Source organism: Chloroflexia bacterium SDU3-3 (assembly GCA_009268125.1).
Lineage (GTDB): Bacteria > Chloroflexota > Chloroflexia > Chloroflexales > Roseiflexaceae > SDU3-3.
The window spans coordinates 525,247-582,917 of the sequence record WBOU01000001.1 but is presented as its reverse complement, the minus strand read 5'-3'; the positions used below and the strand labels follow the sequence as shown (position 1 = coordinate 582,917).

Genomic DNA, 57,671 nt, shown 5'->3' with positions numbered 1-57,671 from the left:
AATGAGCGCGTGACCAACGGCACCTTCGACACCGACGCCTACGGCCCCTGGTGGGGCAGCGCCAACACCGCGCTGGATGTGGTGGATGGCAAGCTCTGCGTGGATGTGGCGGGCGGCACGGCCAACCCCTGGGATGCCATGATCGGCCAGAGCAACGTGCTGCTGGAAAATGGCGAGTCCTACCTGTTCTCCTTCGAGGCCTCGGCCAGCGCGCCCACCTCGGTGCAGACCACGGTGCAGATCGGCGAGTCGCCCTACACCGCCGCGCTGGCCCAGCGGGTGGATGTCGGCACCGCGCCGCAGAGCTTCTCCTTCCCGTTCACGTCGAATATCGGCACCAGCACCGGCCAGGTCACCTTCCAGATGGGCGGCGGCGCGGCGGTGACGGTCTGCCTTGACAACATCTCGCTGCTGGGTGGCCAGGGCACCCCGCCCACCTACGAGCCGGACACCGGCCCGCGCGTGCGGGTGAACCAGCTGGGCTACGCGCCCGGCCTGCCCAAGCGCGCCACCGTGGTGACCGACAGCGCCACGCCGGTGGCCTGGGAGCTGCGCAACAGCGCTGGCGCAACCGTGATGAGCGGTTCAGCCGCCGAATACGGCTATGATGCGGCCTCCGGCGACACCGTGCAGCGGATCGACTTTTCCAGCTACGCTGGCACTGGCAGCGGTTTCACGCTGGTGGCCGATGGCGAGACCAGCTACCCCTTCACCATCGCCAGCACGCTCTACGACACGCTGCGCTACGACGCGCTGGCCTACTTCTACCACAACCGCAGCGGCATCCCGATCGAGGCGCAGTACGTGGGCGAGCAGTACGCCCGCCCGGCTGGCCACGTGGGCATCGCGCCCAACCAGGGCGACACCAGCGTGCCCTGCGCCGCCGATGTGCCCTGCGACTACCGCCTGGATGTCTCGGGCGGCTGGTACGACGCGGGCGACCAGGGCAAGTATGTGGTGAACGGCGGCATCTCGGTCTGGATGCTGCAGAACCAGTACGAGCGGCTGTCCAAGGTCGACCGCGCGGCCCTGGCCGACTTCGGCGATGGTGCGCTGCAGATCCCCGAGCGCCAGAACGGCGCGCCCGACCTACTGGATGAGGCCCGCTGGGAGATGGAGTTCCTGCTGAAGATGCAGGTGCCCGCCGGTCAGCCGCTGGCTGGCATGGCCCACCACAAGATGCACGACGCGAACTGGACCGGCTTCCCCATGCGGCCCGACCTCGACTCGCAGCCGCGCGTGCTGCGCCCGCCGAGCACCGCCGCCACGCTGAACCTGGCCGCCGCCGCCGCGCAGTGCGCCCGTGTCTGGCAGCCCTACGACGCGGCCTTCGCCGACCGCTGCCTGGCCGCCGCGCAGACTGCCTGGCAGGCCGCCCTGGCCCACCCCAGCGTGCTGGCCCCGGCCAGCGATGGCACCGGCGGCGGCGCGTACAACGACACCGATGTGAGCGACGAGTTCTACTGGGCCGCCGCCGAGCTGTTCGCCACCACCGGCGAGGCGCAGTACCACAGCTTCATGGCTGGCTCGCCCCACTACGCCCTGAAAACGCTGCCAAACGGCATCTACTGGGGCGCGGTCGCGCCGCTGGGCGATCTCTCGCTGCTGCTGGCCGAGCAGCGCCTGACCCCCGCCGAGCGCCAGACGGCGCTGGCCTCGCTCACCAGCTACGCCGACGCGCAGCTTGCCACCATCGGCGGGCAGGGCTACCCCGCCGCCACCAGCACCTTCTACTGGGGCTCGAACTCCGACATCCTCAACCGCCTGCTGCTGGTGTCCGCCGCCTACGACTACACCGGCGCGCAGAAGTACCTGGATGGCGTGGCCGAGGGCTTCGACTACATCCTGGGACGCAACGCGCTCAACCACTCGTACGTCACCGGCTACGGCACGGTCTCCTCGCAGAACCAGCACCACCGCTTCTGGGCGCACCAGACCGACGCGGCCTACCCCAACCCCGCGCCTGGCGCGATCTCGGGCGGCGCGAACAGCGGGCTGGATGACCCCTATGTTCAGAAGCTGCTGACCGGCTGCAAGCCGCAGAAGTGCTTTATCGACCACATCGACTCGTACTCCACCAACGAGGTGGCGATCAACTGGAATGCCCCGCTGGCCTGGGTGGCGGGCTTCCTGAGCAGCAAGGCCCACACCGCCCCGCTGGCGACCAGCCTGTGCGCCAGCCCGGTCGACCTGGCCGCCAGCGGCAGCTACGACGTGGCAGCGGGGGGCACCTGCTTCCGCTACACCAACATGTCGTTTGGCAAGGGCGGCCTGTTCAATGTGCGCAACCTATCGCTGGGCGCGACCAACACCGTGCTCTGGCAGGGGGTGCGCGACCAGAACGAGCGCAACTGCTCGCTGCAGAGCGCCAAGCTCAGCGGGATGGGCGGGCAGGTCAATAATATCGCCGTGGCACGCAGCGCAGATGGCGCGATGTACCTGATTGTAAAGGGATCTATCGCTAATCGCGTGCAGATATCTGTTGTGGACTGGCGCAATGGAAGTGGCTGCTAGTCCATCGGCTTGTTTATAGGGAGAAAGGTTTACCATGCGCAGGAGATTGACTACGCTGAGCTACAGCGGCATCGCTCTGATGCTCTGTTCGCTCGTCTTCTCCATCGTCTCGCTGGCGGGCGCGCCCATGGCACGCGCGGCAGGGTCGGTGGTGCTGTACGATGAGGCGCTCGCAAGCGGCTGGGAGAACTGGTCGTGGGGCACCACGACCGACTACGCCAACACCGCGCCGGTGCACAGCGGCTCGGCCTCGCTGGCCGTCACCTACACGGGGGAGTGGTCCGCGCTGTACCTCCATGGGAGTGCGGCCATACCTGCCGATACCTATAGCCTGCTCTCGTTTTGGCTTAACGGCGGCGCCAGCGGGAATCAGAACATCAGCGTGAAGCTGGTGAGCGGCGAGGGTGATTTCAGCACCGGCGTCACGCTCGCGCGCCCCGCTGCCAACACCTGGGCCCACTACGAGCTGCCGATCGCCTCGCTGGGCGAGGTGCCCGACATCCTCGGCATCGTGTTCCAGGACAACACGGGCGGCCCTCAGCCGGTGTACTACCTGGACGAGATCACGCTTGGCCAGCTGGTGCAGCCCACCGCTGGGCCGACCCTGACGCCCACGCCCATGCCCGCCACGCCCGCGCCCTCCGGCTCGGTCTCGATCGCGATCGACCCCTCCGCCGACCGCCACCCGATCAGCCCCTACATCTACGGCGTGAACCAGGACTTCGCGAACGTCGACGCGCTGCCCTTCCGCCGCATGGGTGGCAACCGCATGACCGGCTATAACTGGGAGAACAACGCCTCGAACGCTGGTAGCGACTACATCTACTCCAGCGACAGCTACATGTGCACCGACCAGAGCGTGCCGACCAGCCAGTGCAGCCTGCCGGGTGCGGTGGTCTCCAAGTTCCAGGACCGGTCGATCGCCCAGGGCGCGTACTCGCTGGCCACCCTGCAGATGGCCGGCTACGTGGCCCGCGACAAGAACGGCACCGTCACCGAGGCCGAGACCGCACCATCGGCCCGCTGGGACCAGGTGGTGTTCGCCAAGGGCGCGCCCTTCACCACCACCCCGGTGCTGACCGATGGCGTGGTGTACATGGATGAGTTCGTCAACTTCCTGGTGAAGAAGTATGGCCCCTCGACCTCGGCCACCGGCGTGAAGGGCTACTCGCTCGACAACGAGCCGGCGCTGTGGTCGAGCACCCACGTGCGCATCCACCCCAGCCAGCTGACCTACAGCGAGATCGTTTCGCGCTCGATCGGGCTGGCCTCGGCGGTCAAGGGCGTCGACCCCAACGCCGAGATCTTCGGCCCCGCCGCCTACGGCTTCGCCGAGTATCTTAACCTGCAGAGCGCGCCCGACGCGGCCACCGAGGGCGCGGGCTATCGCTGGTTCCTCGACTACTACCTGGCCAAGCTGCGCGCCGCCGAGACCCAGCACGGCAAGCGCCTGCTGGATGTGCTCGATCTGCACTGGTACCCCGAGGCCAAGGGCGATGGTGTGCGCATCACCACCGCCGACGCGGGCAGCAATGCCACCCGCAGCGCCCGTATGCAGGCCCCGCGCACCCTGTGGGACCCGACTTACACCGAGGATAGCTGGATCGCGCAGTGGAACTCTAGCTTCCTGCCCCTGCTGCCCAATGTCCAGCAGTCGATCGACACCTACTACCCGGGTACCAAGCTGGCCTTCACCGAGTTCGACTACGGCGGCAGCGTGGACATCTCGGGCGGCATTGCCAACGCCGATGTGCTGGGCATCTTCGGCAAGTACAATGTCTACGCCGCCTCGCACTGGGGCAACGACCCGAACTATGTGGCCGCCTCGTACAAGCTGTTCCGCAACTACGACGGCAACCACAGCACCTACGGCAGCACCAACGTTCGCGCCACCACATCCGACACGGCCAACACCTCGGCCTACGCGTCGCTGAATGAGGATGGCTCGAAGCTGCACATCATCCTGCTGAACAAGAACTTCACCAGCTCGCTGACGGGCAACTTCAGCATCGCTGGCAGCACCCAGTACGGCAGCGGCGATGTCTGGGGCTTCAACCAGTACACCAGCAACATCTTCCACGACGGCACGATCAGCGCGGTCAGCGGCAACAGCTTCTCGTATGTTATCCCGCCGCTCACGGCCTTCCACATCGTGCTGAACGCCAGCGGCACCGTGCCGACCAGCACCGCCACAGTCATCGCCACCAACACCGCTACGGCCACGGCTACTGCAACGCGCACCGCCACCCCCACGGTCACGGTGACGCGCACCGCCACCCCCACGGTCACCGTGACGCGCACCAGCACGCCGACCGTGACCACGACGCGCACCGCCACGCCCACGGTCACCATGACGCCGACCCGCACCAGCACGCCGACCGTGACGCCGACTGCTGGGACGGGCACCTGCCAGGTGACCTACACGATCAGCAGCCAGTGGGGCACCGGCTTCACCGCCGATGTGGCGATCAAGAACACCGGCAGCGCCGCGCTGAGCAGCTGGTCGCTGGCGTGGAGCTTCGCGGGCAACCAGCAGATCTCGAATGCCTGGAACACCGCGCTGACCCAGACGGGCGCGGGCGTTGTGGCCAATAACATGCCCTACAACGCCAGCATCGCGCCGGGGGCGAGCACCAGCTTTGGCTTCCAGGCCAGCTATAGCGGCACCAACGCCAAGCCCGCCAGCTTCACGCTGAACGGTACGGCCTGCACCGTCGCACCGTAGGATTCGATCGCCCAGGGGCATGGTGGCTACGAAGGCCGCCATGCCCTTTGGCATCAAAGAGATCGCTAAAGGAAACACTATGGCTTATTCATCTTCTGCGCAGAAAAAGCGGTCGCGCGCGCTGCCGATCCTATCGGCGCTGGTGCTGATCGTGCTCTTGTTGCCATCGTTTATCGTTCAGCCGCCTACCGCAAATGCGGCGGGAGTCGGTTTCTGGCACACCAGCGGCAGCCAGATCCTCGATTCGCAGAACCAGCCGGTGCGCATCACTGGCATCAACTGGTTTGGCCTTGAGACGCCAAACTACGCCCTGCACGGCCTGTGGGCGCGCAACTACCGCGATGTGCTCGACCAGATCAAGAGCCTGGGCTTCAACACCCTGCGCCTGCCCTACTCCAACCAGCTGTTCGACGCGAGCAGCACGCCCAACAGCGTGGATGCCGTCCAGAACCCCGAGCTACAGGGCCTGAGCGGCCTGCAGATCATGGACAAGGTGATCGAGTACTCGGGCAAGATCGGCCTGCGCATCCTGCTGGATCGCCACCGCCCCGACTCCGGCGGTCAGTCCTCGCTCTGGTACACCAGCAAATATTCCGAGGCCCGCTGGATCAGCGACTGGGAGATGCTGGCCGCCCGCTACCAGGGTAACCCCACCGTGATCGGTGCCGATCTGCACAACGAGCCGCACGCCCCCGAGGCCTGCTGGGGCTGCGGCGATACCACCCGCGACTGGCGGCTGGCCGCCGAGCGCGCGGGCAACGCCATCCTCGATGTCAACCCCAACTGGCTGATCTTTGTCGAGGGCGTCAGCTGCTTTGGCGTGAACGGCGACGTTCAGCCGCCAGTGTATGGTGGCACCGCCGACTGCAACTGGTGGGGCGGCAACCTGCAGGGCGCGAAGGACTACCCGGTGCGCCTGAATGTGCCAAATCGCCTGGTCTACGCCCCCCACGAGTACGCCACCTCGGTGGCCTCGCAGTCGTGGTTCTCCGACCCGACCTACCCGGCCAACATGCCCGCGATCTGGGACAAGAACTGGGGCTACCTGCACAAGCAGAACATTGCCCCGGTGATGATCGGCGAGTTCGGCTCGCGCCTGACCGCCGAGGTTGACCAGATCTGGCTGACCGAGCTGATGAAGTATATGGGCAAGGGTACCGGTGGTATCGGTTTCACATACTGGTCGCTCAACCCCAACTCGGGCGATACCGGCGGCATCCTCAGCGATGACTGGACCAGCGTCGACACCGTGAAGTACAACTATCTGAAGGACTACCTGCTGCCGCTGGATCTGGCGGTGCCAGCCACTGCGACGCCCACCCAGGATCCCAATCAGCCTACCGCCCAGCCTGTCAGCGGCCTGAAGGTACAGTACAAGGCTGGCGAGGCAAGCGCTACCACCAGCCAGGTCAAGCCGCACATTAAACTGATCAATGGCGGCACCACGGCGGTGAATCTCTCCGACCTGACCGTGCGCTACTGGTACACCACCGATGGCGCCGCTGGGCAGAGCACCTTCTGCGACTACGCGCTGATCACCTGCGCGGCGGTGACCACCAAGTTCACCAGCATGGCCACCCCCGCCGATGCCGCGAACGGCTATCTGGAGGTGGGCTTCACCAGCGCCGCTGGTACGCTGAGGAGCGGCGGCGACACCGGCGACATCCAGCTGCGCGTGGTGCGCTCCGACTGGGGCGCGCTGACCCAGACCAACGACTACTCGTTTGACGCCACCAAGACCGCTTACGCCGACTGGAATCGCCTTACGGTCTACTATAAGGGCAGCCTGATCTATGGCGTCGAGCCGACCGTCGCTGCGGTCACGGTCACGCCCACGGCCACGCGCACTGCTACTGCTATCGCTACGGCCACCCGCACGGCCACGCCAGCGACGGCGACCGCCACGGGCATCCCGGCCACCGCGACGCGCACGCCGACGCCAGCGACGGCCACGGCCACGGGCATCCCGGCCACCGCGACGCCCACCGCCGTGGTGCCGACAAGCGTCGGTGCTGGCTGCCAGGTGACCTATAGCATCACCAACCAGTGGAACACTGGCTTCCAGGCCGATGTGACGATCAAAAACACCAGCACGAGCGCGATTAGCGGGTGGACGCTGGCCTGGAGCTTTGCCAATGGCCAAGCCGTTTCCAACGCCTGGAATGCGACCGTGACCCAGACCGGCGCAAGCGTGAGCGCCAAGGATGGCGGCTGGAACGGCAGCATCGCGCCGGGCGGCACGGCCAGCTTTGGCTTCCAGGGCAGCTACAGCGGCAGCAACGCCAAGCCCGCCAGCTTTACGCTGAATGGAGTGGCCTGCACACAGTAGCATTACTGCTATACATAACCTACAAGCAAAGCGGCATCAGAACTTCTGGTGCCGCTCTTTTGTGTTGTTTAATGAACAGAATGAACACCGATGCTAACATCGGTAGTAGAAAGACACTTTGTCCGATTAGAAAGAGATATTTCTAGGGTAGAAGCAAATGGGAGGAACTTCCCTATTTGAAAAATGAACGTGATTGTGTATCATGGGGAGACAACACTGTTTCAAACAAATGTTCAGGTTTTTTGGAATATTTTGTGTCTAGAAGAAATTGTGATAATGTTCTCATAACGGCCTTGGATATAATCGGTTGTTGGTTAGGTTGTTACGGTATATCTATGCTTTTTCTTTTGCTAGAAAGGCATAGGCCAAGGTTTTGTTAGGAACTCATTGTAGAGTATTTTGGCACAAGTGGGACTCTGCTATTGTGTAGGTTTAGCCATCTTAGTATAATGCCTTCACAAAGCTGGCAACCATTTTTCCCGGCCAAGATCTTCTTGTAACAGCGACCATCAATGATGAGGTCCAAAGTGACTAAACTTACGCTGTTTTTACTTGGCCAACCTCGCGTCGAGCGCGATGGCATCCCCCTCGAAGTTGACACACGGAAGGCGATCGCGCTCCTAAGCTATCTTGCGGTCACCCACAAACACCATAGCCGCGACGCGCTCGCGGTATTTCTCTGGCCGGAGTACAGCCAGTCTCGCGCCTATGCCAACTTGCGACGTACGCTCTGGTCGCTGAACAAAGCCTTGGCCGGGCAATCCCTGGATGTTGGCCGCGAGACCATCGGGCTGCTGCATACCGAGCTTGATATCTGGATCGACGTCGATCACTTTTTGGCCCTGATCGCAAGCTGCAAGCAGCATGGCCACGCCGAGCACGAGCTCTGCCCGCTCTGTCTTGAGGCTCTGACCGATGCCGTCGCGCTCTACCGCGACGACTTCATGCACGGCTTCTCGCTGTCGGACAGCGCCGAGTTCGATGAGTGGCAGTTTTTTCAGTCCGAGAGCATGCGCCGCATGCTGGGCAACGCGCTTGAGCGCCTCGTCTATGGCCATAGCCTGGCCGGGCAGTTCGAGGCCGCCATCACCTATGCCCGCCGCTGGCTGGCGCTCGACCAGCTGAACGAGGTGGCGCAGCGCACCCTGATGCGCCTCTACGCCTGGAGCGAGCAGTGGAGCGCCGCCCGCCGCCAGTATCAGGAGTGCGTGCGCGCCCTGGATGAGCAGCTGGGCGTGCCCCCGCAGGAGGAGACCCAGCAGCTCTACGAGGCGATCAAGCTGCAGCAGGTGCCGCCCGCCGAGCACTCGCAGCCCTTCACGCTGCTGGCATCCAGCCCGGCCACGCCCGCCGAGCCGGTGAGCGCGCTGCTGCCCGAGGCCCACCGCCACCACCTGCCCGCGCTCAGCGGCTCGTTCTTTGGCCGCACCGAGGAGCTGAAGTCGATCGCGCGGCTGCTGGGCAACCCGGCCTGCCGCCTGCTGACCTTGGTCGGCCCCGGCGGCATCGGCAAGACGCGGCTGGCGGTCGAGGCGGCCTACCAGGCCCTGGCCTCCTTTAGCCATGGGGCGCACTTTGTACCTTGCTCGGGCGTCAGCTCCGAGGCGGCGCTGACCACGGCGATCGCTGATTCGCTGAACTTCTCGTTCTACAGCGGCCCCGACCCCAAGCAGCAGCTGATCAGCTACCTGCGCCAGAAGCAGCTGCTGCTGGTGATCGACAACGCCGAGAACCTGGGCGCAAGCGTGGGCCTGCTGGCCGAGCTGCTGAGCAACGCGCCGAATCTGGTGATCATGGTCACCTCGATCGAGCGGCTGAACCTGAGCGAGGAGTGGACATCCGAGATCCACGGACTGGAGCTTCCCGAGCGCGCCGACGACCTGCGGGCCGCCGAGTATGGGGCGGTGCAGTTTTTTGAGTATAGCGCCCACCGTGTGCGGGCCGACTTTGCGCTGAGCGATGAGAATGTGGCCGATGTGGTGCGGATCTGCCACTTGGTAGGCGGCATGCCGCTGGGGATCGAGCTGGCCGCCAGCTGGCTGCGTGTGCTCTCGTGCCGCGAGATCGTGCAGGAGGTGGAGCGCAACCTGGATTTCCTGGCCACGTCGCTGCGCGATGTTCCCGCGCGCCACCGCAGCATCCGTGCGGTGTTCGAGTACTCGTGGCAGATCCTCTCCGAGGAAGAGCAGCATGTGCTGCGCAGCCTGTCGGTGTTCTGCGTCGGTTTCTGCCGCGACTCGGCCAAGGAGGTGGCCTCGGCCACGCTGCCCATGCTCATGGGCCTGGTCGACAAGTCGCTGCTGCGCCGCAACCCTTCGGGCCACTTCGAGATGCTGAACGTCATCCGCCAGTACGCTGGCGAGAAGCTGCGCGAGGCCGACCCCGAGCAGATCTACGAGCGCCACAGCGCCTTCTTCACCACCATGCTTGAGCGCTGCGGCCCGCAGCTGACCAGCGGCAACCACCAAGAGGCGCTGGGCGAACTGAAGCAGCGGCTGGAGGATATCCGGGCGGCCTGGCGCTGGATGATCGACCACCATAGCGACCGCAGCCAGCTGTTTGCCTACTACCTCTACCAGTTCTACGAGATGCAGAGCCTGTTTCTGGAAGGCGAAGAGGTGTTCCACACCATGGCCGATCGGCTGGCGGCCCAGCGCACCAGCCCGCTGGCGGCCCAGCACGCCGATTCGGTGCCGCTGCTGCAGCACCAGATCCGCCGCGCGGGTATGGCCTATCGTCTAGGTATGCACGAGCGCGCAGTCGAGCTGCTGGAATATGCCCTGCCGCTGTTTCGCGAACGCCAGATGGCCAGCGAGGTGGCCTTCTGCCTCACCTACCTGGGCGACATTGCCCGCATCACCGGTGCGTATGATCGGGCCCAGGCTCTGCTGAATGAGGGACGCGTGATCTGCCAGCAGCTGGGCAACCGGCTGCTGCTGGCACGGGTGAGCACAAACCTGGGGATTGTGTATGGGTGGTTAGGCGAGTATTTGCAGGCACGCACTCTGTTTCAGGAGAGCCTTGACATCTCGCGCCTGCTGGGCGACCTGTGGGGCACCACGCGGGCCTTTATCAACCTGGGCACGATCGCGCTGTACCTGAGCGAGTACGACGAGTCGTGGCGCAAGCTGCAGGAAAGCCTGGCCCTGGCTAAGCTGCTGCACGATCAGTACAATATCGCGATCTCGCTGAACAACCTGGGCAGCGTGGCCTACGAGCTAAAAGAGTATGTGAAGGCCCGCCAGTTTCAATACGAAAGCCTGCAGATCTGCTATGAGATCGGCTATCGGCTGGGGCTGGCCCATACCCTGATCGATCTGGGCAAGGTGGATGTGGCGCTGGGCGATACCGAGACCGCCTGGCATTCATTCCGCGCCGCCCTCCAGTTTGCAGTTGACCTGCGGGCCATCCCGCTGGCGCTCGACATCCTGGTGGAGCTGGCCAGGCTAGTGCAGGATGACGATCCGGCCCACGCCAGCGCGATTATTGGCGCGGTTATGAACCACCCTTCGAGCAACCCCGAGGTGCTGGAGGTGGCGCAGGGCCTGGCGGCGGCGCTGCACGAGCGGGTGGCGGCCTTTGGTGATTCCGAAGCCATGCAGCCGAATTTCGACTCGATTGTCTCGTTGCTGCTGAATGAGCCGCTGGCTTTGACGCGGCTCGGCCTGCCGCCCATGGTGGGGGTGCGCCTGTGATCGGGCAGGTGCGCCGCTGTGCTGGGTGCATGCATGTGTGAAGTTGTTTTATAAACCGTGAAGATTTTGCTTAATAAATCATTAAAATTCTATTTGACATTTATCAGGGCAGCGCATATACTATAGCCGTTCTCCATTAATGCTATTTCAACTGTTTGGCCGCTGGCTGGCAGTTACCCTCCAACCAAAGACCCGTAACTTGGCCATATTTCTATGGCTTACGAGGCTTGTTTTCTTTTGTGTGGTGTAATATTTTGTCGCTGGTGACAAGTATGGACATTCTCTCCTTGTGATAAGGCTTGGAATGCTATGCCGAAGTGGCATAGACGCCGCTGCGCTTTGGGGCGTAGTGGCGATACGATGACGTATTGCTCTCAGCATTGTGAACAATCGTTTACTAAACAGATAATCATTCTGTTATAAGATGAACCTGTTCACGTCGCCTGAGATGACGCCTTCTTTCATGGGAATGTTGCTTCCCAATGTGCTGCGGGACAATGAGATCGAATACCAAGAATCATTCTTGCACGGCTTCTCAGCTTTTCCTTGGCTAACAGATCTCTTATGCTCGCCAGTTATCAGGTTCACGTGCATGAGATCAAAGGAGAATCCTATGCTAACGCAAGCTGCACGCACCTTCCCTCAGCATCGTACCAGCATGTTTTCTATGCTGTGTGTCGCCTTTCTCTGCCTTGTCGGCCTTCCCCCATCCATGGCGCTCTCGGCCAGCGAGCTGCCGATCAACGACGCGTTGCAGGCGAGCGCCCAGCAGCGGCCTGCCAGCACCATGCGCGTGATCGTCCAGACCCTGGGCGATACCAACTATGTGCGCAGCGCGATCACCGGCCTGGGCGGCACGGTGCAGCGTGAGTTCCATATTGTGCCCGCGCTGCTGGCCGAGATCCCGGCCCGCTCGCTGGATGCGCTGGCGCGCACCGAGGGCGTCCACTGGATCTCCAGCGACACCCCGGTGAAGAGCAACCAGTGCCAGCAGTGCGTCGACCCGACCTTTTTGCGCAGCGCCTATGCGCAGAGCGTGGGGGCCGACCGGCTCTGGAACGAAGGCCCCAAGTACCTGCAGGGCCAGGGCGTGGGCGTGGTGGTGCTGGATAGCGGTGTGAATCCCTTCAATGACTTCTACACGATCAGCGGCAATTCTCGCTTGGTCTCCTCGGTCCGCTTCAACGAGGGCTACAACCAGAGCGTGTTTGACGCCTTCGGCCACGGCAACCACATCGCTGGCATCATTGGCGGCAATGGCCGCGAGTCGCAGGGCCGCTATATCGGCATTGCGCCTGGGGTCAACCTGATCAATGTGAAGGTGGCCGACAACGACGGCAGCTCGCTGACATCGAACCTGCTGGATGGCCTAGAGTGGATCATTGCCAACAAGGATACCTACAACATCCGCGTGGTGAATGTCTCGCTGAATAGCACCGAGAATGAGTCGTACCATGTGAACGTGCTGGATGCGGCGCTTGAGGTGCTGTGGAACCAGGGCGTGGTGGTGGTGGTCTCGGCGGGCAATTTCGGCGGTGGCGCGCTCTACCCGCCTGCCAACGACCCGTTCCTGATCACAGTGGGCGCGGCAGATGATCGGGGCACGCCCAGCCTGGCCGATGACGCGGTGGCCTCGTTCTCCTCGTATGGGGTGACGTCGGATGGCTTTGCCAAGCCCGATCTGGTGGCCCCCGGCGTGAATCTGGTGAGCTTTATGGGCGGCAATGGCCCGCTGCTGGCCGCGCAGCACCCTGATCATGTGGTGGAAAGTGTGTACTTCCGCATGTCGGGCACGTCGATGGCGGCTCCGGTGGTGTCGGGCGCGGTGGCGCTGCTGCTGCAGAGCGATCCCTCGCTGACGCCGGACGAGGTGAAGTACCGCCTGATGTCGACGGCGCGCCCGTTTGGCCTGGGTGGAAACGCTGGCGCTGGCTACCTGGATGTGTACGCGGCGGTGCACGCCAGCGGGAAGGCGACCGCGAACGATGGCGTGCCGGTGAGCCAGCTGACCTGGCAGATCGCAGGCAACACGCTGGACTCGTGGTACGACGTGAACTGGTCAAGCGTGCGACAGTTCAGCTCGGTGCGACAGTTCAGCTCGGTGCGACAGTTCAGCTCGGTGCGACAGTTCAGCTCGGTGCGACAGTTCAGCTCGGTCTATCACGGCAGCGACTACTGGGGCAACTAGCTCCATCGGTTGATAGCGGTTGACTGAGGCAGGCGCGGGGGCTATCCCCGCGCCTGTTTTTTGCCTAGCGATGCTGAAACTGGGCGGCGGCCCGCACAAAGCGTGTGGCCAGCTCGGGCATGGCTAGGAAGTGGAGATGGACATATGAGGCGATGGTCTGGCCCACCTGCGCGCCCTCGGCGCGGGCCTGGGGGCGCAGCGCGTCGGGCTGGATCTGGTAGGGTGCGGGGTGCTGGCCCGCGCCGCCCCAGGTGGAGTAGTGGAACTCGTGGCCGCGCATGGCCTCGCCAGCGCGCCACAGCCAGCTGTCGCGCTGGGCGCATAGCGTGCGATAGCCCAGGGTGAGCCGTGTGGTCATCTCGGATCGCCCCTGTAGTGCGCCGACCATGGGGAATCTGCGGCCCTCGGCATCCACTACTGCCTCGGTTAGGTACATCAGGCCGCCGCACTCGGCATAGATCGGCATGCCCGCCTGCGACGCGGCGGCGATGGCCTGGCGCATGGGGGCGTTGGCGGCGAGCTGCTGGGCGTATAGCTCGGGGAAGCCGCCGCACAGGTAGATGGCGCTGGTGCCTTGGGGCAGCGCGGCGTCGCGCATGGGGCTGAATAGGCGCACCTGCGCCCCGGCGGCGGTCAGCAGCTCCTCGTTTTCGGGGTAGCGGAAGCTGAAGGCCTCGTCGGCGGCGACGGCGATGGTGGGCGCTGGCCCGCCGAGCGCGGCTGGCTGCGGCGGGGCGCGCCACGCGAGCGGCGGCGCGCTGCGGGCGATCTGGAGCAGCTGGTCGATGTCGATGCTTGACGTAACACGCTCGGCCATCGCATCCAGCCACTGCTGCCAGCGGCCATCCTCGGCGGTGGGCACGAGGCCCAGGTGGCGCTCGGGCAGCGTGATCTGCTCGTCGCGCAGCAGCTGGCCGAGCACGGGCAGCCCTAGCTCGCCCTCGATGGCCTGGGCGACCATGGCGGCGTGGCGCTGGCTGCCCGCGCGGTTGAGGATGACCCCGGCCACGCCCAGGCGGGGGTCGAAGTCGCGCAGGCCCTTGACCAGAGCGGCGGCAGTGCGGGCCATGGAGCGCACATCCAGCACCAGCACTACTGGCGAGCTAGTTAGGCGGGCGATGTGAGCCGTGCTGCCGGTATCGTCATCGCCCGCGTAGCCGTCGAACAGGCCCATCACGCCCTCGACCACGGCCATGTCGGCACCGTGGGCGCGGCGGGCCAGGATGCCAGCGATCTGCTCAGGCGGCAGCATCCAGGCGTCCAGGTTGGCGCAGGGCCTGCCCGCCGCCAGCGCGTGGTAGCTGGGGTCGATGTAGTCTGGCCCGCACTTGAACGGCGCGACCGCCAGCCCGCGCCGCACCAGCGCGGCGATCAGACCGGCGGCGATGGTGGTCTTGCCGCTGCCGCTCATGGCGGCGGCCAGCACCAGGCGCGGCATGGGCGTGCGCTGCATCACTCTCCATCCTCCAGATCGAAGAAGCCCTCGCCCAGGCCGCTGGGCTGGAACCAGCTGATTTTGGCGTGCATTGCGGCCACCTCGCCCACCACCAGCACCGACGGCGTGGGCAGCGGACGCTCGCGGTATCGCTGGGGCAGGCTGGCCAAGTCGGCCAGCAGCGTCTGCTGCTGCTCGGTCGCGCCGCGGCTGACTAGTAGCGCTGGCGTCGCAGGGGCGCGGCCAGCCTCGATCAGCGCGGCGCAGATCTGATCGAGCCGCTTGACCCCCATCAGCACCACCAGGGTGGGAATGCGGGCTAGCGCGGCCCAGTCGGTGGCGTCGGCGGCAGCGCCCGGGGCGGTGTGGCCGGTGACCACCGCGAACGCCGTGCTGACGCCGCGCTGGGTGACGGGCACGCCCGCGTAGGCCGGGGCTGCCAGCGCCGAGGACACGCCTGGCACGATCTCGAAGGGCAGCCCAGCCTCGGCCAGGGCTAGGGCCTCCTCACCCGCGTGGCCGAATACGCAGGGGTCGCCGCCCTTCAGCCGCACCACCTGATATCCCGCCCGCACCTGCTCGACGACCAGCGCGCTGATCGCATCCTGGCGCATCACGTGGCGGTCTGGGCCTTTTCCCACAAAGATGCGTGTGGCGTGCTGCGGCAGCTCCTCCAACAGCTCGGGTGCGATCAGCCGGTCGTAGATGACCACATCGGCGGCGCGCAGCAGGTTCAGCCCCCGCACCGTGATCAGATCGGCGCGGCCCGGGCCAGCGCCCACCAGGTAGGCCTTGCCGCTCATGGCTGCCCCCGCTGCTCTAGCTTGCGCTCGAAGCCGCGCGGCGTGGCCATGCCCCCGGCGATGGCGTAGCTCTGGCTGTTGCCCACCAGCACCAGCGTGAACATGTCGACCTGCTCGGGGTCGAGCTGGGCCAGCGTGGTGATGGTGATGGTCTCATCGGGGCGCGAGACGTTGCGGGCCAGGGCGACGGGCGTGGTGGGCGGGCGGTGCTGGCGCAGGATGTCGAGCGAGCGGGCCAGCTGCCAGTCGCGGCCCTTGCTGCGCGGGTTGTAGAACGAGATCACGAAGTCGCCCTCGGCGGCGGCCTGCACGCGCCGCTCGATCACCTCCCAGGGCGTGAGCAGGTCGCTCAGGCTGATGGTGCAGAGATCGTGGGCGATGGCCGCGCCCAGCCGTGCCGAGGTCATCTGGAAGGCGCTGACGCCGGGCAGCACCTCCACCGCTGGCGCGCTGCCCTGCCAGCCACGGTCGCGCAGCAGCTCGAACACCGGCCCGGCCATGGCGTAGATGCCGATGTCGCCGCTGCTGATCAGGGCCACGTGGCGGCCTGCGGCGGCCATATCGATGGCCTCGCCAGCGCGGGCCATCTCGTCGCCCATGCGGCTCTCGATCACCTGCTGCCAGGGTGCGAGCAGCGGGCGCACCTGCTCGATGTAGACGCGGTAGCCGATCACCACCTGGGCCGACTGGAGCGCGGCGCGGGCGGCCAGGGTCATCTGCTGCAGGTCGCCTGGGCCGATGCCGATCAGGCTGAGGCGCTGGGTCTGCTCCCGGCTGCTCGTTAGGGCTAGGGCCACGGTGCAGCGCTCAAACGAGCGCTTGGGCACGACCAGCGGCCCGCCCGCTGCGATCTGGGCGCACGGCTCGGCCACGCCCGGGATGTCGAAGCGCTGCTGGGCGGCGCTGGGGCTGAAGCCTGCCGGATCGAGCGCGGACAGCTGGGCGGTGGGGATGATGCGCAGCGGCAGCCGCAGCTCGCTGGCCAGCTCGCGCAGGCCCGGCTCGTCGGCCTTCAGCTCGGCGGTGGCTAGGGCGGCCAGCGCGGCGGGGTGGTAGCCCGCGTCGGCCAGGGTGGCCAGCAGCGCCGCGCGCAGCTCGGGCGCGGGCACGCCGCGCCGGCAGCCGATGCCTGCCACCAGCGCGGGCGGGGTGTAGCGGATGCTGGTGGGCCGGATGGTATCCCAGCAGGCCAGCGCGCGGTGGCTCACGGCCAGCGCGGCGGGGTAGGCGGCCAGCTCCTCAGGGCTGGCCACCTCCTCAATGGATGGGCACTCGGCCAGCCAGCCGCGCACCTGCTCGGCCTGCTCTTTCAGCTCGGGGTCGATGAACAGGCCCAGAGTCTCGCCGTTCACCAGCGCGGCCATGGCGTGGGTGGTGGCGCTGCCCGGCTCGATCTGCCAGCCGTGCTCCTTGCCCAGCCCGTCGAGGGCAGGCAGGCCCTGGGTGTCGCTGGCGGTGGTGATAGCGGCCTGCCCGCCGGTGATCTGGGCCACGCGCAGCGCCAGGGCGTTGGCCCCGGCCTGGTGCCCGCCGATCAGCGGGATGACCCACTGCCCGCCCTCATCCAGGCATAGCACGGCGGGGTCGCTGGCCTTGTCGCCCAGCATGGGCGCGCAGGCCCGCGTGGCGATGCCGGTGGCCATCACCAGGATGAGCGCGCTGCACTCGGGCCAGCGCCGCCGCACCTCATCCAGCACCGAGCCATGGTAGTGCGCCGCACCGGCGGGGGCCGACCACGCGCTGGGCACGGCCAGATCGGCCCCCAGCGCCAGCGCGATGCGCGCGGCCAGCTGGCTGCCCCGGCGCGTGCGGGCCACCACGGCGATCTTCTGGCTACTCATCGCCGCCCCCCTCGCCCCGCCGGAAGCGGTGGGTGTAGCTGCGGTCGTAGAGGTTGCTGGTGGTGCTCACCTTGCTGCCCGTCAGCGCCGACTCCAGCGCGGGGCTGACCAGGATGAGCGCCTGGCGGGTGTAGCCCGCCTCGCGCACCTTGTCGGCGATGTCGCCCAGGGTGCCCAGCACCATGCTCTCGTCGGGCCAGGTGACGCGGTGCAGCACTGCCACGGGGCTGTCGGCGGTGTAGCCGCCGCTGGCGATCAGCTCCTCGGCCACACGGCGGATGCGGGTGATGCCCAGGTAGATGGCCAGCGAGGCCCCGTGGGCGGCCAGCCCCACCAGGCTCTCGCGCTCGGGCATGGGCACGCGGCCAGCGGCGCGGGTGAGGATGATGCTCTGCACCACCTCGGGCACGGTCAGCTCCACGTTCAGGCGGGCGGCGGCGGCGAAGGCCACCGTGACGCCCGGCACGATCTCGTAGGGGATGCCCAGGCCGTCGAGCGCGGCCATCTGCTCGTGGGTCGCGCCGTAGAGCGCGGGGTCGCCGCTGTGCACGCGGGCCACCACCTGGCCTGCGGCGGCGGCCTCCTGCATCAGGTCGATCATCTGGCCCAGGTGCATCTCGGACGAGCCGATGATCCGGGCCTCGGGCTTGCGGTTGATCGCGGCCACGGTCTCATCGACCAGGCTGTCGGCGTAGAGCACTAGGTCGGCCTGGGCGATCACGTCGTGGCCGCGCATGGTGATCAGGTCGGGAGCGCCCGGGCCAGCGCCTACAAAGTAGACGGTGCCGGGGGTGACGGTGTAGGTCATGATTTCCTCACAATAACGATGGAGAAGTACGAGCACTCCTGGCCGCGCAGCTCGCGCAGGTCGCGCACCAGCCGCTGCTCGGGCAGGCCCACGCGCTCGGCGAAGACGGCGTTTTCCAGCATGCCGATGGACTCAAGCGTGTCGATCACATGGCCGATCCGGCGGCCAACCTTCATCAGCACCACGGTCTCGAACTGCTCGACCAGGTGGCGCAGGTCATCGGCGTCGCTGTTGTCGATGGCGGGGATGATCGCCACGCGGTCGCTGGTCGCGCCCAGCACCACCTGGGATGCGGCGGCGGCGGCGGCCACGGATGTGACGCCCGGGATGAAGTCGATCTGGATGTGCGGGGCGTCTTTGGCCAGCTCGGCCCAGATGTAGGTGAAGGTGCCGAACAGCAGCGGGTCGCCCAGCAGCAGGTAGGCACCCCGCGCCGCGCCGCCCTGGCCCGCCCGCTCGGCCAGCGCGGCGTGGATCTGGCCAGCCGCCGCCTGCCACGCCGGGGTCATCTTGGCGGCGTCGCGGGCCATCACCAGCCCTAGCTCCACCACCTGCTGATCGGGGCGCAGCCATGGGCGGGCGATCTGCAGCGCCAGGCTGCTCTCGCCGTCGCGGCTGCGCGGCACAAAGATGATGTCGGCGTCGGCGATGGCCCGCATGCCCTTGATCGTGATCAGGTCGGGGTCGCCGGGGCCGAGACCGACGACGGTGATGCGCTGGGTGGTCATGTCACTCTGCCATTTCTGCTGGCGCTTTTCGCCAGGCGATGATGAAGATCGGGTTGAGCGCGGCCAGCCGCATGTGGCCCTGGATGGGCTGGCCACGGCTGATCTGCACCTGGTAGACCTGGGCCTCGGGCAGCATGGCCCGCGCCTCGTGCAGGTGCTCCAGGGTGGCCAGATTGAGCACCAGCCGCCCGCCCGCCCGCAGCCGCCGCTGGGCCACTTCCACCAGCGCGGCCAGCCGCCCGCCGCTGCCGCCGATGAACACGGCGTCGGGATCGGGCCAGCCCGCGCAGCCCTCGGGGGCCGCGCCGTGGGACAGGCGCAGGTTGGGCGCGGGGAAGCGGCGCAGGTTCTCGCGGGCGTGCTCCACCAGCTGCTCGCGGCGCTCGATCGCGAACACCTGGGCGGCGGGCTGGCTGCGGGCGGCCTCGATGCCCACCGAGCCGCTGCCCGCGCCGATGTCCCACAGCACTTGGCCGGGGCCAAGCGCCAGCTCGGCCAGGCTCAGCAGCCGCACCTCGCGCTTGGTGATCAGGCCGGCCTCGGTGGCGAAGGCCGCGTCGGGCAGGCCGGGCGGCGCGGGCTGGGGCAGGCCCTGCGGCCAGACCACCAGCACGTTCAGCGCGGCGAACTCCACGCCCGCGAGCTGGCCCAGGGTGGCGCGCACCACCCGCTGATCTGGCCCGCCCAGGTTCTCGCACACCGCGCATGGGGATGCCGGGCTGACGCCGCCCGCCACCAGCGCGGCGGCCACGGCCTGCGGGGTGTGCTGGCCGTCGGTCAGGATGGCGGCCTTGGCCACGCCCCGCGCCCCGGCCACCACGTCGGCCAGCGGGCGGGCGTGGGCGCTCAGCAGGGCCGCGCCCTGCCACGGCTCGGCCAGCGCCGCGAAGGCCAGCTGGAACGAGGCCGGGCCGGGCAGCACCTCCAGCGCCTCGGGCGGGAAGGCCCGCCGCAGGCTCGCGCCCACGCCGTACCACAGCGGGTCGCCGGATGCGACCACCGCCGCCCGCTCGCCGCGCTCCCAGGCCTGCCGCAGCCGCGCCAGCGCAGGCTCGACCGATGCCGCGATCGCCACCTTCTCGCCCTGGAACGCGGGGAAGAAGGCCAGCTGCCGCGCGCCGCCCGCCAGCACATTTGCCGCCATGATCCGGCGCACCAGCGCCTCGGGCAGCGTGGCGGCCCCGCCGTCGCCCACGCCCACCACCAGAATGCGCGGCTGGCTCATGCGCCGCCCCCCGCTATCGGGTCGTCGTCGTGGTAGAACGCGCCGGGGTCGGCGGCCAGCCGCTCGACGAAGGGCGCGGCCTCGGCGGTGCGAGCGGGGGCCTCGGGGCGCGCCGCGCGGGCCTGGGCCAGCACGGGGCCGTCGAAGTCGACCAGCACCACATCCAGCGCCATCGCGCCGCCCTGGCTGGCCACATACTCCATGCAGCGCTCCAGCGCCAGATCGACCACGCGCTGCAGCGGGGCCTGGCAGCCGTGCTCCTGGCACAGCTCTAGGAAGTGCCGCCCGGTGTTGGCCTCGGCCACGGCCTGCGCCAGCGCCTCGGGCGCGCCCACCTCGCGGCAGACCTGGGCCAAAAAGGCGAAGTCGACCTGGTTGGCGGCCACGTGGGTCTGCATGTAGCCCTGGGCGGTCTTGATCATCTTGCCGACCATGCCCACAAACGCGGCGCTGCGCACGCCGCGCTCCACGCAGGTGCGCAGCGCGTCGCCGGTGAAGATGCTTAGCTCCACGAACGCGCCCTCGGGCAGATGCGGGTAGATGCGCATGGCGTACTTCTCGGATCGCCCGCCGGTGCTCATCACCACCTGCTCGGCCCCGCTGGCGGCGGCCATCTCCACCGCCTGGATGACGCTGGCCCGCCAGGCCGCCGTGCTGTAGGGGAAGACCTTGCCGGTGGTGCCCAGGATGCTGATGCCGCCCACGATGCCCAGGCGGGCGTTGAGCGTGCGCAGCGCGATCCGCGCGCCCTCGGGCACGCTGATCACCACATCCAACCCCTCGCGCTCCAGCATGTCCTCGCCGCCGGGGGCGTGGTCGCGCACAGCGGCCAGCACGTTCTCGGTGATCTGCTGGCGCGGCACGGGGTTGATCGCGGGGCCGCCCACGGCCAGCCCCAGCCCAGGGCGGGTGACGCGGCCCACGCCCTCGCCGCCCTCTAGGTGGATGCCCGGGCTGTCGCTGCGGCTCACGCGGGCGCAGATCAGCGCGCCGTGGGTCACATCCGGGTCGTCGCCCGCATCCTTGACCATGCCGCAGGCGGCCCAGCCAGGGCCTTGGTCGGTGCGCACGGGCCGCATGGCGGCGGTCTCGCCTATGGGCAGGCTGATCTCCACCACCTCGGGCCACTGGCCACTCAGCAGGGCGATGGCGGCGGCCTTGGCCGCCGCCGAGGCGTTGCTGCCGGTGGTGTAGCCGGTGCGCTGGCCCCTCTTGTCGCGCGGGGGGACGCTGGGTGTCTCTGTCATATCAGTCGATGTCCGCCGCATCTGCGCCCGCCGCCAGCCGCAGCAGCGCGTTGACCATGGCCACGGCCACGGTGGAGCCGCCCTTGCGGCCCTCGGTGATCACCCAGGGGATGTCGGGGCGGGCCGCGAGCGCGGCCTTGCTCTCGGCGGTGTTGATGAAGCCGACCGGCACGCCCAGCACCAGGGCGGGGGCCGCGCCCGCATCCACCAGCCGGATGATCTCGTACAGCGCGGTGGGCGCGTTGCCCACGGCCACCACCGCGCCATCCAGCAGCCCGCGCTCGTGGGCGATGCGCATGGCCATGGCGCTGCGGGTCACGCCCGCCGCCTCGGCGCGGGCGCGGGTCTCTGGATCGGCCACTAGGCAGTGCAGCGAGCCGCCCAGCGCGGCCAGCCGCCGTTCGCTGATGCCCACGCGCACCATGTGCACATCGGCCAGCACGGGGCAGCCGCGCCGCAGCGCCGCAGCGCCCGCCGCCACCGCGCCCTGGCTGGCCCTGGTGATGCGGGCGAAGTCCATGTCGGCGGTGCTGTGGATGGCCCGCTCGATCAGGGCGTCCAGCGGCGGCTCCAGCGCGATGCCGAGGGCGCGTAGCTCGGCGCGGATGGTGGTGAAGGAGTCGGCGGCGATGGCCGCCGGGTTGGCCTCAAAGTCGGTCATAGGCGTGCGTCTCTGTGTCGTCGGCTTGCGAAATCTGGATTATAGCAGCGAATCGGGCTGCCGCTGGATGGGGCGACATCTCTCGCCTGGTTTGCTCGTTTTTTTGCCGGTGATAGTTGTCGTTTGCTTGGCAATACCTTCATCTGGACTGGGAAATATTACATCTGGCTCGGTGATACGCTATTTGGGCTGGTAATACCCCCGCCTGGGTTGGTAGGACGATCTTTTTTGGTTTTTATTAGAGATACGACGCATATTTTTTGAATATTTCTGGTTGATCGCATATCAGGGCGTTTTTGTTTTTATACGCACGGTTCCTCTTGTCTGGTGAGTGGATGCCCTGCGCGGGCGGCGTCCGGGGGCCAGCCCCCGGAACCCCCGCGAGGGGCGATGCCCCTTCGAACCCCAATTTGGAGCATTCCTGTGCCGTTGGCAGGCGGCAGGCCTTCGTGCATATGGCCAGCAAGACCATAGCGGCACCTTCGCCGGATGGGCCGGGCGGGTAGGGTTTTCCTATCTTTCATGAAGGGGCACCCTTTACCACCAATACGCCAAGGCACCAAGAGTGCAAAAGATCAAGCGGCCGCTTTTTACCATTCCCATGCGGCGAAGGCGTGTGATCGCGCAAACTGGCCATATGCACGAACATCAGTGGTTAGCGAGCAGCATAGGAACGCCGCACATTGGCGTCCAGGGGCCACTCCCCTGGCGGGGGTTCAGGGGCGCGGAGCCCCTGACGCCGCCCGCGTAGGGCATCCACCCACCAACCATTGACCAATGCCATCGCTCATGGAACAAAGCCCAGCGCCGACGGGAAAAGTGACACCATGTGAGGGGCGATGCCCCTTCGAACCCCAATTTTGAGCGTTCCAGTGCCGTTAGCAGGCGGCGGGCCTTCATGCATATGGCCAGCAAGACCATAGCGGCACCTTCGCCGGATGGGCCGGGCGGGTAGGGTTTTGCCTTTTCGCCGCGAAGGGGCACCTTTTACCACCAACACGCCAAGGCACCAAGAGTGCAAAAGATCAAGCGGCCGCTTTTTACCATTCCCATGCGGCGAAGGCGTGTGATCGCGCAAACTGGCCATATGCACGAACATCAGTTGCCAGGGAACGGCATAGGAACGCCTCACATTGGCGTCCAGGGGCCACTCCCCTGGCGGGGGGCAGGGGCGCGGAGCCCCTGACGCCGCCCGCGTAGGGCACACACCCACCAACCAAAAACCATCATCCTTATCGAAGCGGCAACCGGTCGCCCCGATCACAAAGCGACCACGATGCACGCGGCGCGGGCGGGCACGCGACCCGCCCCTACAGCACTGATGGATCGTTGCGGCATTGCTCCCCGAGGGGCCAAATCGTCTGCGGCCCCCTAGCGGCTTTCTGCCGCGAACAGGTGCTCCCTCCAGTAGTGGTGGGTCTTGGCCAGCGCCGTCACCACATTCTTCAGCTCCGCCTCCAGCCGGAAATCCGGCCCGGCGGGCAGCATCAGCACGCGGCCCTCGCGCCGCACGCACACGTTTTCCACCACGATAGCCCGCAGCAGCCACACGGCCATCTCCTCGCTGTCGCACTCCACGCCCACCCAGCCGGGGGCCGCGTCGGGGGTGGCGCGCAGCCCGGTGACCATGCCGATGGCGCGGGCCAGCTCGGCCACCACGCGGGCATAGGCCTCGGGCGCGGCGGCCACGGCGGCGGGCGGCGCTGGCTCTAGCAGGGTGCCGCGGTGGGGCGGCCCGCCCGCCAGGGCCAGCTCGCAGAACGGGCTGTCGGGGTCGTCGCCGCCCCAGATCTTATCCCAGGCCGGGCGGCCCTGCGCGTCGAAGACCAGCGGCGCGGCGCTCATGGGCGCGGCGCTGACGGCGCGGCCACCCTGGTAGCGCGGCGGCAGGATGCTGTCCACCGGCGCGGGCGCGTGGCTGTGGCTGTGGCCGTGGCTGTGCGGCACGCCGCGCATGCCGTGGTGGTGGTCGGAGCGCTGGGGCATGCCGTGCTCATCCTCGAAGCCCGCGAAGCGCTGGCGGTACTTGCAGATATCGCAGCTCATGGCCGTTTGGCCCGCCAGCAGCTCGTGGTAGCGCTGGGCGGTGGCGGCGAACGCGCCCTCGTGCAGGCCGATGTGCTGGGCGGCCAGGATCTCGACCTCGGGGTAGCGGGCCTGGGCCTTGGCGGCCAGCTGCTCGATGGCGCGGTGGATCTTGCCGGTGAACAGCAGGTAGGGCAGCACCACCACGCGGCGCGCGCCCAGCCGCACGCAGCGCTCGATGCCGGTGGCCACGTCGGGCGTGGTCAGGCTGTAGAAGCAGGCCTCGGCCCAGCCGTAGTCGCGGCCCTCCCACAGCAGGCGGGCCATCTTGCTCACCTCGGAGTTGCTGTCGGGGTCGCGGCTGCCCCGGCCCACCACCAGCAGGGCTGTGTCGGCGGCGGCGATGGCGCGGGGGCTGGCGGCCACGGCCTGGGCGGCGCGCTCGGCCAGGGCCTGCACCAGCGGGTACTGCGCCCCCAGCGGCGCGCCGTAGCGGAACTCGGCCTGGGGCCACTGGGCCTTGGCCCAGTTGAGCAGGGCGGGCACGTCGTTCTTCTGGTGGCCGCCCGCGCCCAGGAAGAGCGGCAGCGCCAGCACGCGCTCGGCCCCCTCGCGCATGCAGCGCACGATGCCATCCACGATCGGCGGCTCGGCGAACTCCAGGAAGCAGGCCTCGACGGGCACGCCAAGCCGCTGGCCGAGCTGCTCGGCAAACTGCATGTTCTCGGCGACGCCGTCCTCATCGAGGCTGCCGTGTCCGATCAGGAGGAGGTGGTCGCGCGTCATATGTGTTCCTTACTCATTCTTACCACGAAGAATTTCACCACCAAGGCACCAAGACACCAAGGTTTTGAAGATTCTGTATTACGAAGATGCGAAGAATTTCACCACCAAGGCACCAAAATTTTTTACCACCAAGACTCCAAGACACGAAGATTTGTATTTTTGAGAGATCTGCTCATTTTTGTGACCGGTTCCCCTTGGAGCCTTGGAGTCTTGGTGGTAACGGTTCTTTCGTCCCCCTTGGAGCCTTGGAGTCTTGGTGGTAAATGGTTCCCATTCGCGGCTAGAGATCCCCGATGCGGCGGCGCATGTCGGGGCTGGCGAAGATCTGGGCGGGTGGGGCCAGCGCGGCCACCTGGCCATCCTCCATCAGCGCGATCAGGTCGGCCCAGGCGCGGGCGGCCTCCAGATCGTGGGTGGAGAGCAGCACGGCGGTGCCGCCGGCGGCCAGCGCCGCGAAGATCTCCAGGGTCTGGCGGCGCATCCAGGGGTCCAGCCCCGCCGTCACCTCGTCGGCCAGCACCACCAGGGGGCGCATGGCCAGCACCCCGGCCAGGGCTACGCGGGCCTTCTGTCCGCCGCTCAGGGCGTGGGTCGGGCGCTCCAGCAGGTCGGCCACCTGGCACTGCTCGGCGGCCTCGCGCACGCGGCGGCGCACCTCGGCCTCGGCCAGCCCCAGGTTCAGCGGCCCAAAGCTGATGTCCTGGGCCACGCTGGCGCTGAACAGCTGGTCGTCGGGGTTCTGGAACACCAGCCCCACCTGCTGGCGGGCGGCCAGCAGCCCGCGCCTGCCGTAGTCCAGCGGCTGCCCGGCGATGAGCACGCGGCCCTGGTCGGGGCGCAGCAGGCCGTTGCCGTGCAGCAGCAGGCTGGTCTTGCCCGCGCCGTTGCGGCCCAGCAGCGCCACCTTCTGGCCGGGCTGGATGCTCAGGCTCGCGTCGCGCAGCGCGGGCTGCTCGAAGCCGGGGTAGCGGAAGTGGATGGCCTCGAAGGCCAGGGCGGGCACGCTCATCCCAGCCTCCAGGCCAGCAGCAGGCTGGCGGCAAGCGCGGCCATCAGCCAGGCGGGCTGGGCGCTACGGCGGTAGTCGGCGGGCAGCACCGCCAGCGGCCCGCCCGCGTGGCCCCGGCTCTGCAGCGCCAGGTCGAGGCGGCGGCTGCGGGCGTAGGCGTCGATAAACAGGCGGCTGCCCAGCAGCCCGGCGTCGCGCATGCCGCCCCAGAACCCACGGTAGCCCGCGCGGCTCTCCTGGGCGGTGCGCATGCGCTCCATGCTCTCCAGCAGGATGAAGATGAAGCGGTAGATCAGGGTCATCAGGTCGATCAGCAGGTCGGGCACGCGCAGCCGCCGCAGCAGGTCGATCAGGTCGACCAGCGGGGTGGTGAGGGCCAGGAAGCTCATGGCGGCGGCGCAGCCCAGGGCGCGGGCCAGCAGCAGCGCGGCCAGGTGCAGCGCCTGCGGGCTGGTGGCCAGCCACAGCGGGCCGACGCGCCACTGCCAGGGCAGGCCGGGTGCATCCAGCGCCACGCTCAGCGCCACGCCCGCCACGCTCAGCGCCAGGAACAGCGCCTCGGCCAGCATGGCCCGCGCCACGGCGCGGGCGGGCACCCCCGCCCACAGCGTGGCCAGCGCGGCCATCCAGCCCAGCGCGGCCAGCCCCACCAGCGGGCTGGGCAGCGCCAGGCACAGCGCCAGCGCCAGCGCGGCTAGGCCGCCCTTCTGGGCCGGGTCGAGCCAGCGGATGTTGTTGGTGTAGGCGTAGCGGTCGATCCCGTGCATAGCGGCCTAGCCCACCTTCTCCCCACGTTCTTCGAGACTTTGAGTCTTCGTGGTATTCGCATCCTCCCGCGCCATGCGCTGGCCGCGCTTGAGGCCGAAGAAGTAGCCGATGGTGGCCGCGCCGATCGCGGCCTGGAGCGCGAACAGCAGGCTCTCGGTCTCGCCGCCGGGCGGCGACCACAGCGGCTCGGCCCAGGGCGTGTAGTGCGGGGCGACCTCGGCGATGGCCTGCTCGGCGGCCCCGTCGGAGCCGCCGAACTCCGAGCCTCGGATGATCAGCAGCGGCAGCACGGCCAGGGCCAGCACGGCCACCAGCAGGGCCAGCACGGTGCCGCGTCGGAAGGGCTGGGGTGTGGCGGTCATAGCTCGGCTCCTCTCACGTTCAGCGCCCGCAGCTCGGGCGCGGCGTTGGTCTGCAGGGCGTTGAAGATCAGCACCGTCAGGATGCCCTCGCTGATGGCCAGCGGCACCTGGGTGATGGCGAAGATCGCCGCGAACTTCAGGAACGAGGCTGCAAAGCCGCCCGCCGGGTCGGGGTAGGCCAGCGCCAGCTGGGCCGAGGTGGCCACGTAGGTCAGCAGGTCGGCCAGGGCGGCGGCTAGGAACACCGCCAGCCAGTCGGGGGCGCGGCCCCGCAGCGCTTTCCAGATGCCCCAGGCCACCAGCGGCCCGACCACCGCCATGCTCACCGTGTTCGCGCCCAGCGTGGTGAGGCCGCCGTGGGCCAGCAGCAGGGCCTGGAACAGCAGCACGATGCCGCCCAGCACGCTCATCACCGCCGGGCCGAACAGCACCGCGCCCAGGCCCACGCCGGTGGGGTGGCTGCTCGAACCGGTGACGCTGGGGATTTTGAGCGCGCTGAGCACAAAGGCGAAGGCCCCAGCCAGCCCCAGCAGCAGCCGGGTCTCGGGCTTCTCGGCCACCAGCCTGCGGATGCGCAGGAAGCCCACGGCCCAGAACGGCAGCGCCACCGCGAACCACACGGCGCACCACACCGGCGGCAGGAAGCCCTCCATGATGTGCATGGCGTAGGCGGGCCGCGCCTCGATGGCCGCCATGGCCAGCCCCCCGCCGATGATGATGGCCCAGCGCTTCAGCCGAGCGTGCTTTGTCATGTCGCTTCCCCTTTCACCACTAGAATTTTTTTACCACGAAGACGCGAAGGCACGAAGATTTTTTACCACCAAGGCTCCAAGACACCAAGATCTTTTGGTGGGGAGCAGATGAGTGAGGTTTTCCTCCTCATCATGCCCGCACGATTTAGGGAGATGAATCGGGCCTGCGGCTGCGATCTTTGCCCTACTGCTACGATCTCGATTATGGCCAGCGGCTCATCGCCACGCCTTGCGAGGATTGTTTCACCACAAAGCCGCGCTATTTTTACCACCAAGACTCCAAGACACGAAGTTTTTTGTGCTCCTTGGAGCCTTGGAGTCTTGGTGGTAAATGGTTCTCTCCCCTTCGAGCCTTCGCGCCTTCGTGGTGAATCGGTCCCCCCGCTACTGCTTGTCGCTCACGCCAGCCTCGGCGAAGGTCGCCATCTCATCCAGGGCCTTGCAGGCCGCGATGCACAGCGACTGCGCCAGCACCGCGCCGGTGCCCTCGCCCAGGCGCATGCCCAGGTCCAGCAGCGGCTCGGCGTCGATGCGCGCGAAGAAGGCGCGCTGGCCGCGCTCCACCGAGCGGTGGCCGGGCACCATGTAGCCCGCCGACTCGGGCGCGAGCGTGAGCGCCAGCATGGCCGCCGCGCTGGAGATGAAGCCATCCACCACCACCGGCACGCGCGCCGCCGCCGCCCCTAGGATCAGCCCGGCCAGCCCGCCGATCTCGAAGCCGCCCAGCGCGGCCAGCAGCCCCAGGCCGTCGGTCGGGTGGGGGCTGTGCAGCGCCAGGGCCTGCTCGATCGCCGCGATCTTGCGGGCCAGCGCCTCGTCGCCCACGCCGCTGCCGCGCCCCGTCACCGCCGCCACCGGCTCGCCCGTGATCGCCGCGACGATGGCGCTGGAGGGCGTGGTGTTGCCGATGCCCATGTCGCCGGTGGCCAGCAGGTCGGCCCCGCCCGCGATCACCTGCTGGGCGATCTGGATGCCCGCCTCCAGCGACTGGCGGGCCTGCTCGCGGCTCATGGCCGGGCCTGCGGTGAAGTCGGCGGTGCCGTAGGCCACCTTGCGCTTGATCAGCGCGGGGTGGTCGGGCAGGTCGCTGGCCACGCCCAGGTCGGCCACCACCACCTGCGCGCCCACGTGGCGGGCCAGCGCGTTGATGGCCGCGCCGCCCGCCAGGAAGTTCATCACCATCTGCGGGGTCACGTCGGTGGGGTAGGGGCTGACGCCCTGGCGCGCGATGCCGTGGTCGCCCGCCATCACCACCACGGCGGGGTGGGCCAGCCGTGGCCGGGCCTGCCCGGTGATGCCCGCGATCTGGATGGACAGCGCCTCCAGCCGCCCCAGGCTGCCAGTGGGCTTGGTGAGCTGGTCCTGGCGCTCGCGGGCCTGGCGCATGGCGTCGGCGTCGAGCGGGGCGATCTTGGCGATGGTCTCTTCAAGCAGTGCCATGGTGGTTGCTCCTTTGTATCTGAAGAAGGCTTCTGTGTCCCCTCTGCCGTCTTCTCTCTGCTGCGCCACAGGCGGCTTCGCCTGCGGCGGCGAGGAAATTATCTTCTCTGGCCGTCTGTGGCAAGGGTCAAGATGAGAAGTTACGCTGTACCTTCTGGTGCAAAAACGGTATACGTCGTTGACCCAGGTTTTCGCCAGATAAGACGTCCACATGCAGGGCATTCATACATTGATCCGTAGCGATTTGTATTATCCCGTATATCCGTGCGTGGAATGATCACTAATTCATGCTGTGAGGGATTGGTGTAGTTATGCATAAATCCACACGGGCATAGCACCCCAGGGCCTTTCAAGAGCTTATTGTAAAACTCTATGCCGCCAACACGGTGCTTGGTGAGAATATCGAGCGTTATCCAACCTTCAGTTGGCGATTCAAGCGATATATTTGTCTTAAATTGCCAGGCTGACCCAGGCTGATTTGCATTGGATGAATCAACAAAATAAACATACCCCTCGCTCACCTGTAATGCTTGGGTACATGCTGCAAGCGCTTGAGGAAGCCATGTATCTTCTGGGCGCTGCTCCTGGGCAAGATCAATCAGCCACTGCGGGTCGTATGGTGTCCAGATGCGCTCTTTATTCATCTTGATAGGATTTACTCATTGTTTTATGCGTTGCGTATACCTATATTGGTAGATCGGCCCTATGCTGGGATGCGATCCCCGATGATGGCCCCGCTTGTTTGCTAGGTGTGTGCCATGTCGTTTTGGGTCGGCCCGACCGGCTGCGGCCTCGATGAGGAGGGTTCCGCTTGTGTGCTGGGTGAATGCCCTGCGCGGGCGGCGTCCGGGGGCCAGCCCCCGGAACCCCGGCGAGGGGCGATGCCCCTTCGAACCCCAATTTGTAGCTTTCCCGTGCCGTTTCCTGGCGGCTGGCGTTCGTGCATATGGCCATCAAGACTCTCGCGGCACCTTCGCCGCATGGGCCGGGTGGGTAGGGTTGGGCTTCGTCGGGCGTTCACCTGGCTTCGTCGGGCGTTCACCTGGCTTCGTCGGGCGTTCACCTGGCTTCGTCGGGCGTTCACCTGGCTTCGTCGGGCGTTCACCTGGCTTCGTCGGGCGCTCACCTGGCTTCGTCGGGCGCTCACCTGGCTTCGTCGGGCGCTCACCTGGCTTCGTCGGGCGCTCACCTGGCTTCGTCGGGCGCTCACCTGGCTTCGTCGGGCGTTCACCTGGCTTCGTCGGGCGTTCACCTGGCTTCGTCGGGCGTTCACCTGGCTTCGTCGGGCGTTCACCTGGCTTCGTCGGGCGCTCACCCTCCCCCCACCCATGGCCCGCCACGAGGAATCGTTCTCGTTTGTTCCTTGGAGTCTTGGAGTCTTGGTGGTAAACATGTTCTGCCGAACGAGAACGCATAGGCCGTACCTACTTGGCCGCGCGCCGCCGCAGCTCGCTCAGGCCCATCGACTTGGCGGCCTGCAAAAGCTGCTCATCCAGCGGGTCGGGGTCCTGCCACATGCCGCGCTCCATCGCCTCCAGCAGGCGCTCGGCGATAGACTGCCAGGCCCACGGGTTGCTGTCGGCGAAGAACTGCTGCATCTCCTCGTCGCGCAGATAGGCGTCGGCCACCTGGCTGTACATCCAGTCCTCCAGCACATCGGCGGTGGCGTCGTAGCCGAACAGATAGTCGACCGTGGCCGCCACCTCCAGCGCGCCCTTGTAGCCGTGGCGGCGCATGCTGGCGATCCACTTGGGGTTGGTGACGCGGCTGCGGAACACGCGGCGGGCCTCCTCGCGCAGGTCGCGGGTTTTCGGGCGGGCGGGGTCGCTGGAGTCGCCGAAGTAGCGGGCGGGGTTTTTGCCCGTCAGAGCGCGGATGGTGGCGATCATGCCGCCGTGGAACTGCAGGTAGTCGTCGCTGTCGAAGATGTCGTGCTCGCGGTTGTCCTGGTTCTTGGTGGCCACCTGCACGCCGCCCAGCGCGTGGGCGAACGACTCGCGGTCGGGCGTGCCCTGCTCCTCGGCGGTGTAGGCGTAGCCGCCCCACGTCAGGTAGACCTCGGCGAAGTCGGCGTCGTCCTTCCAGTTCTGGGCGTCGATCAGCGGCAGGATGCCCGCGCCGTAGCTGCCGGGGGCGCAGCCGAAGATGCGGTAGGCGGCGGCGCGCTCGGCATCCTGCTGGCTGCGGCCCTGGGCGCGCAGGCGCTGGGCGGCGGCCAGGGCGTGGCGGCGCGGGAAGTTCTGCTCGGGCGGCTCGTCGAGCGCGATCACGGCCTGCACGGCCTGGTCGATCAGGGCGATGAGGTGCGGGAAGCTGTCGCGGAAGAAGCCGCTGATGCGGGCCACCGCGTCGATGCGCGGGCGGCCAAGCTCGGCCAGCGGGATGACCTCGACGCCCACCACGCGGCGGTTGGCGTCCTGCCAGCGTGGGCGCACGCCCAGCAGCGCCAGCACCTGGGCGATGTCGTCGCCAGCGGTGCGGATGGCGCTGGTGCCCCAGATGCTGATGCCCACGCTGGCGGGGTAGCCGCCCTCGTGCTCGCGCTGGTAGCGGGCGATCAGCGTCTCGGCCAGCCGCCAGCCGGTCTGCCAGGCGGCCACGCTGGGCACCGCGCGCGGGTCGAGGGCGTAGAAGTTGCGGCCCGTGGGCAGCACGTGGGCCATGCCGCGCGTGGGTGCGCCGCTGGGGCCGGGCGGCACAAAGCGGCCCGCCAGCGCGCCCAACGTGTTGGCGATCTCGTCGTGCGCGCCCTGCCGCAGCTTGGGCACGATCCACTCGCAGGCGAAGCGCAGGGCCTGGGCCGCGCCGTCGCGCGCCTCTCCGGGCTGGGCCTGGGGCAGCGCCTCGGCCAGCGCCCCCTCGGCAGCGCCCGCATCCCAGCCGCGCGCATCCAGCGCGGCCAGCAGCGCCTTGGCCTGCCCCTCGATCCACGCGATCATATCGGCGTTGCTGCGCAGCTCGCCCCCGCCCGCTCGGCGCTCGCCGGGCCGCTCGTTCAGGGCGGCCCAGTCCTCGCCCAGCGCGGCGGCTAGGCTGGCGGGCAGGCTGGGGATGGCCAGGTTGGGCAGCTTCAGCAGGTGGTAGAGCAGCTCGGCGAGCTGATCGCCAGCGGGCATGTCGCCCAAGATGTGCAGGCCGTCGCGGATCTGCGCGCCCGTCAGCTCGCACAGGTAGCCCTCGATGTCCTCCAGCAGGTGCGCCACCTCGCGGCCCTCTAGCTCGGCGAAGGCGGTGGGCGTGCCGTCGTCGAGGAAGCTGCCATCCCACTCGTGGCTGTGGTCGCCGTGGTCCTGCTTGAGGATGTAGCGCAGGTCGTCATCCAGCTTGCTCTTCTGGATGGCGTCCCAGATCTGCTTCTGGAGGATGGGCAGCTTGCTGGGGTCGAGCAGCTCCATCTGGTAGTACTCATCCACCAGTTGGGCCAGCTCGGCCAGATCGCCGTAGCTGCCCGCGCTGGTCATCGGCGGGGTCATGTGGTCGACCACCACCGCGTGGGCGCGGCGCTTGGCCTGGTTGCCCTCGCCCGGGTCGTTGATGATGAAGGGGTAGACCAGCGGCACATCGGCCAGCATCATGTCGGGGTAGCACTCGCCGCTCAGGCCCACGCCCTTGCCGGGCAGCCACTCTAGGGTGCCGTGCTTGCCCATGTGCACGATAGCGTCGGCCCGCCATGTCTCGCGCAGCCAGCGGTAGAGCGCGTAGTAGTTGTGGGGCGGCGGCAGATCGGGTTTGTGGTAGATGGCGTTGGGGTCCATGTCGTAGCCGCGCGGCGGCTGGAGCGCCACAAACACGTTGCCGAACTCCAGCCCGGCCAGGGCCAGCCCGCCGTCGTGCAGGTAGGCGCTGCCGGGGGCCGCGCCCCACTGGCGCTCCATCTCGCCCCGGCGGGCGGCGGGCAGCTCGGCGAACCAGCCCGCGTACTGGGCCACCGGCACGCGCTCGGCGCTGGCAAGCTGGCGCTCGGTGAGCCAGATCTGGTCGTACGAGCAGCGGTCGATCAGGTCGAGCAGCAGCCGGTCGCTGCTCTCGGGCAGGCGGCCCACCTGGTAGCCCTGCTCGCGCATCGCGCCCAGCAGCCGCAGCAGCGAGGCGGGCGCATCCAGCCCCACAGCGTTGCCCACGCGCTGGGCCTTGGCGCTGCTGTTGGTGAACACCACCGCCACGCGCTTCTGGGCGTTGGGGGTGCGGCGCAGCGCCACCATGCGGCGGGCCATGCCCACCACCCGCGCCACGCGCTCGGCGTCGGGCACATAGCGCGCCCCGCCGCCGTCGGTCGGCTGCTCCTTGAACGATACGGGCACGCCGATGATCCTGCCGTCGAACTCGGGGATGGCCACGTTCATGGCCGTGTCCAGCGGGCCGAGGCCGCGCCCGCCGCGCATCCAGGTGGCGCGCTCTGCCCCGGCGGCGATGGCCTGGATCACAGGCGCGTCGATCAGGGCGAAGGGGTGCGGCTCGCCGTCGCCGATGGCGAAGCTCAGCGTGTTGATGATCGCGTCCACCGGCGCGGCCTCGGCCAGCAGCCGCAGCGCGTCGGGGAGCTGCCCTGGCTGGCCCTCCTTGAGCGACTGGGTGTAGACGGCGCGGGCGCACATGCCCTGCTCGGCCAGCTCGTCGATGATCGCATCCACAAAGCCGGTGTTGCCGCTCAGCACGTGGGCGCGGTAGAACAGCACGCCCACCGTGGGCCGCTCGCCCGCCGCCGCCTCGCGGTACAGCCCGTGGGCGGGCAGCACCTGGGGCGGGTCGTAGCCCCAGCCGCTCAGCAGCAGGTGGTCGCTCAGGCACAGCAGCGCCCCGGCCACATTGGCCGCGCCGCCGCACTGGAAGTAGGCGCTCACCTCGTGGGCCAGCGGCACGCCCACCGTCGAGCGCGCCATCAGGTCGGGGTCGAGCGCCTCGACGGCGGGCAGGCACAGCAGGAAGCCGCCCGTCTCCGCCGCCCAGCGCTGCAGCCGATCCAGCCCGGCGTCGAACGAGCGGGCGCTGTGCAGGCGGGCCACCACCACGGCGGCCACGGGCAGCAGCTCATCCAGCAGGGCCACCTGGGCCTCGTCGTCCTCCAGCCGCCCGATGTGGGCCATACGCAGCGGGGCGAACTCGGGCGGCAGGTGGGCGCGGGCCTGCTCGATCACCAGCAGGTCGGTGTCGGCCTGGGTCAGCAGCACCATGGCCTGGCCCAGGGCCTGCTCGCGCTGGGCGGGCAGGGCGGGCGCGGCGGTGGTAGCGCTACCATCCCAGCTAAAGCCGTTGAACACGTGGGGGGCCAGCACGGGCGGCGCGGGCAGCGGGCGGTCGCTGGCCAGCAGCGCCTCGATGTAGTCGTAGAGCGCCACGATCAGGGCGTCGTCGTTGAGCGAGTGGAACCAGTAGGGGCGGCCATCCAGCACCAGCATGGAGACGTTGGCCAGCGGGCACGGCCCCAGGCAGCCGCCCTGGTTCAGGTGCACGGTGTTGCGCAGCCTGCGGCGCTCCCACTCGGCGTGGTAGAGGTCGGTGGGCACGGGGGCGTGGCCGCGCTCGGTGTGGCCGCAGCAGCAGCCGGTGGCGCACACCATCAACATGCCGCGCCTGCGCCCGGCGTTCACCATCCGCCCGTCGATCCGCTGGACCATGTTGCGCTGCGGTCGTTCGTCGCTCACATCCACCCCCTGGCCCGCCCGCTGTCGGCGGCGCGCGGGCATAAAAAAAGCCCCGGCCCTGGTCGGGAAGGGCGGGGAGGGGACAGCGACGCGGCGCGAGGCCGCGCGGTTCCTCCCTCCTTGCGACGAGAAGGGCCGAACAGAGCAGCGTTGGGGCAGGCGTCCTGGCTTTCGCGCACACGCGCGATCACAGTTGCGGCACAGCGCTGGACTCTCACCAGCTTCCACCTTTACGCCCTAGCATCCGGGCTAGCGGGTCACCTCAACGCAGATGTTTTGTAGGTTCAACCAATGCGCCGATTATAGCACAGTTCGGCGCGGGCGTGGGGGGATGTGGGAGGGGTTTGGCTAGCGAAATAGGCTCTTTCTGACAATCCGATAGCGGATCTAGACCGCCACCGCAGGGCGCGTTAAAAGGCGGAGATAGCGTTCAATAAAGGCAAGTTTGACCAAGCCCAGATAGTTGAGTGCCAGCTTCTCATAGCGCATGGCCACCGCGCGACATTCCTTCACCCACCCAATGCATTGCTCAATCGTACTCCGGCGACGATAGGCGACCGCATCATAGGTGACGGGGCGACCTGGTTTGACGCGCCCGCGCCGACGTTTGGGGGGGATAACCGGCTGGATGCCGTGGGCGCGCAACCACTGCCGGATGCGACGAGCATCATACGCGCGGTCAGCTGCCAGTGTGCGTGGCCGACGCCGCGTGCGGCCCGATGCCCGTGGGATGGCCACATGCGCCAGCACGCGCTCAAACTGCGTTGACTCGTGGGTCTGTCCGGGGGTCACGATGGCATCAAGTGGCAGCCCATTCCCATCACTCAGCACATGGATCTTGGTGGAAAAACCGCCGACCGAGCGGCCAAGTGCGTGATCCGACGGCTCATCATCGCCATCCCACGTGGGTGCCGTTGGGGCACCTGCTGCCGAGCGATGCGCCCGCACAATCGTCCCATCAACGGCCCACTGCTCCCAATCAATGGCCCCTGCGGCAGCGAGCTTGGTTTGAAGCGCCCGCAAAATACGATCCCATGTGCCATTGCGACGCCACCATGTGTAGCGGTCATAGATCGTTTTCCACTTGCCATACCGCTCAGGAATATCAGGCCAGGGCGCACCGGTATGCAGCCTCCAGAAAATACCGTTGATGATCGGGCGATGTTCGTTCCATGGATGACCCGCCTTCTCGCCGTTGCGGGGCAGCTCTGGCTCGATCAGGGCATAGTGTTCATCGGTCAACTCATACCGTCCCATGATTCCCCGTCTCGATTATGGTCAACCTATAATCATACCATATCCGAGACCGGATTGTCAGAAACAGCCTATTGTAAATCTTTTTGCAAGATATTGTACAAGAAAATATTAGTCCATATAATATAGCATTCGTGCTATACTACCGAAGAAAAAAACTAATAAAAGAAAGCTGATAAATAGACATACAAACCTTGCCCTACCTTTTAAAATAAGAGAATATATAAATAATGCTATCCCTAAGAATAAAAATAGAGGAGCCTGCATTTCATTCAATTTATCAAAATTGATTATACATCCTTCCAGAAAGTAGTATATAAATGTTCCTGAAATTATACCGTATGAAATACCCTTTAATATTATGGTGGTATTGTGTTTTTTATTCATAATTACTCCTATAAATCAATTAAATGATATATCTAGCACACTGCTTTCTGACTGACAGAAAGCAGTGTGCTAGATATATATTAGGGGTTATATGGTGTCCAATTAATAGCATCATGGCCAAGTGGATACCATCCTTCAGCATCATGTCCTCTCACCGTTGTATCGAGCCATTGAAGAAACCTTCCCATTATCGTAGCCTCGGTGATAAGAACTAATCCTCCTCTTGTATCATCATTGATTGTTACTGTACTATGGTTTTTTATTTTATAATACTGCTTTGTATCAAACCCAGCAATAGGATGTTGATCATCAACCGCTCGAACGAAATCTGTATCAACATACCCGAGATCAGACGATGATTGTCCTGGGCCTAATACCATTGTCACCTCCTCAAAACACCTTTCTTCTGAAGAACTAGCACACGAAGGATCCTCAATCCGCTTTCTGTCACCGTGGATTAACACTTCTTGTGAACTTGAATTAATGACAACACCACAAGCTGTGTCACCTGGTTTTATACAGTCACGAGAATGTCCGTTCGGATCGGTCCACTTCACAGGGCTATTCATCACATAGCTGTAGCGGTTGAGGCTCTGCGGGTTGGCCGGCCCCCACGGGCGGCCAAACTGCTGCTTCTGCTGATCGCTGAGCTGGAACCACGGGGCAAGCTGATTCTCCTGGTTAAGTTTGCTCAGGAAGCCCGGCTCCGCAAAGCTCACGGTCAGCGGCTTCAGCGCCACACCGTCCATGCCGCCGGAGGCGTTCCCTGGCACCACCGTATCGGCGCTCAGGAAGCGCCCGAGGGCGGGGTCGTAGTAGCGGGCGTTGTAGTACAGCAGCCCGGTGGCGTCGCGCCGCTGGCCGGTGTAGTCGATGCTGGTCTCGGGCACATCGCCCGCGCGCAGCTTGCCCCACGGGTCGAACTGCTGCTGGCTGGTCACCGCGCCCGCCGCATTGGTGGCGACGCTAATCGAGCCGAGGTGGTCGCCGTGCAGGTAGGTGACCTGCTCGCTTTGGCCGGGCTGGCTGGTGCGCATAGCCACCACCTTTGTTCCAAAGATGTAGTATGTCTTCACCACATTAGTGTCGGTCTTCTCCCAGATGCCCTCGGCGTACCAGGTGGTGGCGTTCACCTCGGGCGTCTGGACGCGCACGCGCGCGCCGTCGGCGTCGTAGCTGTAGGTCTCGTGGTAGGTCTGGCTCTGGCCGCTGCGGTACTGGATGGCGCTCGGGCGGTTCTCGCCATCCCATGTGTAGGTGCGGGTGGCATCGCGCACGACATTGCCGTTGCGGTCGTAGCAGTAGCTGGTGGTTCCGGCCTGGGTCACGGCGTGCGGGCGGGCCAGCGCGCCATCCGGGCAGTCGGCGGACTGGGCACCGTAGCTGTAGGCCACCCCGGCCTTGGTCAGAATGTTGCCGATCAGGTCGTAGGTGTAGTTCTCATCGTAGCCGCTGGCGGGCTGCGGCGTGGCCGTGGGCGACGGCGTGCTGGTGGCTGTGGGCGTGGCCGTGCTGGTGGCCGTGGGCGTGTTGGTCTTGGTCGGCGGCACCGGCGTGGCCGTGGGCGTGCGCGTCGGCGTCGGCGTGTTGGTCTTGGTCGGGGTTATCGGCGTGGCCGTGGGCGTGCGCGTCGGCGTGGCCGTGGGCGTGCGCGTCGGCGTGTTGGTCGGCGTAGCTGTGGGCAGCGTATAGATGTTCGACTCGTAGATCGACTCGAAGCGCGTCCCGCTGCTGTTGGTGTAGAAGGTTCGCGAGTCGAGCTTGCAGGTGTAGGCGGCCATGCCCTGGCATGGGCCGGTGCGGTAGCGGTCAATCGTGGTCAGATCGGTGCCATTGGCGATCCAGTTGGTGAGGACCGCGCCCGTGTCGGCATCGAAGTTCCAGATGCGGCCGTAGGCGGTGATAGTCTCAACACGCTGCCCGCTGGGGCTGATGTAGAGCGCGCGGGAGTCGAACACGCAGCTTGCCGCACTGGCTGCGAACTCGCATGGGTCGTTTGGCGAGCCGTTGGCGCTGCTATAGTAGCGCGCCACCGAGCTTAGGCTGAACCCAAGGGTGCCATAGGCAGCGCCTGTGTCGACATAATAATTGTAGCCCTTGCCATAGGCGGTGATGCTCTCGACACGCTGGCCAGTTGAGGTCAGGAAGAACATGCGCGTATCGAGCACGCAGGTCTGGCCTGCGGCGCAGGGGCCGCCGTTGGCCTGCTGGAAGCGGGCGATGTTGGTCAGCAGCTTGCCGTTATCGCTTCCCCATGCGGCGAGCGTATTGGCGTCATAGTTCCAGATACGGCCGTAGGCGGTGATGCTCTCGACCACCTGTCCATTCGACATGGTGAAGAACGTGCGCGTGTCGAAGCGGCACGGTGCGCCGCCGCTGTAGGCGCAGGGGCCAGTCTGATAGCGCGCGATGCTGCTCAGCGTGCCCGTGCTGATCTGGGTGTAGGGCGACTCGGGGCTGTAGTTCCAGTAGTTCGAGCGCTGCGCGGTGGCTGGCTGGATGGCGCGCTCGACTGCGGTGTTTCGGGCGCTCTCCTGCTGTGCATTTTCCACAGATGCCGCATCCTGCTGCCCAAATTGCGCCCCGGCCTCATCGCGGCGGGTCAGGATCGCGATCTCGGCTGCGCCGATGCGCTCGCGGATCGAGCTGGTGCGCTCGGCTGCGCCGACGCGCTGCGCCAGCTTCCCGACCGCCGCCAGCTGGGGCGACGATGGCGTGGCGCTCCGCAGGCCAAAGGCCACCTGGGGCGTCGTGCAGCGCGTGGGGTTGATCGTCGAGGCGCAGATGAGGCGGTCGCGGTCGTCGTAGCCGAAGCCCTGGGTCTCATTCGCCACGCCGTCGTGGATGGTCGTGATGTTCCCAACGGCGTCGTAGGTGTAGCTGCGGTCGAGGATGCCGCTGGTGCCTACCTGCACATGGGTGAGGCGCAGCGTCGCGGGGTCGTAGCTCCAGTCCTGGGTCAGACCGTTGCCCAGCGTCCACTGGTCGGTCGCATCGGCAGCGGTGTACTGCGTGCTGGCCACGTAGGGCTGCGCGCCGCTGCGGTTCGACTGGAGGCTGATGGGACGCCAGCCCGCATCGTAGCCGTAGGTCACCACCTCGGGGGCCGCGCCATTCACCGAGGGGTAGGTGATGTTTGTCAGCCGGTCGCCGCTGTCGTAGGCCCAGCCGAAGCTGGTGGTCTGCCCGTCAATGGTGTGGGTCGCGCCGGTCTTGCGCCCGCGCGCGTCGTACTGCCAGTCGGTCCGCTCGCCGCCGATGGTCTCCATCGAGAGGCGCTGGCCCTTGCCGAAGGCCACGGCGTCGCCATCCAGATCGGTGTCGTAGGCGTAGCGCACGCTGGTCGGCGCGCTGGGGCAGGGCAGGCTGGCCACATCGCTCTTGCCGCGCAGGCGGTCCTGCTCATCGTAGTAGAGGCAGGTGATCTGGCCCTTGGCGTCGGTCTGATGCTCAAGCGTCCCGGTGGCATTGTAGGCGTAGGACCACACGCCCATGTCGGGGTCGCTCATCGCGGTCTTGTGGCCCAGCGTGTCGTACTGGATGCTGGTGGCGTTGCCCTGCGCGTCCAGCACGCCGATCAGCTGGTCGAGCGCGTCGTAGCTGTAGGTGGTGGTGGCGTTGACCACCCACGGCGAGGGATTGCTGGTGGAAGCGCAGGTGTAGGCGTTGTTCCAGTACTGTGTGTTGGCGCAGTTGCCAACAATCTCGTTGACCTGCATCAGCCGCCCAGATGCATCATAGAACTGCGTGCTGCGGTGCCGATTCGCATCAATGGTATCAGCATAGTTCAGCACATTCCCATGTGCATCGGTGTAGAGATCATAGTGATAGGCTGTGGTCCCTGAGGGTGAGGCCACCTGGGTTGTCCGACCGAGCGAGTCAAAGGTGGTGGTCGTCGAGTAGGGCTGCGAGCCGCGCAGCGTGCTGTAGGTGCTGTCCACACCCGCCACATAGTAGGGCTGGTACTCGCGCGTCGCACGGCCCAGGCCGTCGTAGAGCTTGTCTACCACCACGCTGTCGATGCCTGCGGTCGCGGGGTTATCGCTCTCCTGCTTGGTCTGAATGAGGTTGCCCGCGCCATCGTAGTACTGGTGGCTGATGCGGGTGTCGGTGCCCGCGCGCTGGATGCGCGTGTAGCGGAAGGGGATCTCCTGGTCGTGGTACTCCAGCGCCTCGGTCGGCTGCGACGCAGTGTCACCCGGCTTGATCAGGGCGATCATGCGGCCAAACTGGTCGTAGCGGGCGCATGTCACCGCGCTGGTGATCGGGCTGCTCACGCCGGTGGCGCAGCGCGCCAGGTCGGCGGCGGTGCCATCGGGGCTGGCCACGCCCAGCAGCGTGCCCATGCCATAGTCGTAGACCGCCTGGGTGATCAGCGGGGCCGCCCCGCCCACGCTCGGGCTGGTCATGCTGGTCGGGAAGGTGTGGAAGGCGCTGTCGTAGGTGGTCGTTGTTGTGCGGGCGGTCGCCTCAGTTGGCGGGTAGGCCCGGGTGTTGAAGGTGTGCACCTTGGTGGTCAGATCGTACTGCCGCCAGCCATAGTCGCTATAGGATGTGGCGCTGGTCTGATTGCCATAGGCATCGTAGGTGATGATCGTATCCGTCGCAGGCACATGGCCGATAGGCGGATTTGCGTTGGAGGCCCCTGGAGCCAGAAGCACCTTGGTTGTGCGCTGCACTTCGCCGCGGCCTTGGAGTGCAAAAGGCGAGGTGACATTGTCGTAGAACGTATCGGTCAGCGCCAGCCAGTTGTTTTGCGGGTCCAGGATTAAGGTCTGCCAGGAGCGATCCACAATGTAGCTGCTGTCGGTGACATAGGTCGCATACCACTGCTGCGTAGTGCGAACACGCGCACCATTGACTGACTCAATGGTCTTGGTGACATTGCCATATTGCGCACCGCCATCTTGCAGGGTTGGATCGTAGACATACTCTGTGGTCTTGCTCTGAGTCAGCGGGCTGCTGCCTGTGGTGAACGTCGACTCGGTGGTGGCGCTCTCGTAGGAGAAGGCGCGCCAGAGACCTGCGCGGCGGTAGTTGTTGCTCAGGTTTGCGGCGTTGGCGACCGAGGCGTCGCTGCCGAAGAAGGACAGTTCCTCACGGGCGAAGGTGTGCTCGGTGCGCTTGATCAAACCATCGGACGGCACCTCGGTCTTGTACTCGCGCCCCTTCCAGGTCTCGTAGCGGACCATGTTCTGGAAGCAGGCCGAGGTCTCATCGATCAGCCCATTCTGCCGCACCGGGCCGCAGCGGCCCATCGGGTCGGCGGTCGCGTCGCCGCTGGATGACCCCTGGTAGAACCAGTGGTTCACGGTCTGCATCAACGCGCCCGCGTCCGCCGTTGCGCCGTCGTAGGTGCGCTCGGTAACCTGGGCGTGGCCGCGGAACTCGCGCTTCTCGCCCTGTGCCAGCGTGTCCACGTTGCCATTGCCGCTAGGGGCGTAGGTGGCAAACGCCACGGTGGCGGCCACCTGGATATCGTTGATGGCGGGCTGCGTATAGCTGTAGGTGCTCAGCGAAAACTTGGGGTAGGGCTGGTTGCTGGTGTACTCGCGCAGGATGGAGCTGACGCGGTGGTAGTTGAGGTACAGCGCGCTGGAGTCATTCTGCTGCTGCGTGGCGGTGTAGCCGGGGTAGCTGCGGTAGGTCTCCTCGGTCCACACCGGCTCGTAGCTGAAGGTGATCTTGCCGCCCTGTCCGGTGTCAACCGAGCGCAGGCGGTTGGCCCCAGGCACCGGACCGAGGTTGGGGCCGTAGGGCTGGCCGTAGCGGAAGGTCATCTCGGGCAGCTGGAACGTGCTGGCGTTGCTCGCGATCTCGTCGCGCCCGACCTTGCGGATGCCCGCCAGGGTCAGCGTGGCCTGCGGCCCATCCGAGTCGCGCACGTCGCTGTAGACGCTCACATCGGCCTCGGGCTGGCGGGCCGTGGTGGTGCTCGGCGCGGCGTAGCGCAGGCGGTACTGCATGATCGGCGTCGCGCTGCTTGTCCCCGACGCGCGGGTTGAGAGCGTGATCGCATCCAGCTTGTACACCTCGTGGATGGTGGCAGTTTCCCAGCGTCGGTCAGTATCGGAAGTTCTCGGGAACTCCCATTTGGTATCCACGCCGAGCGGGCTGCGGTCAGATGAGGTGAAATCCAGCGTGTAGCGCGCGGTACCGGTGCCAGGCGTCGCGCCGTCGAAGCCCCAGATGATCTGATCGAGCACGCTGGCGTACTGCATCGGCAAAACATAGCGCCCAATGTTCAGGTTGTCTGCGTCGGTCTTGTAGTGGTAGACAATCGCATTGCCGTGCGTATCGACAACCTTGGTGAGCTGCCACTTGTAGGCCTGGTAGGTCTGCTGGTCATCGCTGTTCCAGAGCGCCTGGGCGAACTCGTAGCGGGTGCCATCCTTCGTCCACACATACCAGCTGTAGTTCGGGTAGCTGGTCTGGATGGGCGTGCCATCGGGGTCGGTGGCGCTGTAGGTGGTGCTGCCGGTGTAGACTGCCCGCACGCGCGAGAAGTTCTCGTCGGTGGCGTGCCATGTCCACTGGTCTAGCGCGGCGGTGTTGCCATAGTCGGTGTTCGGCGCGATCAGTTCGCCGCGCACAATATCGAACGACTGCCCGGCGAAGACCACCGAGAAGTGATCCCACTGGCCAGGCGAGGAGCTGAGGCTCTTGTTGCGCGAGATCGAGCCGTCGGCGCTCAGGCTCCAGCCCTTGCCGACCCAGCCCGCCTGGGCTTTGGCGCGGTTGCCGCCGGGGCCGTCGGTCGCGGCGCTGGAGTAGGAGAGGCTGACGGCGGGCTTGAGGCCGCCCGGCCCGGCGGGCAGCTCGATGGGGTAGGAGTACGAGGCCGCGCCGGTGTAGAGGCTGGTCTGGAAGCTCTTGAGCGAGGGCACGTAGGCTGCCGACGGCGAGGTGCTGTTGGCAAAGGCGAAGGTGCCGGTCTCATCGGCCTGCGCGCTCAGCGTCTGCGTCTCTGCGTTCAGGCTGGTGCTGAGCGCCTGCCAGGAATCCGTTGCCGTATCGTAGTGGAAGAGCGCGATATCACTCTCACGCAGCTGGAGCGCGGCCAGCTGGGCATCGGTGTAGCGCAGCGAGATCGTCGCCGGGCTGGTGAGCGCCCGCGGCGTGGCGCTGCCGCCGATGCTGAAGGTGAAGCGGCCAAAGCTCTGGCGACCGTTGACGGTGGTGTCGGCTGTGGCGCTTTGGGTGAGCGTGGCGTCGGTGACGACCACCGTGGCGTCTGGCAGCGCCTGGGCGGGCACATCCACGCGCAGGCGGGCGGCGGGCGCGCTCACCACGGCGGCGCGGCTGCTGGAGACCGTGGCCTTGGGCAGTGCCACGGTGGGGTCGAGCACCGCGCCGCCCATGGCGGTGGCGGCGTTGACCACGCCGGTGGCGGTGGTGGCGGCGCGTAGCAACAGCGCGTCATCGGGAAGTGCACCGCTGACGGCGAGCTGGGCGGTGTAGCTGGTGCTAGCCTGGCCGGCGAGCTGGGGTGTGAGCCAGTTGATCTGGCCAGTGGCGATCTGGCCACCGGGCGCATCCAGCACGGTCACGCCGCTCGGCAGCGTCAGCGCCGTGGCGATATTGGAGCCAGCGACAGTGGCGGTATTTTCTACCGTGACGGTCACGGTGATTGTTTCACCTTGCGTGACCACTTGGCTGGATGTGGCGATGGTGGTGGTCAGCGCGGGCAGGGTAAGCGCAGGCGCGCCCTGGATGGCGGGACGCGCAGCCACCGGAGGTGCGGGCGCCCAAGGGGTATTGAGGATGGGCGACTGGATGGGTGTGATGGGATATGGTGTGCTGGGCGCGGCGTGGGCCGGGACGCTGCCAAGCAGCAGCGAGGCCGTAACGAGCCGCGCGATTAGCCGCGCGAGCTGGGGGTGGGAGAACATACATCCTCATGAAATGTTAAGGGAATACATGCTCGTTCCAAGGGTGGAACGTTAAGAATTCCAAAAAGAGGACTGCATTTTAATCATAGCAATGCGTTTCGTCAATCAACGGGTTTTCTTTCGTTAGGTATTATTATATAAAGAGTTTTTTAACCACTATCTATATATGAAGATTATATGAGAGAGCAGAAGGTATATTTTGAATGCATTCAAATGTTATGAGTAGGCGTAATTATTAAAAAATTTTGACCGAAGGTATGGCAGAGGAGAGAAAAAATCTCAAACTATCTAGGAAATACAACTAGTAATAGAGGACGCCATCTTCTCGACCTAACACAATCTTGGGGTCGTCAAAGCGCTATGCTTTGCTGAGGTGATGTCTCCCGCGATCCAAATCCGTGAGTTGCTAAGGGGATGTTCCAAGCAGTGTGGCGGCCAAGAGGGTCGAGGACAGACGCAGCTGCACACCGCCCCTGTATCGGGCCACTTGCGTATGCTGTCGGCGGACATGCACCAGATCGATGCTGTCAGCTCGCTTACACCTCGCCCCCGGCTCGCGCCACGGCGGGCCGCAGCCTGGCCCACGCGCCCGCCAGCCGCCGCGCGATCTTGATCACCAGCACATCGGCGATCACGTAGCACACGAACGCGCCCACTGGCGGGTTGGTGGTGTGCAGCGCGCCCCATGGGTTGGCGGCCCAGGCCCAGCAGCCCAGCTGGGTGCCCACCACCTCGATGTAGAGCACCAGCACGCCCATGATCAGGTAGAGCGGGCGCGCGCCCTTGCGCCGCATCAGGGCCAGGAACACCAGCCCGAACAGCGCGCTCAGCGTGTCGCCCCAGGCCAGCAGCGCCACGGCGAACAGCCCGCCGTGGAAGGCCAGCAGCCCGCGCTTCACGGCCTGCTCGTGGCGGCGCACCAGCGGCGTGTCGGCGATCAGCAGGCCGGTGCTGAACAGGATGGCGTGGCCAAAGGGCACGTAGAAGGGCACCTCGCCCGCGGTGTAGCGGTAGAGCTGGAACACGAGGCTGAAGATGTACTCGCCCAGGGCCGAGAAGGGCACGAACACCACGGCCATCAGCCGCTGCTCGGGGCGCAGCGCGAACAGCACCAGCAGCATGTAGAAGGGCGCGGCCAGGTTGCTGTAGATCTGCCCGGCCACGCCGCGCTCTAGCACATAGCGCGAGTCCATGCCCAGCGCGAAGATGACGATCGGGAAGAAGCCGAGGATCATGAGGTTCTGGCGGGTGAGGAGTCGAGCGATCTGCTGCTTCATAGGGCCTCGGGGTGTGGCGGATGTTCGCGCGGGCATTGTACCATAGCTCGGCAGGGCCGCAGATTTTTTACCACCAAGACTCCAGGGCGCCAAGGGAATAAAGATTTGAAGGAGTGAACGACACGATTATCCCAGCGCTTTCCTAATAATCTCTTTTCTCTCCAATGGTTCTTTCGCTCCCTTGGAGCCTTCGCGTCTTCGTGGTAAATCGGTCTTCCCCCGCCCCTTTGCTTTTGCCCCAACCTGTACTATCATAGCGCTGACAAAACAATACTTTTTGGCGCAAACTATAGGCATTGTTGCCACTGCGGCGGTGCAGGAGCGTGGGAGGTGGCTGTGACACACATGCTGCGAATTGGCGCGCGCATCGGGACGGCGGATCCCTACTGGGTGCAGGTGCGCGAGGCGGTCTATCAGCGCGCCGCGCAGGCCCAGGCCCAGCTCATCCCCATCGACATCGGCCACTCGTCCCGCATCCGCGACGAGGAGCACGAGGAGCTGCTAGAGGAGCTGCTGGCCCAGGATCTGGACGCGCTGATCTGCGCCTACATGCCCGACGCGCTGGCCCTGCGCATCGTCAGCTACGGCATCCCCGTCATCCACCTGACCGAGACCGACGTGCGCCACCCGCTGTGCGTCTCGCCGCGCGGCTTCTACGAGATCGGCCAGATGATCGGCGCGCATATGCTGGGCCTGGTGGGCTACGCCGGGCATGTGGTGGCGGTGGGCGGCGGCCTGGCCCAGCACGGCGAGGATGGCCGCAGCCGCCTCAGCGGCCTGCAGGATCTGGTGGCCAGTTACCCGCGCGCGCGCCTGACCCACATCCCCAGCGCCTGGCGCTACAGCCGAGCCTACGGCCAGATCGTGCCCGCCCTGCGCGACATGCGCGCCCCTGCGCACGCCATCATCGGCCTGTCGGACTCGCTGGCGCTGGCCGCGCGCGACGCCCTGCGCGAGCTGGGCCTGCCCCGCCCGCCGATCGCTGGCATCAACGGCGACCCGGCGGCGCTCAGCGCGGTGGCCGAGGGCAGCCTGGTCGCCACGGTCGAGACCTCCGCCGCCGACCTGGGCGCGCAGGCGGTGGATGCGGCCTGCCGCGCCGCCAGGGGCGAGCAGCTTCCTCCCCATCTTGACTATAACCCACGCCTGGTGACGCTCGACAATGTGGCCGAGGTGGGCCTGCACAAGCTGACCGAGATCGCCTCGCTGCCGGATAGGCTGGTGGGCGTGAACCATCAGAAGGACACCCAGCAGCTGGCCCAGCTCCAGGCCAGCCTGGCGATCAGCCAGCGCATCGGCAGCATCCTCGACCCGCGCCAGCTCTCGCACGAGCTGGCCGACATCATCCGCGCCAGCTACGGCTACGACATGTGCCTGCTGTTCCACTGGCGCGAGCGCGAGCGCACCCTGGTGGCCGCGCTGCCCGATGGGGCCGAGGCCCGCGTGGATGCCGTGGGCGGCGAGCTGCCCGCCGAGGCGCTGCGCCAGGGCAGGCCGATCTTCATCGCCGACACCCGCCACAGCCACCGCTTCGCGCCCGACCCCAGCTGGCCGCAGACCCGCTCGCGCGTGCTGCTGCCCATCCGCTTCGGCGGGCGGCTGCTGGGCCTGATCGACCTGCACAGCCGCCGCATCACCCAGGAGTCGCGCCAGACCCTGGCGGGCCTGCAGTCGCTGGCCGACCAGCTGGGCGTGGCCCTGCGCAACGCCGAGCTGTACGACGAGGCCCTGCGCGCCCGCGCCGCCGCCGAGCGCGCCGACCTGCTGAAGACGCGGCTGCTGGCCAACGTCAGCCACGAGCTGCGCGCCCCGCTCAACGTCATCCTGGGCTACAGCCAGGCCGCGCTTGACGCGCCGAACCCCTACGGCGTCGACCTGCCGCCCGAGCTGCTGCGCGATATCCAGCGCATCTCGGCCAGCGGCCAGCATCTCATCCGCCTGATCAACGACCTGCTCGACCTCTCGCGGGCCGAGATCGGCGCGCTCGACCTGTTCCCCGAGCTGGTGGACACCCGCGCCTTCCTGGCCGAGGTGTTCCAGAGCGCCACCGGCCACCAGGGTGCTGGCGTGGAGTACCACCTTGACCTGCCGCCTGCGCTGCCCGCCATCCAGGCCGACCCGCTGCGGCTGCGCCAGGTGCTGCTGAATCTGCTCTCCAATGCCCAGAAGTTCACCGAGCGCGGCCAGATCACGCTGGGGGCCGAGCTTGCGCCGCCGCACCTGCACCTGTGGGTGCGCGACACCGGCGCGGGGATCGCCAGCGACATGCAGGGGCGCATCTTCGAGCCGTTCGTCACCGCCGCGCGCGACGACGTGCGGCCCCAGGGCATCGGCCTGGGCCTCTCGATCACGCGGCGGCTGGTGGCGCTGCACCAGGGCACGATCACGCTGGAGAGCCAGCCCGGCCAGGGCAGCACCTTCCACATCTCCCTGCCGCTGCCCAGCCTCTCGGGGCAGCCCGCCGCGCCCCAGCCCGACTGCGCCGCCGTGCTGCTGCTCTCCAGCGCCGCGCCGCCCGCCGCGCTGGCCGCGCTCTGCGAGCTACGCGGGCTGGCGCTAGCCCAGCTGGGCGAGGGCCAGGATGTGGCGGCGGCGCTGGCCCAGGTGCGCCCCGCCGCCATCGCGTGGGACATGGCCCGCGCCGCGCCCGCCGACTGGCAGATCATCGAGCAGCTGCGCCGCAGCCCGCAGGCCTCGCGGCTGCCCTTCCTGCTCTACGGCGGCGACGAGGCAGCGCCTGCCGCCCTCGGCGTGATCAGCAAGCCGATCAGCGGTGCCTCGCTGGCCGAGGCCATCGCCGCGCTCTACCGCCCCGAGGGCGGCAGGCCCATCCTGATCGTCGACGACGATGCCCAGACGCGGGCCTACTACGCCGCCCTGATCGCTCGCGCTCTGCCCGGCCAGGCGGTGCGCTGCGTCGAGGGCGGCGAGCACGCCCTGCAGTTCCTAGCGGGCGAGCTGCCCAGCCTGGTGCTGCTCGACCTGATGATGCCCGATGTCGATGGCTTTGCCGTGCTTGAGCGCATCCGCGCCAGCGAGCGCACCTGCCAGATCCCGGTGATCATCCTCAGCGGACATATGCTCAGCCGCGCCGACATCCAGCGGCTCGACCACGCCCGCGTGACCTTCCACACCAAGGGCCTGCTCAGCGACGACGAGCTGTCCCAGGCCCTGGGCGGCGAGCTAGCGGGGCGCGACTACCTGGCCCGCCCCACCAGCCTGGTGGTCAAGCGCGCCGTCGGCTACATCCAGCAGCGCTACGCCAGCGACCTGAGCCGCCAGCAGATCGCCGACGCGGTAGGGGTGAGCAAAAACTACCTCTCCCACATCTTCCAGCAGGAGCTGGGCATCTCGCCCTGGGAGTACCTGAACCGCTACCGCATCGCCCAGGCCCGCGCCATGCTGGAGCGCTCGGCTTCCAGCATCTCCGAGGTGGCCGCCCAGGTCGGCTTCGAGGATGCCAGCTACTTCGGGCGCATGTTCCGCAAGCACGTCGGCTGCTCGCCCCAGGCCTACCGCAGCCAGTTCGGCTAGGCGCGGCGCAATGTAGCGCAAAGGCTCAAATAGACTATGCGATATGCGCATATCGCTGGCTGCTTTTTCTAGAAGAAAACCAGGCCGCCGCCCTAGCTCGGGCCTTCCCGCTTCGGTGCGGATTATGGCCAGCCATCATGTGCAGCATCTTCGCTGGATGGGCGGGGCCGCTGGGCTTGCACCACGGCATGTCAGGCTTGCACCACGGCATGTCAGGCTTGCACCACGGCATGTCAGGCTTGCACCACGGCATGTCGGGCTTGCACCACGGCATGTCAGGCTTGCACCACGGCATGTCGGGCTTGCACCACGGCATGTCGGGCTTGCACCACGGCATGTCGGGCTTGCACCACGGCATGTCGGGTTTGCACGCGAATGCAGCAAACAAGTACTGCCCTCATGTTGCCCACCATCTAGCATCCCGCTCCACCCCACCCACCCGGCCCATGCGGCGAAGGTGCCGCTTGTGCAAACTGGCCATATGCACGAACATCAGCTGCCAGTTTGCAGCACGGGAACGCTTAAAATTGGGGGATCGAAGGGGGCATCGCCCCCTCGCGGGGTTGCTAGGGGCAGGCCCCTAGCCGCCGCCCGCGCAGGGCATGCACCACCATCCAAGAGCACCCATTATTTCACGAAGGCGTACCCTGCCCGACCCGACGGCAACGCGCATGTTACTAGAGATGCCTCGTGACGCCGCACAAAGAGACACCTGTTGAAGGGGCAGGCATCCTCGCATGGCGTCACGTTTCCCGTCGGCGCTGGGCTTTGTTCCATGAGCGATGGCGGTGGTAGGTGGTTGGTGGGTGGATGCCCTGCGCGGGCAGCGCCTAGGGGCCAGCCCCTAGGGACCCCGCGAGGGGGCGTGGCCCCCTTCGAAACCCCCAATTTGAGGCGTTCCCATGCCGTTTCCTGGCGGCGGATGTTCGTGCATATGGCCATGAAAACACAAGTGGCACCTTCGCCGCATGGGCCGGGTGGATGAGAGTTTCGATCTCACATGCGGTGCATGGCCTGGCAGGTGTTCTCTCGTCATGTGCCGCATCCGAATGCCCCGCCCGAGAAAGTGACACCCTGTGAGCACTACCCCCCCAGCGCGGCGATGAACTCCTCCTCGTGCGCGGCCAGCTGGCCCAGCAGGTCGGGCAGGGCCGCGCGCTGCTGGGCCGCCGTGGCGTGCTGCAGCCGCCCGTAGATCTGGCACTGCCGCCAGCGCACATCGGCGGCGCGCGGCAGCCTTGGGCGCACGAAGAAGGCGCTGTCCAGGCAGCGCTGCGCCGAGACCTGCCAGCAGAAGTGGCGCAGCCCCTCGATACCGCGCTCGGGGTGGGCCGCGATGTCGTGGGCCAGCGCGCGCATGGCCGCAGGCCCGTAGTGCACCGTGGCCTCGGGCGTGGCTACGGCGGGCTGGGCCAGGCGCGCCCGCGCCTGCGCCACCACCTCGTGCCAGGTCTGCTCCTCGCTGGGCTGCGGGCCGATGGCATCCACCTGCCACAGGCCGTAGGGCCTGCCGGTGTAAATATCGCGCCGCCACGCCGCCAGGAAGTCGGCCAGCGGCAGCGCCACCGCCGCGTAGCCCGCCGGGTCGTGCAGCACCACGCCCGCGCCATCCAGCCCCAGCACGGCCACCGCGTGGTCGCTGCCGCGCAGCGCTTGGTGGTGCGGGATGTAGCTGAGGTAGCCCATGTCGAGCATGCCCGCCGCCACCGGCCCGCGCTCCAGCGCCAGCCGCAGCGCATCCAGCGCGCTGGCGTCATCCTCGGCGCTGGTGTAGCGGTAGCCCACGTTCAGCGTGCCCAGCATCCGCTCGCCAGCCAGGTGGTAGTAGTCGCCGATCAGGGCGAACAGGTCGCCCTCGCGCTGCACATACACAAACTCGAAGGCCTGCCCGCCCACGCATTCCAGCCAGGGCGTCGGGTACTCCAGCCCGTGGTGGCCCAGCACCATCTTCAGGCTGCGCGTCAGGCAGTAGCTCATCCGCCCCGCGAAGCTCACCATCGGTATCATGATATGATCCCCTTCACTCATCCCGCTTCGCGCAGAGCATAGGCCCTGCCCCAGGGGGAGAGTCAAGGGGAACATGTCGGGCCGCCTCGGCTGGCGGGCTGGCCCGCTGCGGCGCGGATCATGGCCAGTGTGCTGGTTGCCGCACCTTCGCCGGATGGGCTAGGCCGCTGGCGCGCAGCGCTACATCCGCGAGGCCATCGGCAGAATGAACAGGTAGATGTTGATCGCGCCCAGCAGCACGATCAGCGCGGCGTAGGGCGCGAAGCTGGCCCAGGTGCGCTGGCCCTCGCGGCGGCTGCTGCGGGCGATCCGCAGCGCGGCGTAGAGCGACCCGCCCACGCCCAGCGCCACCAGCGCGTACTGGAGCAGCTGGATCTGCGCGGTGCCCAGCAGCGCGGTGGGCTGCTCGCCCGCGTGCTGCCCGAACAGCGCCAGCGTGGTGAACAGCACCGCCTTGCCCTCGGCCAGCAGGTGGAACAGGTTGTGCGCGATGTGCCCGGCCACATCCAGCGGGATGATCGCGTAGCCGAAGCGCGCGAAGTTCGCCGCCGCCGTGGCCCCGTTCGCGCGGCTGGCCAGCATGGCCGCGCCCGCCATCAGCGCCACCGGCGCGGCCATGGCGATCACGAAGGTGATCGTGAAGATCAGCGGGTAGCTGGTGATCCCCAGGCTGCGCTCCAGCCAGGCCAGCAGGCCCTGCCACAGCTCCAGCATGGTGATGTTCTGGATGAACACGATGCCCATGATCACCACGGCCAGAAACGCCTCCTCCAGCTTGGGCTTGCGGATAAACCACAGCTCGCGGGTCGGCGGGCGCACCGTCAGCGTGATCGCGTTGTGCGGGCAGACCTTGATGCATGAGGCGCACAGGTTGCAGTTAGCGCTCGAATCCATGGTGCGCGGGAACTCGAACAGCGGGCAGCCCCGGCCCTGCTCGCTGCCGTTGAAGCAGGCGGCGCGGGATGTGCAGGTGGCGCACACCTCGGGCTTGGCCCGCAGCTCCAGCATACCCACGCGGGCGTAGTTGCCCGAGAGGCCGCCCAGGAAGCACAGGTAGCGGCACCACGTCCGCCGCTCGAAGAACGCCCCCGAGATCACCACGCCGGTGGTCAGCAGCAGCAGCAGGATGCCCGACCCCCACGGCGACTCGACGATGCCCCACACGTGGTCGGACCACGTGATCAGGATGAACAGCGCGTCGATGATCCAGATGCCGTACTTCTTCAAAAACTCTGGCGCGCGCCGGTGGTTGCCCACCAGCTTCTGCACCGCGTCGCTCAGCGCGGCGAACGGGCAGATCGCGCACCAGAAGCGGCCCATCAGCACAAAGATGATCGGGATGACCGGCCACCACAGCACCCAGGTCAGCGCCGTGCCCGCGTTGCTGTGCGCCGAGTCCGGCCCGACCAGCAGCTGCCACATGATCAGCACGAAGGCGGCGCTCGTCACCCACTGGAAGATCGCGGGGTACCAGCGGCTGCGCAGAAATGAGGCGATCAGACGGTTGTCAAGCAAATTGTATCCGCGTGTCGGGGTGCTCATGCTGGCTTCTCCTGGGCTGCTGGGGTGCGGCGTCCGTTGCCGCGCGGCTTGGGCGGCGAGATCGTGCGCAGGGCGGCGGCCCCGCCGATGGCCAATAGGTTGACGGCCAGGAAGCCACCCAGCACCAGGCCGCGCGGGCGCTGCTGGGCCACCTCCAGGCTTAGCTCCACCACGCGCTCTTGGCCCAAGCTGTCGCGGAATGCCACAGCCACGGCCCACGTGCCCGCCTCGGCAAATTCGACCTGGGCCTGGTAGCCCTGCCCGCTGGGCTGCATCGGCACGCTGGCGATAGCGTTTTTGGCGTGATTGCCTTCGGCGTGATTGTCTTCGGCGTGGCCATCCTCGGGCATGTTCATCCCCGGCATTGCGCCGCCCTCGCTCTGTTCGTCTTCGGGCATATTTATCCCCGGCATCGCGCTCCCCTCGGCGTGGCTATGGCCTTGCTCATCGGCGTCGTGGCCGGTGTCGGGCGTGGCCATGTGGGGCATTGTGTCGCCATCGTGGGGGTGCGCACCATCGGCGTCGTGGCCGGTGTCGGGCGTGGCCATGTGGGGCGCTGTCCCCTCCTCGGCGTGTTCGGCCTCGGGCTGGGCACTCTCGCCGTGGCTGTGGCCTTGCTCCTCGGCGGTGTGGCCTAGCAGGCGCAGCTCGACGCTCGCGCTGGTCACAGGCACGCCCTGGGGGTCGCGGATGCTCACGGTGATGCGGTTCTGCCCGGTCTGGGCAGGCCCATCGGCGCTCAGGGTGACGGTATATCCATCGCTGGTTCGCTGCTCCCCTGGGCCATCGCCCTCGGCAAGGGCGGCGGCGGGGGCCAGCACCAGCAGCGCCGCGACCAGGGCGGCGAGGCTTCGGTGGCGCACAGGCGTATCCTTTCTCCAAAAGGGCCGCGAACAGCGGCTGGGGAAAGTATCGCGGCCTAAGCTGAGGCCCCGCTGAGTGCGCGCTGATGCGTGCTTGAGGGAACGTGGGGAACGAATACCGTGAAGAGGCGAAGGCCCGAAGGGGAGAACGATTCACCACCAAGACAGCAAGGGGACAAAAGATCTGGGAAAGAGAGGCGACCAGCCCCCCCACCTGGCCCATGCGGCGAAGGTGTTGCTCGTGCATACTGGCCATATGCACGAACACCAGCCGCCAATATTCGGCATTGGAATGATTTAAATTGGGGGTTCGAAGGGGGCGAAGCCCCCTCGTGGGGTTCCTAGGGGCTAGCCCCTAGGCGCCGCCCGCGCAGGGCATCCACCCACACGACAACCACTACCGCCATCGATGATGGGGACACTCGAAAAAGTGACACCATGTGAGGGCGTAGCCCCCGCGCAAGGCACGCACCACCGTCCACACCACTGCCATCTCGAAGGTGTAAGATGACAGCGGTCGTCCGGGGCGCTACCGTGGTCGTCCGGGGCGCTACCGTGGTCGTCCGGGGCGCTACCGCGGTCGTCCGGGGTGCTACCGCGGTCGTCCGGGGTGCTACCGCGGTCGTCCGGGGCGCTACCGTGGTCGTCTGGGGCGCTACCGCAGTCGTCTGGCGCGCTACCGCGGTCGTCCGGGGCGCTACCGTGGTCGTCCGGGGCGCTACCGTGGTTGAGACATCTCCTCCTCGCCCAGCGGCAGCCGCACCATCGCCAGCGTGCCGCCCCCCGCCGCGCCGCGCAGCTCGATGGTGCCGCCGTGCTGCTCCACGATCCAGCGGGCGATTGCCAGCCCCAGCCCGGTGCCGCCGGGGTCGCGCCCCCGCGCTGGGTCGGCGCGGTAGAACCGCTCGAACACGTGCGGCAGATCCTCGTCGGCGATGCCGGGGCCGGTGTCGCGCACGCTCAGCTCGGCGTGCGCCCCGCGCTGGCGCAGCCCCAGGGTGACTGCGCCATCCGGCGGGGTGTACTTCAGCGCGTTGTCCAGCAGGATGAGCAGCAGCTGGCGCAGCCGGTCGGCGTCGCCAGCCACCTGCACTGGCTCGAAGGGGTCGAGCGCCAGCCGCTGCCCGCGCGCCATAGCCCGCGCGGTGTGGAAGGCCTCCAGCGTCAGGGCGTCCAGGTCGACCGGGCCGTGCCGGATGCCCTGCCCGGCGTCGGCGCGGGCCAGCGCCAGCAGGTCGGACACCAGCCGCCCCAGCCGCGCGGCCTCGCGCTCGACCTCGGCCAGCACCTCGTCGCGCTCGGTGGGGGGCACGGCCTGCCGCCGCAGCAGCTCCAGGTTGCCCTGGATGGCCGTCAGCGGGGCGCGCAGCTCGTGCGAGGCGTCGGCCACGAAGCGCTGCTGGGTGCGCGAGGCCTCCTCCAGGCTGGTGAGCATGGCGTTGAAGGTCTGCGACAGGCGGCGCAGCTCGTCGCGGGCGGGCGGCTCGGGGATGCGGTGCGAGAGGTCGCGGGCCTGCGTGATGGTGCGGGCTGTAGCCACCATGGCGTCGATGGGCCGCAGCGCCTGGGCCGCGATCGCCCAGCTCCCGGCGGCGGCGGCCAGCAGGCCCAGCCCGCCCAGCCCGGCCAGGATCAGGCGGAAGCTCGCCATCGACGCGTCCAGCCGCCCCAGCGGGGCCATAGCCACTAGGTAGGCGTCGGTGTGGCCGCTGGCGTGCAGCGGCAGCGCGTAGGTGCGCCAGCGCTGCTCGCCCACCACCACACCAAACGATCCCTCGCCCGCGTCGGTGGGCGCGAGCGCGGGGGCCAGCCCGGCCAGCCAGTCGAAGGCCGGGCCGGATGGCGCGGCCAGCAGCGCGCGCGGGTCGGTGGGCGGCGGCTCGCCCGCCCCCGGCGACACCTCGATCAGCTCGCCCGATGCGTCGTAGAGCCGCAGGGCCACCTCCAGCCCGCCCGCGCCCGTGCCCAAGTGCAGCGCCGCGCCGTGCCCGCCCGTCTCGCTGGCGGCGTGGGCCGCGCTGGTCAGCAGCAGCTGGTCGCGCTCCTCGTAGTGGCCGCGCACGTGCAGCGCATAGGTGAGCAGCATGGCGGCCAGCAGGATGGCGGCCAGCAGCCCGCCGTACCACAGCGCTAGTCGGCCTCGGATCGACACCTAGCCCTCCTCGCGCAGCACGTAGCCTGCGCCCCGGATGGTGTGGATGAGCGGCGGCTCGCCCGCCGCGCCCAGCTTCTGCCGCAGCTGCTTCACATACACCTCCACCACATTGGCGCTGCCGCCGAAGTCGTAGCCCCACACTCGGTCGAGCAGCACATCCTTGGTCAGCACCTGCCGGGGGTGCAGCATGAACTCGTGCAGCAGCTTGAACTCCAGGCTGGTGAGCGCGATCGGCCTGCCGCCACGGCTCACGGCGTGACTGCCGGTTTCCAGCCGCAGATCGGCGACGGCCAGGGTGGGCGGCGGGGCCGCGCCGCGCCGCCGCAGCAGCGCGCGCACGCGGGCCAGCAGCACCTCGAAGCTGAAGGGCTTGACCACATAGTCATCGGCCCCGGCCTCCAGCCCGGCCACCTGGTCGGCGGGGGCATCCTGGGCGGTCAGCAGCAGCACCGGCTGGGCCTCGTCGGCGGCCCGCAGCCGCCGCAGCACCTCCAGCCCGTGCAGCCCCGGCATCATCAGGTCTAGCACCACCAGGTCGGGCGGGGTGGTGCGGGCCAGGGCCAGCCCGGCCTCGCCGCTGGCGGCGGTCTCCACCGCGTAGCCCTCGTAGGATAGCCCGCGCCGCAGCAGGCTGGTCACGGCGGGGTCGTCATCTATCACAAGAATGCGCTGCATATCGTTCTCCATACCCATATGTGCGCCCCATTGTAGACCATGCCGAGAGATCCAAGAAACGAATACCACGAAGACGCGAAGACGCGAAGGTGAGAACGATTCACCACCAAGACACCAAGACACCAAGAGGGCAAAAGATGTAGGAATAGCGGCGGGCCAGCCCTACCCACCTGGCCCATGCATTGGGCGTGATGATGGCAATTCGATTCATCGCCGATGCCCTACCCACCTGGCCCATGCGGCGAAGGTGCCGCTGGTGTTTTGATGGCCATATGCACGAACGCTAGCCGCCTGCAATCAGCACGGGAACGCCGCAAAGCCGTGCCAGCGACGGAATCATGGACCTAGGGGTGGGTCTGGTGCCCGCCCGCGCCGTTCTCTTCGGCATCATCGAAAATCCCTACGATGCGTGCGGTGAAACGCGGTGCGGATCGCATCGCCACGCGCCGTGCTCATCGGTTGGCATTCGATGCCTGCGGCGGCCTGCGATGGGGCGGGCACGAGACCCGCCCCTACACCCGATGCCACAATGCCACGCATCGGGTGTAGGGGCGATGATGGCAATTCGATTCATCGCCGATGCCCTACCCACCTGGCCCATGCATTGGGCGTGATGATGGCAATTCGATTCATCGCCGATGCCCTACCCACCTGGCCCATGCGGCGAAGGTGCCGCTGGTGTTTTGATGGCCATATGCACGAACGCTAGCCGCCTGCAATCAGCACGGGAACGCTCAAAATTGGGGGATCGAAGGGGGCCACGCCCCCTCGCGGGGTTCCTAGGGGCAGGCCCCTAGGCGCTGCCCGCGCAGGGCATCCACCCACCGAACAAGAATGACCGCCATCGCCTATGGGAAACACGTCAAAAAAGTGACCCATGTAAGGGCAGGCCCCTAGGCGCTGCCCGCGCAGGGCATCCACCCACCTTGCGAGAACTATCAGTGTCGCTGATAGGAAACAAGCCCAGTGTCAACCTGACCCGGTCGAGGTTGGTTTTGACCCGGTCGAGGTTGGTTTTGACCCGGTCGAGGTTGGTTTTGACCCGGTCGAGGTTGGTTTTGACCCGGTCGAGGTTGGTTTTGACCCGGTCGAGGTTGGTTTT

Annotated in this window: 32 protein-coding genes and 1 riboswitch (2 of these 33 only partly in view); of the genes, 7 read left to right on the top strand and 25 right to left on the bottom strand. The window is 67.0% G+C overall.

Annotated features, from left to right (window positions below):
* The 5 genes from F8S13_02515 to F8S13_02495 all read left to right on the top strand — a co-directional run.
* Positions 1–2,514, top strand: partial view of a glycosyl hydrolase family 5 gene (locus F8S13_02515; protein KAB8145970.1) — the 3' portion only. The gene continues 120 nt to the left of window position 1, outside the view; only the last 2,514 of its 2,634 coding nucleotides appear in the window; the start codon falls outside the window, past its left edge; the stop codon is at positions 2,512–2,514.
* Positions 2,515–2,548: 34 nt separating this feature from the next.
* Positions 2,549–5,239 (top strand): hypothetical protein, encoded by a 2,691-nt coding sequence (locus F8S13_02510; protein KAB8145969.1) that lies wholly within the window; start codon positions 2,549–2,551, stop codon positions 5,237–5,239.
* A gap of 79 nt (positions 5,240–5,318) precedes the next feature.
* Positions 5,319–7,568, top strand: coding sequence for a cellulase family glycosylhydrolase (locus tag F8S13_02505; GenBank protein ID KAB8145968.1), 2,250 nt, complete (start codon positions 5,319–5,321; stop codon positions 7,566–7,568).
* A 512-nt stretch (positions 7,569–8,080) separates the two neighbouring features.
* Positions 8,081–11,263 carry a tetratricopeptide repeat protein gene (locus F8S13_02500; GenBank protein ID KAB8145967.1) on the top strand — a complete coding sequence of 1,061 codons (3,183 nt, stop codon included), beginning with the start codon at positions 8,081–8,083 and terminating at the stop codon, positions 11,261–11,263.
* A gap of 424 nt (positions 11,264–11,687) precedes the next feature.
* Positions 11,688–13,451, top strand: a complete 1,764-nt coding sequence (locus F8S13_02495) for a S8 family peptidase (GenBank protein KAB8145966.1) — start codon at positions 11,688–11,690, stop codon at positions 13,449–13,451.
* Positions 13,452–13,515: 64 nt separating this feature from the next.
* Here F8S13_02495 and F8S13_02490 read toward each other — a convergent pair whose 3' ends face one another.
* The 19 genes from F8S13_02490 to F8S13_02400 all read right to left on the bottom strand — a co-directional run bounded on the left by F8S13_02490 (position 13,516) and on the right by F8S13_02400 (position 45,793).
* Entirely contained in the window at positions 13,516–14,904 is a 1,389-nt protein-coding gene (locus tag F8S13_02490; protein KAB8145965.1) for a cobyrinate a,c-diamide synthase, read from the bottom strand.
* The gene (gene cobA / locus F8S13_02485; GenBank protein ID KAB8145964.1) at positions 14,904–15,689 is read right to left on the bottom strand and encodes a uroporphyrinogen-III C-methyltransferase; all 786 of its coding nucleotides are present in this window, start codon (positions 15,687–15,689) and stop codon (positions 14,904–14,906) included. The genes F8S13_02490 and cobA overlap by 1 nt, the downstream gene beginning before the upstream one ends.
* Positions 15,686–17,530: a precorrin-3B C(17)-methyltransferase gene (gene cobJ, locus F8S13_02480; GenBank protein KAB8145963.1), complete on the bottom strand. Its 1,845-nt coding sequence runs from the start codon at positions 17,528–17,530 to the stop codon at positions 15,686–15,688. Before cobJ ends, cobA begins: the two co-directional genes overlap by 4 nt.
* On the bottom strand, positions 17,523–18,338 hold the full coding sequence (cobM, locus tag F8S13_02475; protein KAB8145962.1) for a precorrin-4 C(11)-methyltransferase: 816 nt from the start codon (positions 18,336–18,338) through the stop codon (positions 17,523–17,525). Before cobM ends, cobJ begins: the two co-directional genes overlap by 8 nt.
* Positions 18,335–19,066 (bottom strand): precorrin-2 C(20)-methyltransferase, encoded by a 732-nt coding sequence (cobI, locus tag F8S13_02470; GenBank protein ID KAB8145961.1) that lies wholly within the window; start codon positions 19,064–19,066, stop codon positions 18,335–18,337. Before cobI ends, cobM begins: the two co-directional genes overlap by 4 nt.
* Position 19,067: 1 nt before the next feature.
* Positions 19,068–20,291, bottom strand: a complete 1,224-nt coding sequence (gene cbiE, locus F8S13_02465; GenBank protein ID KAB8145960.1) for a precorrin-6y C5,15-methyltransferase (decarboxylating) subunit CbiE — start codon at positions 20,289–20,291, stop codon at positions 19,068–19,070.
* Positions 20,288–21,538, bottom strand: coding sequence for a cobalt-precorrin-5B (C(1))-methyltransferase (locus F8S13_02460; protein ID KAB8145959.1), 1,251 nt, complete (start codon positions 21,536–21,538; stop codon positions 20,288–20,290). The genes cbiE and F8S13_02460 overlap by 4 nt, the downstream gene beginning before the upstream one ends.
* A gap of 1 nt (position 21,539) precedes the next feature.
* Positions 21,540–22,199 carry a precorrin-8X methylmutase gene (locus tag F8S13_02455; GenBank protein KAB8145958.1) on the bottom strand — a complete coding sequence of 220 codons (660 nt, stop codon included), beginning with the start codon at positions 22,197–22,199 and terminating at the stop codon, positions 21,540–21,542.
* A 1,371-nt stretch (positions 22,200–23,570) separates the two neighbouring features.
* Positions 23,571–25,010: a sirohydrochlorin chelatase gene (locus F8S13_02450; protein ID KAB8145957.1), complete on the bottom strand. Its 1,440-nt coding sequence runs from the start codon at positions 25,008–25,010 to the stop codon at positions 23,571–23,573.
* A gap of 280 nt (positions 25,011–25,290) precedes the next feature.
* Entirely contained in the window at positions 25,291–26,019 is a 729-nt protein-coding gene (locus tag F8S13_02445; protein ID KAB8145956.1) for an ABC transporter ATP-binding protein, read from the bottom strand.
* Entirely contained in the window at positions 26,016–26,786 is a 771-nt protein-coding gene (gene cbiQ, locus F8S13_02440) for a cobalt ECF transporter T component CbiQ (GenBank protein ID KAB8145955.1), read from the bottom strand. The genes F8S13_02445 and cbiQ overlap by 4 nt, the downstream gene beginning before the upstream one ends.
* A 6-nt stretch (positions 26,787–26,792) precedes the next feature.
* Complete coding sequence (locus tag F8S13_02435; protein ID KAB8145954.1) at positions 26,793–27,149, bottom strand: energy-coupling factor ABC transporter substrate-binding protein; 357 nt, start codon at positions 27,147–27,149, stop codon at positions 26,793–26,795.
* Positions 27,146–27,901 carry an energy-coupling factor ABC transporter permease gene (locus tag F8S13_02430; protein KAB8145953.1) on the bottom strand — a complete coding sequence of 252 codons (756 nt, stop codon included), beginning with the start codon at positions 27,899–27,901 and terminating at the stop codon, positions 27,146–27,148. The genes F8S13_02435 and F8S13_02430 overlap by 4 nt, the downstream gene beginning before the upstream one ends.
* Before the next feature lie 384 nt (positions 27,902–28,285).
* Complete coding sequence (cobT, locus tag F8S13_02425) at positions 28,286–29,341, bottom strand: nicotinate-nucleotide--dimethylbenzimidazole phosphoribosyltransferase (protein KAB8145952.1); 1,056 nt, start codon at positions 29,339–29,341, stop codon at positions 28,286–28,288.
* 140 nt (positions 29,342–29,481) lie between these two features.
* Positions 29,482–29,985: a hypothetical protein gene (locus F8S13_02420; protein ID KAB8145951.1), complete on the bottom strand. Its 504-nt coding sequence runs from the start codon at positions 29,983–29,985 to the stop codon at positions 29,482–29,484.
* Positions 29,986–30,765: 780 nt separating this feature from the next.
* Positions 30,766–35,025 carry a cobaltochelatase subunit CobN gene (cobN, locus tag F8S13_02415; GenBank protein ID KAB8145950.1) on the bottom strand — a complete coding sequence of 1,420 codons (4,260 nt, stop codon included), beginning with the start codon at positions 35,023–35,025 and terminating at the stop codon, positions 30,766–30,768.
* 94 nt (positions 35,026–35,119) lie between these two features.
* Positions 35,120–35,263: riboswitch (cobalamin riboswitch) on the bottom strand.
* A gap of 107 nt (positions 35,264–35,370) precedes the next feature.
* The gene (locus tag F8S13_02410; protein KAB8145949.1) at positions 35,371–36,240 is read right to left on the bottom strand and encodes an IS5 family transposase; all 870 of its coding nucleotides are present in this window, start codon (positions 36,238–36,240) and stop codon (positions 35,371–35,373) included.
* Between the two features lie 464 nt (positions 36,241–36,704).
* On the bottom strand, positions 36,705–44,516 hold the full coding sequence (locus tag F8S13_02405) for a hypothetical protein (GenBank protein ID KAB8145948.1): 7,812 nt from the start codon (positions 44,514–44,516) through the stop codon (positions 36,705–36,707).
* A 536-nt stretch (positions 44,517–45,052) separates the two neighbouring features.
* Positions 45,053–45,793: a hypothetical protein gene (locus F8S13_02400; GenBank protein ID KAB8145947.1), complete on the bottom strand. Its 741-nt coding sequence runs from the start codon at positions 45,791–45,793 to the stop codon at positions 45,053–45,055.
* Positions 45,794–46,123: 330 nt separating this feature from the next.
* Here F8S13_02400 and F8S13_02395 point away from each other — a divergent pair, with 330 nt between their 5' ends.
* Positions 46,124–49,327, top strand: a complete 3,204-nt coding sequence (locus F8S13_02395; protein ID KAB8145946.1) for a helix-turn-helix domain-containing protein — start codon at positions 46,124–46,126, stop codon at positions 49,325–49,327.
* A 153-nt stretch (positions 49,328–49,480) separates the two neighbouring features.
* Positions 49,481–49,744 (top strand): hypothetical protein, encoded by a 264-nt coding sequence (locus tag F8S13_02390; protein KAB8146091.1) that lies wholly within the window; start codon positions 49,481–49,483, stop codon positions 49,742–49,744.
* A 666-nt stretch (positions 49,745–50,410) separates the two neighbouring features.
* On the opposite strand, the gene F8S13_02385 is transcribed toward F8S13_02390, so the two are convergent.
* The 6 genes from F8S13_02385 to F8S13_02360 all read right to left on the bottom strand — a co-directional run.
* Positions 50,411–51,409, bottom strand: coding sequence for a hypothetical protein (locus F8S13_02385; protein ID KAB8145945.1), 999 nt, complete (start codon positions 51,407–51,409; stop codon positions 50,411–50,413).
* Between the two features lie 105 nt (positions 51,410–51,514).
* Positions 51,515–52,876, bottom strand: a complete 1,362-nt coding sequence (locus F8S13_02380) for a 4Fe-4S binding protein (GenBank protein KAB8145944.1) — start codon at positions 52,874–52,876, stop codon at positions 51,515–51,517.
* The gene (locus tag F8S13_02375) at positions 52,873–53,739 is read right to left on the bottom strand and encodes a hypothetical protein (protein KAB8145943.1); all 867 of its coding nucleotides are present in this window, start codon (positions 53,737–53,739) and stop codon (positions 52,873–52,875) included. The genes F8S13_02380 and F8S13_02375 overlap by 4 nt, the downstream gene beginning before the upstream one ends.
* Positions 53,740–54,457: 718 nt before the next feature.
* Positions 54,458–55,825 carry a HAMP domain-containing histidine kinase gene (locus F8S13_02370; GenBank protein ID KAB8146090.1) on the bottom strand — a complete coding sequence of 456 codons (1,368 nt, stop codon included), beginning with the start codon at positions 55,823–55,825 and terminating at the stop codon, positions 54,458–54,460.
* A 66-nt stretch (positions 55,826–55,891) separates the two neighbouring features.
* On the bottom strand, positions 55,892–56,569 hold the full coding sequence (locus tag F8S13_02365) for a response regulator transcription factor (GenBank protein ID KAB8145942.1): 678 nt from the start codon (positions 56,567–56,569) through the stop codon (positions 55,892–55,894).
* Positions 56,570–57,431: 862 nt separating this feature from the next.
* Positions 57,432–57,671, bottom strand: the end of a protein-coding gene (locus F8S13_02360) for a hypothetical protein (GenBank protein ID KAB8145941.1). It continues 294 nt past the right edge of the window; only the last 240 of its 534 coding nucleotides appear in the window; its start codon lies off the right edge, out of view; the stop codon is at positions 57,432–57,434.

Excerpts from the sequence above, each read along its gene's own strand:
- cobT (KAB8145952.1), bottom strand. The coding sequence starts at position 29,341 with ATGGCACTGCTTGAAGAGACCATCGCCAAGATCGCCCCGCTCGACGCC.
- cbiQ (KAB8145955.1), bottom strand. The coding sequence starts at position 26,786 with ATGCACGGGATCGACCGCTACGCCTACACCAACAACATCCGCTGGCTC.
- F8S13_02460 (KAB8145959.1), bottom strand. The coding sequence starts at position 21,538 with ATGACAGAGACACCCAGCGTCCCCCCGCGCGACAAGAGGGGCCAGCGC.
- F8S13_02430 (KAB8145953.1), bottom strand. The coding sequence starts at position 27,901 with ATGACAAAGCACGCTCGGCTGAAGCGCTGGGCCATCATCATCGGCGGG.
- F8S13_02420 (KAB8145951.1), bottom strand. The coding sequence starts at position 29,985 with ATGAATAAAGAGCGCATCTGGACACCATACGACCCGCAGTGGCTGATT.
- cbiE (KAB8145960.1), bottom strand. The coding sequence starts at position 20,291 with ATGAGCCAGCCGCGCATTCTGGTGGTGGGCGTGGGCGACGGCGGGGCC.
- F8S13_02435 (KAB8145954.1), bottom strand. The coding sequence starts at position 27,149 with ATGACCGCCACACCCCAGCCCTTCCGACGCGGCACCGTGCTGGCCCTG.
- F8S13_02455 (KAB8145958.1), bottom strand. The coding sequence starts at position 22,199 with ATGACCGACTTTGAGGCCAACCCGGCGGCCATCGCCGCCGACTCCTTC.
- F8S13_02405 (KAB8145948.1), bottom strand. The coding sequence starts at position 44,516 with ATGTTCTCCCACCCCCAGCTCGCGCGGCTAATCGCGCGGCTCGTTACG.
- cobN (KAB8145950.1), bottom strand. The coding sequence starts at position 35,025 with ATGCCCGCGCGCCGCCGACAGCGGGCGGGCCAGGGGGTGGATGTGAGC.
- F8S13_02450 (KAB8145957.1), bottom strand. The coding sequence starts at position 25,010 with ATGACGCGCGACCACCTCCTCCTGATCGGACACGGCAGCCTCGATGAG.
- F8S13_02385 (KAB8145945.1), bottom strand. The coding sequence starts at position 51,409 with ATGTTCCCCTTGACTCTCCCCCTGGGGCAGGGCCTATGCTCTGCGCGA.
- F8S13_02380 (KAB8145944.1), bottom strand. The coding sequence starts at position 52,876 with ATGAGCACCCCGACACGCGGATACAATTTGCTTGACAACCGTCTGATC.
- cobJ (KAB8145963.1), bottom strand. The coding sequence starts at position 17,530 with ATGAGTAGCCAGAAGATCGCCGTGGTGGCCCGCACGCGCCGGGGCAGC.
- F8S13_02445 (KAB8145956.1), bottom strand. The coding sequence starts at position 26,019 with ATGAGCGTGCCCGCCCTGGCCTTCGAGGCCATCCACTTCCGCTACCCC.
- F8S13_02505 (KAB8145968.1), top strand. The coding sequence starts at position 5,319 with ATGGCTTATTCATCTTCTGCGCAGAAAAAGCGGTCGCGCGCGCTGCCG.
- F8S13_02365 (KAB8145942.1), bottom strand. The coding sequence starts at position 56,569 with ATGCAGCGCATTCTTGTGATAGATGACGACCCCGCCGTGACCAGCCTG.
- F8S13_02370 (KAB8146090.1), bottom strand. The coding sequence starts at position 55,825 with ATGCTGCTCACCTATGCGCTGCACGTGCGCGGCCACTACGAGGAGCGC.
- cobA (KAB8145964.1), bottom strand. The coding sequence starts at position 15,689 with ATGAGCGGCAAGGCCTACCTGGTGGGCGCTGGCCCGGGCCGCGCCGAT.
- F8S13_02490 (KAB8145965.1), bottom strand. The coding sequence starts at position 14,904 with ATGCAGCGCACGCCCATGCCGCGCCTGGTGCTGGCCGCCGCCATGAGC.
- F8S13_02510 (KAB8145969.1), top strand. The coding sequence starts at position 2,549 with ATGCGCAGGAGATTGACTACGCTGAGCTACAGCGGCATCGCTCTGATG.
- cobI (KAB8145961.1), bottom strand. The coding sequence starts at position 19,066 with ATGACCACCCAGCGCATCACCGTCGTCGGTCTCGGCCCCGGCGACCCC.
- F8S13_02410 (KAB8145949.1), bottom strand. The coding sequence starts at position 36,240 with ATGGGACGGTATGAGTTGACCGATGAACACTATGCCCTGATCGAGCCA.
- F8S13_02495 (KAB8145966.1), top strand. The coding sequence starts at position 11,688 with ATGAACCTGTTCACGTCGCCTGAGATGACGCCTTCTTTCATGGGAATG.
- F8S13_02400 (KAB8145947.1), bottom strand. The coding sequence starts at position 45,793 with ATGAAGCAGCAGATCGCTCGACTCCTCACCCGCCAGAACCTCATGATC.
- F8S13_02500 (KAB8145967.1), top strand. The coding sequence starts at position 8,081 with ATGATGAGGTCCAAAGTGACTAAACTTACGCTGTTTTTACTTGGCCAA.
- cobM (KAB8145962.1), bottom strand. The coding sequence starts at position 18,338 with ATGACCTACACCGTCACCCCCGGCACCGTCTACTTTGTAGGCGCTGGC.